This is a genomic window from Shewanella sp. YLB-07 (assembly GCF_009377275.1).
This window is the reverse complement of record NZ_VOQB01000013.1, coordinates 115,343-173,013: the sequence shown is the minus strand read 5'-3', so window position 1 is coordinate 173,013 and position 57,671 is coordinate 115,343. Positions and strand designations below refer to the sequence as shown.

At 45.9% G+C, this 57,671-nt stretch carries 51 protein-coding genes, 1 tRNA gene and 3 pseudogenes (2 of these 55 running past the window's edge); 32 read left to right on the top strand and 23 right to left on the bottom strand.

The features are described from left to right. Together FS373_RS24155 and FS373_RS24150 are read left to right on the top strand one after the other, a co-directional pair. On the top strand, positions 1-184 hold the final stretch of the coding sequence (locus FS373_RS24155) for an esterase/lipase family protein (RefSeq protein ID WP_144048371.1). Its footprint begins 1,175 nt before the window's first position; 184 of the gene's 1,359 nt are visible here — the last part of the coding sequence; its start codon lies beyond the left edge, outside the window; it ends in the stop codon at positions 182-184. Positions 185-289: 105 nt separating this feature from the next. Then, on the top strand, positions 290-1,378 hold the full coding sequence (locus FS373_RS24150; protein WP_144048370.1) for a branched-chain amino acid aminotransferase: 1,089 nt from the start codon (positions 290-292) through the stop codon (positions 1,376-1,378). Between the two features lie 111 nt (positions 1,379-1,489). Here the strand turns inward: FS373_RS24150 and FS373_RS24145 are convergent, their stop codons facing one another. The 7 genes from FS373_RS24145 to FS373_RS24115 form a co-directional block, all read right to left on the bottom strand. Then, positions 1,490-1,900 carry a hypothetical protein gene (locus FS373_RS24145; protein WP_144048369.1) on the bottom strand — a complete coding sequence of 137 codons (411 nt, stop codon included), beginning with the start codon at positions 1,898-1,900 and terminating at the stop codon, positions 1,490-1,492. A 683-nt stretch (positions 1,901-2,583) separates the two neighbouring features. After that, the gene (locus tag FS373_RS24140; RefSeq protein WP_144048368.1) at positions 2,584-3,528 is read right to left on the bottom strand and encodes an acyltransferase; all 945 of its coding nucleotides are present in this window, start codon (positions 3,526-3,528) and stop codon (positions 2,584-2,586) included. Between the two features lie 7 nt (positions 3,529-3,535). Further along, positions 3,536-4,441: an acyltransferase gene (locus FS373_RS24135; RefSeq protein WP_144048367.1), complete on the bottom strand. Its 906-nt coding sequence runs from the start codon at positions 4,439-4,441 to the stop codon at positions 3,536-3,538. Between the two features lie 92 nt (positions 4,442-4,533). Then, positions 4,534-6,057 (bottom strand): YifB family Mg chelatase-like AAA ATPase, encoded by a 1,524-nt coding sequence (locus FS373_RS24130; RefSeq protein WP_152830794.1) that lies wholly within the window; start codon positions 6,055-6,057, stop codon positions 4,534-4,536. A gap of 243 nt (positions 6,058-6,300) precedes the next feature. Continuing rightward, on the bottom strand, positions 6,301-6,705 hold the full coding sequence (locus FS373_RS24125) for a MaoC family dehydratase (RefSeq protein ID WP_144048366.1): 405 nt from the start codon (positions 6,703-6,705) through the stop codon (positions 6,301-6,303). Continuing rightward, positions 6,695-8,473: a class I poly(R)-hydroxyalkanoic acid synthase gene (gene phaC / locus FS373_RS24120; RefSeq protein ID WP_152830793.1), complete on the bottom strand. Its 1,779-nt coding sequence runs from the start codon at positions 8,471-8,473 to the stop codon at positions 6,695-6,697. Before phaC ends, FS373_RS24125 begins: the two co-directional genes overlap by 11 nt. A gap of 54 nt (positions 8,474-8,527) precedes the next feature. Continuing rightward, complete coding sequence (locus tag FS373_RS24115) at positions 8,528-8,878, bottom strand: phasin family protein (RefSeq protein ID WP_144048364.1); 351 nt, start codon at positions 8,876-8,878, stop codon at positions 8,528-8,530. A 698-nt stretch (positions 8,879-9,576) separates the two neighbouring features. On the opposite strand from FS373_RS24115, the gene FS373_RS24110 reads away from it, so the two are divergent. The 12 genes and pseudogenes from FS373_RS24110 to FS373_RS24055 form a co-directional block, all read left to right on the top strand. Further along, positions 9,577-10,167 carry a TetR/AcrR family transcriptional regulator gene (locus FS373_RS24110; protein ID WP_144048363.1) on the top strand — a complete coding sequence of 197 codons (591 nt, stop codon included), beginning with the start codon at positions 9,577-9,579 and terminating at the stop codon, positions 10,165-10,167. 147 nt (positions 10,168-10,314) lie between these two features. After that, positions 10,315-11,472: an iron-containing alcohol dehydrogenase gene (locus FS373_RS24105; RefSeq protein WP_152830792.1), complete on the top strand. Its 1,158-nt coding sequence runs from the start codon at positions 10,315-10,317 to the stop codon at positions 11,470-11,472. A 106-nt stretch (positions 11,473-11,578) separates the two neighbouring features. Further along, on the top strand, positions 11,579-12,259 hold the full coding sequence (locus FS373_RS24100; protein ID WP_144048361.1) for a type 1 glutamine amidotransferase domain-containing protein: 681 nt from the start codon (positions 11,579-11,581) through the stop codon (positions 12,257-12,259). A gap of 11 nt (positions 12,260-12,270) precedes the next feature. Next, on the top strand, positions 12,271-12,897 hold the full coding sequence (locus FS373_RS24095) for a glutathione S-transferase family protein (protein ID WP_152830791.1): 627 nt from the start codon (positions 12,271-12,273) through the stop codon (positions 12,895-12,897). Between the two features lie 336 nt (positions 12,898-13,233). After that, positions 13,234-13,782: a class IV adenylate cyclase gene (gene cyaB, locus FS373_RS24090; RefSeq protein WP_144048359.1), complete on the top strand. Its 549-nt coding sequence runs from the start codon at positions 13,234-13,236 to the stop codon at positions 13,780-13,782. Positions 13,783-13,818: 36 nt separating this feature from the next. Beyond that, positions 13,819-14,874 carry an NAD(P)H-dependent flavin oxidoreductase gene (locus FS373_RS24085; RefSeq protein ID WP_227993209.1) on the top strand — a complete coding sequence of 352 codons (1,056 nt, stop codon included), beginning with the start codon at positions 13,819-13,821 and terminating at the stop codon, positions 14,872-14,874. A gap of 460 nt (positions 14,875-15,334) precedes the next feature. Then, a complete protein-coding gene (locus FS373_RS24080) occupies positions 15,335-16,606 on the top strand; it encodes a YeeE/YedE family protein (protein ID WP_322619558.1) in 1,272 nt (423 codons plus the stop codon). 233 nt (positions 16,607-16,839) lie between these two features. Continuing rightward, entirely contained in the window at positions 16,840-17,817 is a 978-nt protein-coding gene (locus FS373_RS24075; protein WP_152830790.1) for a transposase, read from the top strand. A gap of 608 nt (positions 17,818-18,425) precedes the next feature. Next, a complete protein-coding gene (locus FS373_RS24070; RefSeq protein ID WP_152830789.1) occupies positions 18,426-18,935 on the top strand; it encodes an HD domain-containing protein in 510 nt (169 codons plus the stop codon). A 46-nt stretch (positions 18,936-18,981) separates the two neighbouring features. Continuing rightward, a complete protein-coding gene (locus tag FS373_RS24065; RefSeq protein WP_152830788.1) occupies positions 18,982-19,698 on the top strand; it encodes a hypothetical protein in 717 nt (238 codons plus the stop codon). A 103-nt stretch (positions 19,699-19,801) separates the two neighbouring features. Then, a pseudogene (locus FS373_RS24060) lies at positions 19,802-20,103 on the top strand (IS110 family transposase); the annotation flags it as partial. 283 nt (positions 20,104-20,386) lie between these two features. Then, positions 20,387-21,014, top strand: a pseudogene (locus tag FS373_RS24055) (transposase); the annotation flags it as partial. Positions 21,015-21,874: 860 nt separating this feature from the next. On the opposite strand, the gene FS373_RS24050 reads toward FS373_RS24055, so the two are convergent. The 3 genes from FS373_RS24050 to FS373_RS24040 form a co-directional block, all read right to left on the bottom strand. Beyond that, entirely contained in the window at positions 21,875-22,453 is a 579-nt protein-coding gene (locus FS373_RS24050) for a nucleoside triphosphate pyrophosphohydrolase family protein (protein WP_144048352.1), read from the bottom strand. A 574-nt stretch (positions 22,454-23,027) separates the two neighbouring features. After that, a complete protein-coding gene (locus FS373_RS24045) occupies positions 23,028-24,188 on the bottom strand; it encodes a saccharopine dehydrogenase family protein (RefSeq protein ID WP_152830786.1) in 1,161 nt (386 codons plus the stop codon). Positions 24,189-24,212: 24 nt separating this feature from the next. After that, positions 24,213-25,310, bottom strand: a complete 1,098-nt coding sequence (locus FS373_RS24040; RefSeq protein WP_152830785.1) for a saccharopine dehydrogenase — start codon at positions 25,308-25,310, stop codon at positions 24,213-24,215. A gap of 138 nt (positions 25,311-25,448) precedes the next feature. On the opposite strand from FS373_RS24040, the gene FS373_RS24035 reads away from it, so the two are divergent. Beyond that, the gene (locus tag FS373_RS24035; RefSeq protein ID WP_227993203.1) at positions 25,449-27,836 is read left to right on the top strand and encodes an aminotransferase class III-fold pyridoxal phosphate-dependent enzyme; all 2,388 of its coding nucleotides are present in this window, start codon (positions 25,449-25,451) and stop codon (positions 27,834-27,836) included. Positions 27,837-28,055: 219 nt separating this feature from the next. Continuing rightward, positions 28,056-29,549 (top strand): Na+/H+ antiporter NhaC, encoded by a 1,494-nt coding sequence (nhaC, locus tag FS373_RS24030; RefSeq protein ID WP_185976913.1) that lies wholly within the window; start codon positions 28,056-28,058, stop codon positions 29,547-29,549. Between the two features lie 48 nt (positions 29,550-29,597). Here the strand turns inward: nhaC and FS373_RS24025 are convergent, their stop codons facing one another. Next, on the bottom strand, positions 29,598-31,664 hold the full coding sequence (locus tag FS373_RS24025; RefSeq protein WP_144048349.1) for an alpha/beta hydrolase family protein: 2,067 nt from the start codon (positions 31,662-31,664) through the stop codon (positions 29,598-29,600). Between the two features lie 187 nt (positions 31,665-31,851). Here FS373_RS24025 and FS373_RS24020 point away from each other — a divergent pair, with 187 nt between their 5' ends. From FS373_RS24020 to FS373_RS24010, 3 genes are all read left to right on the top strand, one after another. Next, the gene (locus FS373_RS24020) at positions 31,852-32,367 is read left to right on the top strand and encodes a DUF2975 domain-containing protein (RefSeq protein ID WP_144049142.1); all 516 of its coding nucleotides are present in this window, start codon (positions 31,852-31,854) and stop codon (positions 32,365-32,367) included. 32 nt (positions 32,368-32,399) lie between these two features. Beyond that, positions 32,400-32,612, top strand: a complete 213-nt coding sequence (locus FS373_RS24015) for a helix-turn-helix domain-containing protein (protein WP_144048348.1) — start codon at positions 32,400-32,402, stop codon at positions 32,610-32,612. 218 nt (positions 32,613-32,830) lie between these two features. Then, positions 32,831-34,144, top strand: coding sequence for a winged helix-turn-helix domain-containing protein (locus FS373_RS24010; protein ID WP_152830784.1), 1,314 nt, complete (start codon positions 32,831-32,833; stop codon positions 34,142-34,144). A gap of 44 nt (positions 34,145-34,188) precedes the next feature. Here the strand turns inward: FS373_RS24010 and fre are convergent, their stop codons facing one another. Both fre and ubiD read right to left on the bottom strand, forming a co-directional pair. Continuing rightward, on the bottom strand, positions 34,189-34,899 hold the full coding sequence (gene fre, locus FS373_RS24005; RefSeq protein WP_144048346.1) for an NAD(P)H-flavin reductase: 711 nt from the start codon (positions 34,897-34,899) through the stop codon (positions 34,189-34,191). Positions 34,900-35,104: 205 nt separating this feature from the next. Continuing rightward, positions 35,105-36,574 carry a 4-hydroxy-3-polyprenylbenzoate decarboxylase gene (gene ubiD, locus FS373_RS24000; protein ID WP_152830810.1) on the bottom strand — a complete coding sequence of 490 codons (1,470 nt, stop codon included), beginning with the start codon at positions 36,572-36,574 and terminating at the stop codon, positions 35,105-35,107. 209 nt (positions 36,575-36,783) lie between these two features. Between ubiD and FS373_RS23995 the strand changes: the two genes are divergently transcribed. Together FS373_RS23995 and FS373_RS23990 are read left to right on the top strand one after the other, a co-directional pair. After that, on the top strand, positions 36,784-37,287 hold the full coding sequence (locus tag FS373_RS23995) for a hypothetical protein (RefSeq protein WP_152830783.1): 504 nt from the start codon (positions 36,784-36,786) through the stop codon (positions 37,285-37,287). A gap of 158 nt (positions 37,288-37,445) precedes the next feature. Continuing rightward, positions 37,446-38,429, top strand: a complete 984-nt coding sequence (locus tag FS373_RS23990; protein ID WP_144048344.1) for a chemotaxis protein — start codon at positions 37,446-37,448, stop codon at positions 38,427-38,429. Positions 38,430-38,583: 154 nt separating this feature from the next. Here the strand turns inward: FS373_RS23990 and FS373_RS23985 are convergent, their stop codons facing one another. Next, a complete protein-coding gene (locus FS373_RS23985) occupies positions 38,584-39,102 on the bottom strand; it encodes a GNAT family N-acetyltransferase (protein ID WP_144048343.1) in 519 nt (172 codons plus the stop codon). A 161-nt stretch (positions 39,103-39,263) separates the two neighbouring features. Between FS373_RS23985 and FS373_RS23980 the strand changes: the two genes are divergently transcribed. Then, complete coding sequence (locus FS373_RS23980) at positions 39,264-40,694, top strand: PLP-dependent aminotransferase family protein (protein ID WP_152830782.1); 1,431 nt, start codon at positions 39,264-39,266, stop codon at positions 40,692-40,694. Positions 40,695-40,724: 30 nt separating this feature from the next. After that, positions 40,725-40,886: a hypothetical protein gene (locus FS373_RS31650; protein WP_185976912.1), complete on the top strand. Its 162-nt coding sequence runs from the start codon at positions 40,725-40,727 to the stop codon at positions 40,884-40,886. An 18-nt stretch (positions 40,887-40,904) separates the two neighbouring features. Here FS373_RS31650 and FS373_RS23975 read toward each other — a convergent pair whose 3' ends face one another. The 3 genes from FS373_RS23975 to lepB all read right to left on the bottom strand — a co-directional run bounded on the left by FS373_RS23975 (position 40,905) and on the right by lepB (position 42,673). Then, a complete protein-coding gene (locus FS373_RS23975; protein WP_144048341.1) occupies positions 40,905-41,330 on the bottom strand; it encodes a hypothetical protein in 426 nt (141 codons plus the stop codon). A 72-nt stretch (positions 41,331-41,402) separates the two neighbouring features. Next, positions 41,403-41,900 (bottom strand): TlpA family protein disulfide reductase, encoded by a 498-nt coding sequence (locus FS373_RS23970; RefSeq protein ID WP_144048340.1) that lies wholly within the window; start codon positions 41,898-41,900, stop codon positions 41,403-41,405. Between the two features lie 122 nt (positions 41,901-42,022). After that, a complete protein-coding gene (gene lepB / locus FS373_RS23965; RefSeq protein WP_152830781.1) occupies positions 42,023-42,673 on the bottom strand; it encodes a signal peptidase I in 651 nt (216 codons plus the stop codon). 197 nt (positions 42,674-42,870) lie between these two features. On the opposite strand from lepB, the gene FS373_RS23960 reads away from it, so the two are divergent. From FS373_RS23960 to FS373_RS23950, 3 genes are all read left to right on the top strand, one after another. After that, positions 42,871-43,809, top strand: a complete 939-nt coding sequence (locus tag FS373_RS23960; protein WP_152830780.1) for an ABC transporter substrate-binding protein — start codon at positions 42,871-42,873, stop codon at positions 43,807-43,809. 184 nt (positions 43,810-43,993) lie between these two features. Then, a complete protein-coding gene (gene yjjG, locus FS373_RS23955; RefSeq protein ID WP_152830779.1) occupies positions 43,994-44,680 on the top strand; it encodes a pyrimidine 5'-nucleotidase in 687 nt (228 codons plus the stop codon). A gap of 137 nt (positions 44,681-44,817) precedes the next feature. Next, a tRNA-Ser gene (locus tag FS373_RS23950) sits at positions 44,818-44,908 on the top strand. A gap of 136 nt (positions 44,909-45,044) precedes the next feature. On the opposite strand, the pseudogene FS373_RS23945 reads toward FS373_RS23950, so the two are convergent. Continuing rightward, a pseudogene (locus FS373_RS23945) lies at positions 45,045-45,520 on the bottom strand (DUF3859 domain-containing protein). 499 nt (positions 45,521-46,019) lie between these two features. On the opposite strand from FS373_RS23945, the gene FS373_RS31640 reads away from it, so the two are divergent. From FS373_RS31640 to FS373_RS23935, 3 genes are all read left to right on the top strand, one after another. Beyond that, positions 46,020-46,190: a hypothetical protein gene (locus tag FS373_RS31640; RefSeq protein WP_005496049.1), complete on the top strand. Its 171-nt coding sequence runs from the start codon at positions 46,020-46,022 to the stop codon at positions 46,188-46,190. A 105-nt stretch (positions 46,191-46,295) separates the two neighbouring features. Then, a complete protein-coding gene (locus FS373_RS23940) occupies positions 46,296-47,231 on the top strand; it encodes a carbon-nitrogen hydrolase family protein (protein ID WP_152830778.1) in 936 nt (311 codons plus the stop codon). Continuing rightward, positions 47,232-48,554, top strand: coding sequence for a lactonase family protein (locus tag FS373_RS23935; protein WP_144048337.1), 1,323 nt, complete (start codon positions 47,232-47,234; stop codon positions 48,552-48,554). It begins immediately after the preceding gene. Positions 48,555-48,640: 86 nt separating this feature from the next. On the opposite strand, the gene rsd is transcribed toward FS373_RS23935, so the two are convergent. Continuing rightward, the gene (rsd, locus tag FS373_RS23930) at positions 48,641-49,108 is read right to left on the bottom strand and encodes a sigma D regulator (protein WP_144048336.1); all 468 of its coding nucleotides are present in this window, start codon (positions 49,106-49,108) and stop codon (positions 48,641-48,643) included. 503 nt (positions 49,109-49,611) lie between these two features. Here rsd and hemE point away from each other — a divergent pair. Further along, on the top strand, positions 49,612-50,676 hold the full coding sequence (hemE, locus tag FS373_RS23920; RefSeq protein WP_144048335.1) for a uroporphyrinogen decarboxylase: 1,065 nt from the start codon (positions 49,612-49,614) through the stop codon (positions 50,674-50,676). 97 nt (positions 50,677-50,773) lie between these two features. Here hemE and FS373_RS23915 read toward each other — a convergent pair whose 3' ends face one another. The 4 genes from FS373_RS23915 to FS373_RS23900 form a co-directional block, all read right to left on the bottom strand. Continuing rightward, positions 50,774-52,249, bottom strand: coding sequence for a sensor histidine kinase (locus FS373_RS23915; RefSeq protein WP_144048334.1), 1,476 nt, complete (start codon positions 52,247-52,249; stop codon positions 50,774-50,776). Between the two features lie 53 nt (positions 52,250-52,302). Next, positions 52,303-53,043, bottom strand: a complete 741-nt coding sequence (locus tag FS373_RS23910; protein WP_144048333.1) for a response regulator transcription factor — start codon at positions 53,041-53,043, stop codon at positions 52,303-52,305. An 80-nt stretch (positions 53,044-53,123) separates the two neighbouring features. Then, positions 53,124-53,852: a spondin domain-containing protein gene (locus FS373_RS23905; protein ID WP_144048332.1), complete on the bottom strand. Its 729-nt coding sequence runs from the start codon at positions 53,850-53,852 to the stop codon at positions 53,124-53,126. Between the two features lie 12 nt (positions 53,853-53,864). After that, positions 53,865-54,566 (bottom strand): spondin domain-containing protein, encoded by a 702-nt coding sequence (locus FS373_RS23900; RefSeq protein ID WP_152830777.1) that lies wholly within the window; start codon positions 54,564-54,566, stop codon positions 53,865-53,867. Between the two features lie 352 nt (positions 54,567-54,918). On the opposite strand from FS373_RS23900, the gene FS373_RS23895 reads away from it, so the two are divergent. Then, positions 54,919-57,498: an EAL domain-containing protein gene (locus tag FS373_RS23895; RefSeq protein WP_144049141.1), complete on the top strand. Its 2,580-nt coding sequence runs from the start codon at positions 54,919-54,921 to the stop codon at positions 57,496-57,498. 85 nt (positions 57,499-57,583) lie between these two features. After that, positions 57,584-57,671, top strand: partial view of an SDR family oxidoreductase gene (locus FS373_RS23890; protein ID WP_144048330.1) — the 5' end (the start) only. Its footprint extends 716 nt past the window's final position; only the first 88 of its 804 coding nucleotides appear in the window; the start codon lies at positions 57,584-57,586; the stop codon falls past the right edge of the window.

The window sequence follows — 57,671 nt, the reverse complement described above, 5'->3', positions numbered from 1 at the left end:
CAGCTATTATCGAACCGCCGAATATCATTGCGAGCCCAAGCAGGTGAGTCAGTTAATTAAGCCTGATCAGACGACACTCGTTGATATCGTGTTGAAACGCCATATTCATTCTGAGACCTTCACCTTAGTTAGCACTGATGAGGCTGGCAGTTTTGCATCTCTTGCTGGGATGCAGAAAGAGTAAACTTGCAAGCTTGCCAAGGTATGATTTTAATCGCAGTCCCCATTCTGCTTGACTTTACCGCCGTCCATCCATAGTCTGCTTATTCAGTAATCAAGGTGGTATGCAATGCAAATAAACTATAATTTAAAACCTGCGTCTGAGCGCCGTACTGAACAGTTCGAGCCTAAAGAAAATGTGGGCTTCGGTAACCTCAGAACCGATCATATGTTTTTAATGGATTATCGCGACGGAGAGTGGCGTGATCCTAGAGTTGTACCTTATGGGCCTTTTCAAATTGCACCTGGTGCCATCGCCCTGCACTACGGTCAATCAGTGTTCGAAGGTGCTAAGGCATTCAAGCACGATGACGATGAGATCTATACCTTTCGTTTGAATAAGAATGCCGAACGTCTCAATCGTTCTGCCGATATTCTCTGTATTCCAGCCTTGGATGAATCGATGCAACTCAAGGCGATTAATGCCCTCATAGATGTCGACAGACTCTGGTTCCCGATGCAGGAAGATGCCTGCCTCTATATCAGGCCGTTTATCTTCGCTACCGAAGACAGATTGTCGGTGAGCCCGAGTGAAGAGTACACCTTCTGTGTGATCTTGAGCCCGAGTGGCCCTTATTATTCAGATGGTTTCGATAAGGCGATTCGTTTACTGATCAGCGAGCGTTTCCATCGCGCCGTGTCCGGTGGAACCGGTGCGTCGAAGGCTGCGGGTAACTATGCTGCCTCATTGAAAGCGGGTAAGGCTGCTGCCGAATACGGTGCGGCTCAGGTCTTGTATCTTGATGCTAACAACAAACAGATCGAAGAAGTCGGCGCAATGAATCACTTTCACGTGCTGAAAGATGGCACTGTGATCATCCCTACGTTTACCGATACGATTCTTAAATCGATCACCTCAGAGTCGATTTTGGAACTCGGTGACTTGCTAGGTTGCGTCGTTCGTCAAGAGACTGTGATGCTGGATAAGTTTATCGCAGATATCGAGTCAGGTGAGATTATCGAGGCTGGAGGTTTTGGTACTGCGGCTGTGGTATCGCCTGTCGGTTCTTACATCTTCGAAGATAACCGTGTCGTGACTGTGGGTGATGGTCACGTGGGTAAGAATACTCGCCGTATCTACCAGGTATTGACGGATATCCAGAAGGGCAAGATCGAAGGCCCTCAAGGTTGGATGCAGCTGGTAAATCGAATTACTTAGTCATTTGTTCACTGACAAATCGACAAAATTAATAAAGGCGCTGTAAAGCGCCTTTATTGTGCCTGGATTTACCGTTCGATATTATACCGATTGGTATTCATCGCTAACCAGCTAGTTCAGTATGACTCTTGCGGTCACAGATACTGGTTGATTTGAATAGTTTCCCTTGGTTGCGATAAAGCTCTGACGAGAAAAGCTTTCGAGTTTAAGCTCATCGGTTTTCAAGCTGCCTGAGATCTGGGTGAGCTCCATGAGCTGTATCTCTCCCTGAGAGTTAATGGCAAAGTTAGCGGTAAAGTCGCCTGTAATTACTTGATCCTGAAATAATACTGACCAGTCCATCACGCCATCTTTCACAATCCAATATTGGCCGAGCTCGGATACACTAACATGCAGTACTTGCTGGGAGTGAGTGGTTGGTGCCAATATGCTGGTGCAACCCGTTATCGTTAACGAAATCATTATAATGATGCCGTTGAGCCAAGGTGATAACTTTTTCCCTGAAAACATTAAATTTCTCATTATTTTTACATCTTTAAGATTTATTTGTCTGGTTGAAGGATTTCAGTAGACATAAGCATCAAATAATAACTTTTCATCAACATAACCAGTCAAGAAATGACCTTGGGTGGTTTGTCGGCATGTTATAGAGGATTAGCTTAGTCACTAAATGTATCAATTTTACCGCGCGTAGCTGTTACGTCTGTTAATTGATCGCTTCTTAATTATAACGTTTAGAAACTTCCTTAAACAGAAGATTTTTATACTAAATTTGAATTTATGGGATCACAGTACATAAATTATTGGGTTTGATGGCAAAAGTATTTGGTCAATTGTGCCGGCTGCTGTGATTTGGATGTCTTTCGGATGGATGAAATTGGTGGATAGGAGATGTTATACCATTCCATATAAGTATCTGGTCAGTTCAGAGACTCTCAGATTTTTCAATTCAAGGCACATTGATGAGGAAATGGTTATTCCCTTTTAAGTCAATGTAACACAGAAGTGGAAACGCTGAGAGCCTCACGCAGTGCGGGTTTCAAAGCCCTTTATGCTGCGTTGAATGTTCTCGATATAGAATAACTATTAGCTTCAAACATTCGTCTTGCCTACAGTGCCTTGAACTCCCGCTGAATGATCAGATACTTACTCGGAATGGTATTAAGCCGAACAATCTAGGTCATGTTCGGCTAAACCGGATTAATCTATTGGTTAAGGCTTTGCTTTGCGTTTGTTGAATCAGCCTCTACTGCACCATGTTTTATCATCAACTGATGGATCTGCTCATCTTTCTCTTCCCAGACTTGATTTAACCAACGCTGGAAATCGACTCGGCACTGAGGCTCAGAAAAGTAGCGTTTGTTATCGACTTCAGGAACCGGAAGTATCTGAACTCTGATGACTACCTTCTTAATTTTACCGTGCATGACTTCCGATAGAGGATCGTCTTTCGCCTCAGGATAGACCACAGTGACATTAAGCAAATTGGTAAATTGTTCGCCCATGGCCGATAGCGTGAAGGCTATGCCGCCCGCCTTGGGGCGTAATAGATATCGGTAGGGAGAGTCTTGACGTCTATGCTTCTCTTTGGTGAAGCGACTGCCCTCGACATAGTTGATGATAGAGGTGGGCATGGTTTTAAACTTCTCACAGGCGCGTCTGGTAGAGATAAGGTCTTTACCTTTAAGCTTGGGATTCTTCTTTAGTTTTGCCGGGCTGGTTCGGCTCATGAATGGCATGTCTAAGGCCCAGCAGCCCAGTCCGATAAATGGAATGTACATCAATTCACGCTTGAGGAAAAACTTAAGCATAGGGATATTATTTCGCAGTACATAAGTTTGTACTGCGATATCCAAACCACTGAGGTGGTTACTGATGAGTAGATACCAGGATTTTTTATCCAAGTTCTCCAGCCCTTCGATGTCCCACTCTATGTCGGCAAGCAGGTGGAGAATGCCTCCATTACCGGTAGCCCAAGCCCACATAAAGCGATTCATAAGCTTAGTGAGCAAGTCGCGTCCCGCAGTAAAAGGAACAAACAACTTAATTATTCCACCAAGACTAATCAACCCAGCCCAAATGGTGGTATTGATGATTAATAGGAGTGAGCTCATAAAAAAGAGCACTGAACCAGGTAAAAAATTTAGCATCTTGAGGTCACACCTTCTGGTTTACGGCTTTTTCTTGGGCCAACAAATCAAGGGTCTTATCTTTCTCTAGCCAAAGTTGATTTAGTTGCTCCTGGAAAGCAATTTTAAACTCACGGTCTTTCATATAATCACCACGCATCGCCGTTGGGATCTCTGACACGCTGATATGCACATGCACTTCTTTTACCTGGCCACTGATGTATTCCCAGTAAGTTGGCACTTTCTCAGGATAGTAGATGGAGACATCGACCAACTTGTGAATATGCTCACCCATAGCCGAGAGGGCGAATGCCAGGCCGCCGGCCTTAGGCTTTAGCAGGTGTTTAAACTGTGAGTTTTGTTTTCTATGTTTGTCGGCTTTAAAGCGTGTGCCTTCGACAAAATTCATCACGCTGACAGGCTTAGACTTAAACTTAGCGCAGGCCTTGCGGGTGATCTCAATGTCTTTGCCCCTTAGCTTAGGGTTCTTTCTCAGTTGGGCCGTGCTGTAGCGACGCATGAAAGGAAAATCTAATGCCCACCAGGCTAATCCCAAGAATGGCACAAAGATCAGCTCCTTCTTGAGGAAGAACTTCAGGAAAGGAATCTTACGGTTCAGCACTCGTTGCAAAATTAAAATATCGACCCAAGATTGGTGATTGGCTATGACCATGTACCACTCTTTTGTCGAGAGTTCTGCATCGCTATGGATGTGCACATTTACCGGGTGAAAGATACGTTCTATTACACCGTTAATGGTGATCCAGCTGGTGGCACAACTGTCTAATAAGCTAGAGCAGGTGGTTCTGACCGCTGGGATAGGTATGAGTTTAATTGGGCTAAATATGATGATAGGAAGTACCCATAAAATAGTATTCACTAGCCAACACACGAACGCCAGACTGCCTCTGATTAATGACAAAACTCTACCCACCTAGTATCCCCCGACAAAATTGGAGACTTATAATATACCAATTGCATTAGATATGTAATTAATCCTGAGGGATTCACGCCGTGTGGCTAAGGTTAATATTGCGCCTTTAAGTTATTTAACAGTCGATCCATGGCTCTGTAGCCCAAGGCTTGAGCTATGTGTCTGCGTTCGACGGCTACACTCTGCTGTAAGTCGGCGATGGTGCGTGCGACTCTTTGTAAGCGATGATAGCTTCTTACCGATAAGCCTAACTTGTTGACGCTCATCTCCAGAAAAAGCAGGTCGGCCTGTTTGAATTGTCCTAATTGTTTAAGCTGCTTCCCGGTTAAGTCACTGTTGAGCACTCCTGCCCGCGCCAGTTGTGATTCTCTGGCCATTTTTACTCGCAGTGCTATTGATGCACTGGTTTCAGTCGAGGGCTCGATTTTGGTCAAGGCTCCGGGCGGGAGACGAGGGACCTCAATGGTGAGATCGAACCTGTCTAAGAAGGGGCCAGATAAGCGAGATAGGTATCTTTGTATCTGATCTGGCGTAGCTCTGGCATTATCGATATCGCCACATGGACTCGGGTTCATTGCCGCTATCAGTTGAAAGCGGCTGGAAAATTTAAGCTTAGCCGCAGCGCGGGAGATGACCACCTCGCCACTTTCCATGGGCTCACGCAGACAGTCCAGAACTTTGCGAGGAAATTCGACCACCTCGTCGAGGAAGAGTACGCCTCTGTGAGCCAAAGATATTTCGCCAGGTTTGGGATGAGTGCCGCCGCCAACCAAAGAGACCGCAGAACTTGTGTGGTGGGGGTTGCGAAAGGGGCGTTTGTAAAAGGATTTGGGCTCGATAGCCTGACCCGCCACCGAATGTAAGGTGGCGACCTCCAGAGCCTCATCGTAGTTCAGTGGCGGTAATAGCTGCATTAAGCGACTGGCAAGCATACTCTTGCCGGTTCCTGGAGGTCCTAGAAGCATTACGTTATGATTGCCAGCCGCGGCAATTTCCAACCCCAGCTTGGCCTGATATTGACCGATGACATCGCTGAAGCAGAGATGAGTGTCGATATCTTCCGCTTCTATCCACTCCAGCCCTGGCTCTATGCCAGGCAACCTCGTCTGTCCGTGCAGGTATTCGCTTAAACCTTGCAGGTGAGTGGCAAAAAAAACCTTATTGAAACCGACTAATTCGGCATCGGCTCGATTATCCAGGGGGATCACCAGGCGGGTACCTAGTTTTCGCGCCTCAACAATGACAGGTAGCAGACCCTGGCAATGCTTTATATGGCCAGACAGGGCTAACTCGCCAACAAACTCATGATCTTTTAGTGCGTTTTTGGGGATTTGTTTCGATGCCGCCAGAATGCCGATGGCAATGGGTAGATCGTAACGACCACCTTGCTTGGGAAGATCGGCAGGTGCTAGGTTTACTGTGATGCGGCGCATGGGGAATTCGAATCCGGCATTAATAATCGCGCTGCGAACACGCTCTTTGGCTTCCTTGACTGAAGTCTCCGGTAAACCGACCAGATTGAATGCGGGTAAACCATTGCTGAGATGAACTTCGACGGTAACCGGAGGGGCATCGACTCCCTTATTAGCTCTGGTAGCGACACAGGCGATGGCCATAAACAAATCCTTTTGTCTAGCTAAACTGCTTATTTTAAGTCACTGCTTCAGTGATCTAATCTGAGTGATTTATGTTAAGTGACTTATTCTAAGTGATTTGGGTTTAAGTGTTTAATCAGTATTTTAGCTGCTGTAATGAGTGTAGCAGGTAAAATAGGGCAAGTGATATGGAGAGGGTAACTTGGTCGCTTGATAAAATAGCAATGCCTGAGCATTGCTATCTAGCTGACATATTCTTAAGTTTTAAACGGCTTGAGCCAGCTTAACGGTTGCTTCACCAGATATGGTCAACTCCATTTGCTGGTTAAACACTTCAGTGAGCAAGGTCACTATGGGCTTGTCTTCTCGAATCTGGGTCACGGTCACTTTGGCTGTGACTGATTCACCGACATAAATAGGCTTAGTAAACTTGATTGTCTGACCCAAATAGATACACCCTTTTCCCGGAAGCTTACTGGCTAACAGACCCGAGATCAGGCTGGATGCTAGCATGCCATGAACGATAGGCTTGCCAAATTGCGTGGTTGCCGCATATTCCTCATCGAGATGCACCGGATTAAAGTCTTCGGCAATCTTGGCGAAAGCCGCCACGGTTTCGGCATCGATGGTTTTTTCAATCGTCTCGGTATCGCCAATTTTAATCTTCATGTGATACTTCCTCTTTAGTTGCCTGGATGACGTCTGCAATACGTTGTTTTACATAAGTGCCCGGGGCGTCCAATTCACCTTGAAGAGTACGTGGTTCAATGCGCTCGCCGAAGTTGCGTTCATCGGCCCAGGTTTGCCAGTGCTGCCACCAGGAGCCGTCATGTTTATCGGCGGTACTCAGCCAATCTCTGGCATCCAGCTTGGTATCGGCATTTGTCCAGAAACCGTATTTCTGAGCATCCGGGTGATTCATAGGTCCGGCGATATGGCCACTCTCGCCCAGGACGAAGGTGCTATCGCCACCGAGCAGATGATTACCTTGGTATGTGCCTTGCCATAATGCGATGTGATCTTCGATAGCCGACATGAAATACACAGGAGCATTGACCTTTTGCAGATCTATAGCGACATTGCCTACCTTGAATTTTCCCTTCTCACAGAGCTCATTATTGAGATAGAACTGCCTCAACATCTGGTTATGACAGGCCGCTGTGATATTGGTGTTATCGCTATTCCAGAAGAGTAAGTCGAAAGCCATCGGGCTTTCACCCTTAAGATAATTGGTGATGTAGTAGTTCCAATACAGGGCATTTTCTCGTAGCAGGCTAAAAGATACCGCCATCTGTCGGCCGTCCATATAGCCTTTAATATTATTTTGAGCCTCGATGGCACTGATCATCTGGTCACTGATAAACACGCCTAACTCACCGGGATGAGAGAAGTCGAGCATAGTCGTTAGCAAGGTTGCAGACTTAATCCTCTGTTTAGTGCGCTTAGCCGCCATATAAGCCATCGTCGTGGTCAGTAATGTGCCGCCAATGCAGTAGCCGATACCGTTGACCTCACGCTCGCCTGTCTGCTTTTCAATGGCATCCAGTGCTGGGATCACACCTTGTAGCACATAATTCTCAAAACCCGTTGCAGCCATCTCGGCATTAGGGTTAGTCCAGGACATACAAAATACGGTATGGCCCTGGGCAACGAGCCAACGGATATAGGAGCGTGACTCTCGTAGATCCATGATGTAGTACTTGTTGACGAATGGCGGGACTATGAGCAAGGGACGTTTATAAACCGTGTCTGTGGTCGGCTGATATTGGATCAGTTCGAATAACTCATTTTGAAATACGACCTTGCCTGGAGTGGCTGCGATATTCTCTCCTAATATGAAGGCCTTCTCATCTGTCATTCTAATGTTCAGGGTGTCGGCGCTTTGAGATAAGTCTTTGGCCAGTTGTTCAAAGCCACGAGCAAGATTTTCCCCATTCGTTTCCAGAGTCAGCTTGAGTATTTCTGGATTGGTCATGACGAAATTTGTTGGTGCCATGGCATTGAGAAACTGACGTGTAAAAAATTCGAGTCGATGTCGGGTTGGGTCATCGAGATCATCGGCAGAAGCGATTGAAGCTTCTATATTTTTACAGGTCAGCAGGTAACTTTGTTTAATGTAATTGTGAAAGGCATTCTCGCTCCAGGCTGGATCGCTGAAGCGTCGATCGGCTTTTTTATCTGTATCCGTTTGATCTGAGCAGGCACCTGTCACACAGGTATTAAACAGTTCCATCTGCTGCTGCCACCACTGCATCTGTTGCTCAAGGTGTGTCATCGGCTGATTACTGAAAGATTGCATCAGAGAGGCAAAATCTTGAGTCTGATTCTCCAGCAGGGCTTTTTGAGTCGGAGATTGGGATTGCAGCGGTTGTAGAAACTGCTGGTTCATTTTAAGGAGTTGATCGAATACATGGTGAAAGGGGGATTGATTAGTCATGAGTATTTTCCTCAATGGGATACCAGCAAAAGCGGCCCCTGAGGCCGCACGAAATTACTTTGCAGGTTTAGCCGCTTTAGTACTTTCATTCACATACTGATCGGCTGCCTGTTTGAAGGACTGGCCGATTTGAGTGAACTTCTGACTGTCTTCCATCAGTTGCTGGCTCACCTTAGTGATCAACTCGAGTTGTTTAGAACCGTGAGTCGCCAGGCTCTGTCCATCGCTAATCGATGTAGCACTCTTGACCTGCTCATTTCCTAGCGTGCTGTAGGCCTTCAGGCTTTCAAGCTGAATGCGTGAAAGCTGCTCGATATTCTCTGCGACTAGTTGGTTAAATTGGTTTAAAGGGGCAAACACTTGTTGTAGCTGGTCATTAAAAGATTTAAACATTTCCTGATTCATCGCTTTTATCTCCACTGTTAATCTACTTTGTCTTTGGCCCATTAGCCGACATCCCGTGTAATAAGCGATATCCAAACAAGTTGTAAAAACAAAAACGTTAAACAATTGTTTGAATTGCTTACGTTGCCGATACTGACAAGCAAAAATGACAATGTCATTACTTAATTTAACTCGTTGAATATATTTGTTAACATGATATTGATGATTTGATTTAAAACATTGGCAGTACTTGTTAAGGAACTCGCAATGTATCTAGCGTTGAAGCGTTTTGTTATTTGATCGTCTTGTTTGAAATTCTAATTCAAAAAACAATGTAAATATTTTTATATGTAATAAATAGTTGTGTTTATTTATTATCTCTTATCTGTTTTTATATCTTTAATCTGTATTTTTAATCTATTAATTACAAAAGTAACACTTGTGGTGATTAATATTCTTAGCGTGATTTATTTGGCTGATGTCAATTAATTAAAAGATATTTAGTGCAAACAGACATATATAATATGAGTCATATACGTGAATAAGTCCGGACTAAATTTAATAGCTTACCTCCTTATTCGTCGATAATATTGTGGCTCTAATATCCGAGTTCAAATCAAGCAAGCGAATGACTTGCGGTACATGCTCGACTCACAGGTCTGATAGGATAAAAAAGAACCACTAGACGACTGGTCTAATTTGTCGTAGAATCGCTTCCTATGAAAACAGAATCACCGACACAATCCACTCGTCAGCATATCCTCGACGTAGGCTACAAGCTTATTGTCGCCAAGGGATTTTCCTGTATGGGACTATCGCAACTACTGCAAGCGGCAGAAGTGCCAAAGGGCTCCTTTTACCATTATTTCAAATCGAAAGAGCAATTTGGTGAAGCGCTTATCCAAGGTTACTTCGAAGGTTATAAAGCTGAGCTCGATAGCCTGTTTGGCAATACTAGCTTGAGCGGTTATGAACGTCTGATGACGTATTGGCTGAGATGGCTGACTGCACAGACCCAAGGTTGTATCGATCAGAAGTGTTTGGTGGTTAAGCTCAGCGCTGAGGTGGCCGACTTGTCTGAGGCTATGCGTTTAGCGCTACTCAAAGGCTCCGCCGGCGTGATTCAGCGCCTGACCGATTGCATTACCGCAGGTATCGAAGATGGGTCCATCGCGGAGCAAGATCCACAATCTACAGCCGAAATGCTGTATCACATGTGGTTAGGTGCCAGTTTGATGAACAAATTGGGCCATAGCCCGGATGCACTCGATAGGGCCATACAAACGACTCAATCAGTCCTGCAACCTTAAGTTCGTACACTAATAAATTATTAGACTCCCGCGTGCCTGGTTAAGGTGCGCGGGGATTTTTTTCAATAAATACTAGACGACTGGTCTATTTTGTCTAATTAGACAATAGATTGGTTTCAAATAAGATCATTTATGTGAGGCAATGCCATGTTAAATTTCGATTACTACAACCCTACCCGCATCAGCTTTGGTGAGGGGAAAATTAGTGAACTAGATAAGTTAGTCCCACAGGGTGCCAAAGTCTTAGTGTTATTTGGCGGTAACAGTGCCCGAAAAACCGGTACTTTAGACGAAGTTAAACAGGCCCTGGGTCAACGTGAACTCATTGAGTTCGGTGGGATAGAGCCTAACCCAACCTATGAGACCTTGATGCAGGCGGTCGAGGTCGTCAAAGCAGAGAAGATCGACTTCTTATTGGCTGTGGGCGGCGGGTCTGTGATTGATGGCACTAAGTTTGTCGCTGCGGCGGCTGTTTTTGAGGGTGAACCTTGGGATATCTTGCTTAATTGGGGCGCGAATGTCACTCAGGCCATGCCTTTTGGCACAGTGTTAACGTTGCCGGCTACTGGCAGCGAGATGAATAATGCCAGCGTGGTGACCCGTAAATCCATCAAGGCCAAACTGCCATTCCGTAACGATCTTGTGTATCCGCAGTTTTCGGTATTGGATCCGACTAAGACCTATACCTTACCTGAGCGTCAGGTAGCTAACGGCGTCGTCGATGCTTTCGTGCATATCACCGAGCAATATCTGACATACCCGGTGAATGCTGCGGTTCAAGACAGAATAGCCGAAGGCCTACTCCAGACGCTTATAGAGTTAGGTCCTCAGGTACTCGTTAATCCTGATGACTATGACATACGTGCCAACTTGATGTGGGTCGCTACGACGGCGCTCAATGGCACCATAGGTAGCGGTGTTCCCCATGATTGGGCGACACATATGATCGGTCACGAGCTCACGGCTCTGTATAACATGGACCATGCCCGTACCTTGGCGGTCATTCTGCCATCCTTACTGACGCTGACTAAAGACGCTAAGCGTGAAAAGTTACTGCAATTTGCTCATCGTGTGTGGCATCTGCAGCAAGGTAGCGATGATGAAAAAATTGAACTCGCGATCACTAAGACCCGCGACTTCTTCGAGGCCATGGGGATCCCGACTCGACTCTCGGATTATGACTTAGGTAAAAAAGATGTCGATGCCGTCGTCGCGCAATTAGAAGTGCACGGCATGGTGGCACTCGGTGAACATGAAAATATTGACCTAGCCATGAGTCGCGATATTTTAACCTTAGCGCTATAACTTGTTTGAATCGGTTTCAACACAAGCCGTCGAGTACGGCTTGTTAGTTCGGCTAACGACTAATACCTTTCGGTATGAAATTACTTTTGAATATTAAGGATCGAAAATGAACATTCTTATGGTACTGACCTCTCACGATAAACTCGGCGATACTGGCCTTAAGACAGGCTTTTGGTTAGAAGAGTTTGCCGCGCCTTTCTATGCATTTAAAGATAAAGGCCACAGCATTACATTGGCATCCCCCTTAGGTGGCCAGCCACCACTGGACCCTAAGAGTGATGAAGTCGATTTTCAAACGGCGGCGACACATAGATTCGCCAAAGACTCAGCATCTCAGGCGCTACTGGCTAACACCCAGATATTAAATACTATCAATGCCGAGGATTATGACGCGGTATTTTATCCCGGTGGTCATGGCCCATTATGGGATCTGGCCGAAGATAAAGATTCTATCGCACTGATTGAAGCGGTCCATCAGGCAGGCAAGACGCTTGGGCTAGTATGTCATGCACCAGCGGCGCTACTGCATCCCAAAGGGACCGATGGCAAGCCGTTAGTCGATGGCAAGCAAGTCACAGGGTTTAGCAACTCAGAAGAAGATGCAGTGCAGCTGACCGATATAGTGCCTTTCTTAGTGGAAGATATGCTGCAACAGCAGGGTGGCACATATGTGAAAGGCGATGATTGGGCAAGCTTTATTGTCACCGACGGCAACTTGATCACGGGTCAAAACCCGGCATCATCGGATGCGGTAGCCCATGCCATGATGGCGCAACTTAACCGCTAAGGAAGACAGTTATGATCACCTTGCACCATCTGAATAAGTCGCGTTCTAAACGTATCATCTGGTTACTCGAAGAGCTGGGTCAGGCTTATGAGATCAAGAGCTATCAACGTGATAGCCAGACATTTTTGGCGCCACCAGAGCTTAAGCAGATCCATGCTCTGGGTAAGTCTCCTGTTATCGAGTTCGACGGTCAGGTTATCGCCGAGTCAGGTGCGATAACCGAGTATCTGATCGAGCGATTCGCGGCCGATAGCTTAGCGCCCGCTCGTGACAGCCAAGATTATATCGATTATCTACAATGGCTCCACTTCGCCGAAAGCTCGGCAATATTGCCGTTGTTATTGCGTATGTTCGTCGAAAAAGATGGCTGCACCACTAACTTCCTCGAAGGCTATGCTAAGGTGGAAGTCGAGAAGGTGCTGAATTATTTCAACGCTATGCTCGAAGATAAAACCTATTTAGTCGGTGGTAAACTCAGCGGTGCGGATATCATGATGTCCTTTATCGTTGAGATAGTGCAAAACAATGGTGAGTTAGGCCAGTACCCTCATATCGAACGCTATGGGGCGTTATTAAGTCAGCATCCTCATTGGTTAAAGTCGGTTGAGATCGAAGCCAGGCTTGATGCGTCGGCTTAATAACCTGGTGTCTTAAAGCAGAGTAAACAAGCTCATTAGGTTGAGCTTGTTTAATTTTAGAATTAGCCTTTCATCAAAACCTCTAAATTCACTTATATAAAACTAGATAACCCAAGCTATTAGTAAAAGCTGATAGCAAAATATATAGCTGAAATCTATTTTGTTTTAATTATAAATTAACCAAGTAAATGACGTGGAGGCACAAGTCTGACGAGCCAGTTATTAACGCCAGAAATGTACCATATGGTCGTTTTTCTATCTCTGATTTGACTGATGCTTTTTGTTATCTAAGGGAGTAATATTTCAGCCTCTCAGGAATATAAGAAGTAGCATTCTATGAACAAGCATTTCGAAGGTAGATTTGAAGTTGAACTCAAGTATCGATTGAGTAACAGAGAGGGGTTTATTAAGGCATTAGCCGCTATGGCGCCTGAAGTGATGCACGAAGATAATCTGGAGCAGGATACTTACTTCGATCTGCCGGATTTAAGTCTGGAGAGCCAAAACAAATCTGTTTGTATCCGTGATATTCAACCCTCCGGCATCATGCTTTGGATAGTAAAGGGACCGGAAGCTGATCGCTGTGAAGCGGTAAATATCAATAATGCTACCAAAGCCAGAAGCATGCTCAGTACCATGGGCTATCGCCAGGTTCTGGAAGTGAAGAAGCTGCGCAGCATCTATTTTCTCGGAAAGTTTCACGTCACTGTAGACAGGCTCGAAGGCCTTGGGAATTTTGCCGAGCTTGCCATCATGACCGAAGATGAATCCAAGTTGGAGAGCTATCGATTGCAGCTCCTATCTCTGGCCGGGGAGCTGGGCTTGTCTTCTGAGCAGCTGGAAGTGCGTTCATACCGAGAGCTTCAAACGGAACTTGTGACTTAAGTTAATTCATATATATGATTGAAATGGAGTAGCAACATGATGCGTATACAAGAGCTCTTAGGTGTAGATTTACCTATTATTCAGGCCCCGATGGCCGGGGTTCAGAACAGTAAACTGGCATTGGCGGTCTCTTCCGTCGGCGCTCTGGGCTCTATTCCCTGCGCCATGCTCAGTCACGATGCCTTGAGGGCAGAGTTGAGCCATATTCAGTCGCAAACCCAAGCTCCCATCAATGTGAATTTTTTCAGTCATCATCAAGCCGAATTAAACGTCGAACGTGATGCTATATGGCGCAGGACCTTAGCCCCCTATTTTAGAGAATATTCCATCGACAGCGACGCATTACCCGAGGGGCCTAGCCGCCAACCGTTCAGCAATACCGTCGCAGATATCCTGGAGGAGTTTCGACCTCGAGTGGTGAGTTTCCACTTTGGTCTGCCTGAAAAAGCCCTGCTTGCACGGGTAAAAGCCTGGGGCGCGACAGTATTGAGTACGGCGACGACGCTGGAGGAGGCCCTCTGGCTCGAAGCCAATGGCGCCGACGCCATCATAGCTCAAGGTTTAGAGGCTGGTGGTCACAGGGGCATGTTCCTGTCAGAGGAGCTTGGTCTGCAGGTGAGTACCTACTCACTGCTACAACAAATTCTGGCACGGGTCAGCTTGCCCGTAATAGCGACAGGCGGCATTGTTGACGCCAAAGGCGTAAGCGCAGCTCTCTCACTCGGCGCGGCGGCGGTACAAGTCGGCACCGCTTATCTGTTGTGTGATGAAACCAACACCAGCACGCTACACAGGCAAGCCATCAAGAGTAATCGCTCACATAAAACGGTTATCACCAACCTGTTCTCCGGCAAACCGGCCCGTGGCATCGTCAACCGGGTCATACATGAGCTTGGTCCCATAAGCGAGCTCGCCCCAGAATTTCCCCATGCCGCCACTGCGATAACAGCTATCAGACAGCAAGCCGAAGCCCAAGGCTGCAGTGACTTCTCTCCACTCTGGTGCGGCCAAAACACCACAGGCTGCAAAGAGATCTCGGCAGCTGAGCTAACTTTGGAGTTAGCCAGAGGTGTTCTTTGTCTTGCCAGCTAGCAAGTTTCAAATAGCTTTGTAGATTGGGCTCATTTAGCTCTCTTGGTACTTGGTGGTTTGCTAAGTACCATAGCTGAGTTGTAATCAAACGCCTGCCCGGCGAGGGATGTGCACTCTTTACTTCGAGAAAGTTCTGTGACTCGCCGCAAGCACAATCCCTGTGGGCTCTGCCGTGACATCCTTGTCACGGAAGGTCACAGCCGCGTTCACACCTGAGTGTTTATCTCTTCGATTTTAGTGATAGCTAATTAGCAACTACCCCTTTGTTTGGTGCTCTTAATACAAGCGCATGAGTTATTACAAAGGGGTCTATCTAAAACACGCTATAGCGATAGACAGAAACAGCTAGATTCACCACAATCTGCAACCTAAATGACAGGAACGGCAAAGCGTTTGAAAAGCATAACGTTTTGTTTGTTTTTTGTTTGGCATTTGTTATTGAGTGTGGTTGGTTAGTCTTGTGGTTATAAATAAGAATCAAGCGGTGATGGCCGTAACAATTTTACTGTTGACGTTAGTGGTTGGCGCAACTCAGTTAGCCAATGACGGGCTCTTTTTACGTTTGTTATTAGGGCTCAGCTTAGGCTTTGCTTTAGCCAAAGGAGCCGTTGGTTTTGCCGGTAGTATTAACCGAGCTTACCGCCGAGGTTCAACGCAGTTATTGCAAACCCTGATGTTTATGTTTGTGATCACTGCAATCATCAATGCCGGTTTACTGCTTAATGCTGACAGCCAGCACTATAATTTATGGATTAATCCTATCAATGCAGGGCTGCTCATTGGCGGCATCATGTTTGGCGCAGGCATGAGCTTATCAAGCTGCTGCGCAACCGGCGTGATGGTGGAGCTTGTCAGTGATGTCCCAAGAGCTGCAACGACATTGGTATTTTTTGGCGCTGGCGTCTTCTTTGGCTTTCCATTACAAAGCAGCCAAAGCTGGATAACAGATTCGTGGTTTTCATCAGCAAGCTATCAAGGTAAAGGCGTCTTTTTACCTGACTTATTTGCTGGTACACCGCTGAATGGTTATTTTATGTCTATATTAGTGACCCTATTTTTAGCGTTAAGCGTAGTGGTTATTGCCAAAAAGTATGAAAACTATCGCCGCCGCAATGGCTCATATTTAGGTGTGTCGGGTGAAATTGAGCGGCAAAATATTCAACATCAAAGCAATCAAAACGGCGAAGATAAATCGTTTAGATTATTCAGCCGTGAAACATATCAAAACTGGTTCGCTAATCTCTGGCAAATGCGCACCACCGCGTTAGTCATAGCGGTTATTTTTGGCATCATGATGGCAAGTACCGGCTCAGGCTGGGGAGCGTCGATACCCTTTGGTATCTGGTTCGCAAAGGGATTGATGTTCTTTGGGGTCGAATTAAGCACCATTACCGAGATAAGCCAGCGACCTGAAGCTATGTTTACCACGCCGTTTTTTGAACATGGCGTGTCAGTGCAAAACTTGGCTATTTTATTAGGCACCTTAATAGCGGTGTTGTTTATGGGTAAGTTTAAGTTTTCATTTACCCTAAACCACTCAGCTAAACAGCTGGCGCTTTTTGCTTTAGGTGGATTATTAATGGGATTTGGTACTCGTTTTGCCAATGGCTGTAATGTGGGAGCATTGTTCACCCCTATCGCTAACTTCTCATTATCTGGATGGGTGTATTTACTGGTAATGATTGGTGGTGCTATCGCAGGCAACCGTTTCCAGCAAGCGGTGATGAAGTAACTCACTGTTAGATCGCTACGCTGCGAGGTCGTTCGCAAGCTCACTGCTAGAACGCTACGCTGCGAGTTAACGGTTCACCGAATACGGAACGCTGCGCTCACAGATAAAGCGATAAGGGACAGAGCGGAACAAAGTTTACACTGACCCTGATATAAACAGTGCCACCCAGACTTAATGGCGTATTTTCACCCCTCTTACTAAGCTTTAATGAAGAGCTTAAGTGGGAGATTGTTATGCCGCGTCCAAGAAGAACTCAAGTCAGTATTGAAGACACGCCAATGTACCATTGCTGTAGTAGGGTAACCAGAAGAGCCTTCCTTTTTGGATATGATGAGCTTACTGGTAAGAACTATGACCATAGGCGTGGCTGGGTTGAATCTCAGTTACTGAAATTATCGGATGTGTTTGCTATAGATATTGCAGCCTATGCAGTGATGTCTAATCATCTACATGTTGTTCTTAGTGTTGATATTTATGAGTCAAATCGTTGGACTGACAAAGAAGTGGTTAAGCACTGGCATCAAATATTTTTGGGAACTGAAGTTACTCAAAAATTTGCTAAAGGTGAAGTGATAGAAAGCTTCGAAGTTAACAGTTTAAAGCATTCGATTGCTCTATATCGAAGTCGATTAAGTGATATCAGCTGGTTTATGCGGTCGCTCAATGAACCCATTGCCCGCATGGCAAACAAAGAAGATAAGTGTACAGGTCGTTTTTGGGAAGGACGCTTTAAAAGCCAAGCATTATTAGATGAAGCAGCTGTACTTGCCTGCATGACTTACGTAGACCTCAATCCTATCAGAGCAAAAATGGCCGATACGCCAGAGCAATCAGACTACACGAGTATTCAGCTTAGAATCCAATCCGCCCTCAATGGCAAACAACCAGCCAAACTCCTCTCTTTTATTGGTAATGAGCGCTTAAATCAACCTAAAGGGATAAACTTCACACTGAAAGACTACCTTGAATTGGTTGATGAAACAGGCCGAATGATTCGAGATGATAAGCGAGGAGCCATATCAGCCAATGCTGAAAAAATTCTGGCAAGGTTAAATATTCCTTGTGAGAATTGGTTAAAAATCACCGCTGATTTTGGCAAGTTATTTCATGGTCCAGTGGGGACATTACAAGAGCTGACGAGTTACTGTGAACATTTGGGTAAACGACGACGGCACTTTTCTCAAAACTGCCAGTATTTTCAAGCTGGCTAAGCGTTTCAATCACTCCTCCTGTTAAAGTAGGCTCATTATGAATTGAGTCAAAACCTGCTATCTGAATTTCATCATTATCGCCTCTAAATACCCACTCCCAGTACTTTTTAAGCTTCGAATAATGTATAGACCCATTCGATTGGTTTTATCGCCAAGTAGAGCATTGATAACCAGCTATACTCACTATGTTATTGATTAGCCATGGGTGGCACGATTTATTCGATTTATTGTTATTTTTGGATCACGAGGGTCGTGGAATTGATTTAGGTGGCTTATGACTGATTACAATGTAAAGAACTCAAAAATTTAAACCTAATGATATATTAAGTGGTTATAAAAGGTTCATGAAAACCCCGTGCCTTGTAACCTATCTCGACGATTTGTTTCGCTACCATCGTTTCACTTTGCTTGACTGTATAGAAATACACCCCTTGATGTGCGGTAACTGTTATCAGGGAGTAACAGCGTGTAGAGCACTAATAAAACGGTGAAGGCAGGAAAGCTATTTAATATGAGAAGTGTGAACGAAAGCTGGTTTTTTAATCTTTTTGTACATAGTAAAACTGATAATATCAAATAAAGCTTTGTTATTTTTAGGCGATAGGTAAATGGGTACATCAAATAAGCCATTACCAAGATATTTTAAATATTGGGGGAAGGCAGTAAAAAACGAAGGTGGTAGTGATGATGCGTATCATTTATTACCTTATCATTGTTTAGATGTGGCAGCCGTCGGCCAACAATTGCTCTGTTCTAATAAACCCCTTACCAAAGCTCTCGCCGATTTTCTCGAATTATCACCACAGCAGCTCAATGCATTATTTGTGTTTAGCTTAGCATTACATGATTTAGGTAAGTTCGCTTCCGCATTTCATGTGGCGGACCGGGATAACCCTCTTATCAGTGCAAGTAGTCGGTTTGACTATGATGGTTCGCAGTACAGGCACGACCGTATGGGGTTGTACTTTTGGCAAAATATAGAGTTGAGCTTTTTTGAGGCTGCCCATTCATTTATCAATAATGCCTACGCATTGATTCAACCTGATTTCCCTCTGGACATCCTTCATACACCAGAAATTACTATAGGTCAGAGTTGCTTATGTTTAAGAAACGAATGACGGCTCGATCTCAGTTTATGACAGAACCGATTAATAGAGGTGTGAAATGGCTTACGAAGCTCTAGCAGATAATTTTCAAGACGGAGATGTAATTTACGGTTTAGATGTTCCTCGAGCCGTAGCATTACAAATGCTTAAAAGCCGATATGTAAATCGAACTCAGCCAATCATAAACGTCTATTGCTGTGGATTGTTTAGCTCAACTACCACTAAAAGGTACATCATAATTCAAAATGATCTTACTAATGCAGTCTGGAATCCGAGCTTGCCCGGGAGGTATTCTAGTAATAAAAGCATTAATAGTGAGTTAGTTGACGGTCAGCGAGGAATTGCTTTTAAAAACTTCTTGGGAAATCACCCCAATTATAATGTTGCTTCTCGGCTTGATCTAGAAATTGACTTAGTAAAAAGATCTAAAAATGCATGGCAACGTACAAGTAAATCTGGGCTGGAATTCCATGTGAAATCTAAGGGTACCGTGCATTTTATCATAACAAATTTACAGATCGATGCAGTCGTATCAAAGGTAGGGTATGGTGAAAGTATAACCAGTGCAGAATTGCGTTGGTTATATAGGCATAAGAACGTGCAAGATGTTATTGGTCATGTAAAATTTTATGTGGCAGATAAAGAAGTTCTTTATCGCGATGTGTTTAATAATCCAGCTTGGGAGACTTATACATCGAGTAAGACATACGGTAGTGACTGGAAAGTTACGACAATTTCAAAAATGATTGATCTGGTGAAAAATCGACGTTGTTGAATAAATAAGAAAACAAGACTGAATGTGAGATAATTGGACTCCCCACACTAATAAAGTAAGTTAATATGATTATCAAAATGAAAATATAATCAGGGGTATTATCATGCGCAATACTATCGTTGGCGTTGATTTAGCTAAAAATGTTATCCAAGTTTGTGTTTATAGAAACAAAAAGCAATAGAGTCAGGGCATGATGGTCGCCTAATTTCAGCGAAATTAGTATCGGCAGTCAGGAAAAATCAAAAAACAGATAAAAATGACGCGTTAGCAGTCATTCAAGCCACAATGCTGCCAGATGTGAACTTTATAACGGGTAAAAGTGTTGAACAACAATTACAATCAATTAAGCGATTGAGAGAGTTGACTATAAAACAAAGGGATGCCTCTCACAAGCAAGTCGCATCCAGGGTGAGAGCGTGAACGTTTTTGAGCTATAGAAGAATGGTAAGTACTGTTTATTTATATCCAATAGGCTGTAACAGATGGCAATTTAGAATGTTTATTAAACAATCCGAGAGTGTGGATATACATTTTCAACAAAAGATTATCCAACTTATTAATCTGTACAAAACTTGTACAGCAGGCTGCAGAGAAACTATAACAATGCTCAGTTTTCACTCTCGTAACTAATCAATGTTTAGGCGCGTCAGTTTATTTTTAACATAAAATCAACTCACGCTCTTGCCCTGAAGTCGCATCCCTATTGCTTGAATTAAACTTTAGAGTGCCAAATAGCATTTCTGGTATGGAAAATTCAATTGAAGATATATTAGAGGACGCTACTAATAAGTTGTCATTTCAATAGAGAGGCCCTTAATGAGGCCATGAATCAATTAACCTCATTAGCCGAAACAGTCTCAACCTATGACCGTTGTTTAGAGATGTCAATTCAGGATCATCCTGAGTGTCAGAAGTTATTAAAACTTGAAGGTGTAGGGCCAATAAACGCGATTAATCTCTATATTGCTCTTGGTTGTGCTGATATAGGCACATTTAGCCGAGGTCGAGATGCATCAGCTTGCATAGGTGTTACCCCCATTCAGCATTCTTCAGGTGGAAAAACAAAATTAGGCACAATAGGCAAAGGGTCTAAAAATAATATACTTCGAAGCCAATTAATTACAGGGGCTATGGCGGAAGTGCGGCATATTAAAAACAAAGAAGCAAAAACAAAGAAAGAGCAGTGGCTAAAATCACTGATTGATCGGCGCGGGAATAAGTGCGCAGCCGTCGCATTGGCGAATAAAACGGTAAGAACGGCTTTTGCCATGTTAACGAAAGGGACAGAGTATAAAGCCGAATTACTGACAGTGTAAAAGGTCCATACGACAGATAAAAGAGTTCACACAATAAAAATGCATAAACGAAGATAAAAATCAGTAAGTTAAGTCAGTCGTAAGCATAGAGCCACCAACATACTTGGCAAGCTCGCTTGTGAGATTTGACAGCTTGTCCGTGTAAATATCATAGAGCCAGAGTTAGCTACTCAAAGTAGAGCTCGTACATAAGCACGCATTTATTTCTTTTGTTTATTTAGGTTTATTGTTGACAACGGGGAATCCACATAAGCTTACGCAGCAAAGGCTATAGCTTAATTGAGCAGGATTTTATTGCTGCTTAGCATGAAGGAGCACCGCGTTAGTATCTGGTATAGCTAAATTGATGAGGCCAACTTTCAGACGAGCAGTCAGCTGACAATTGATTGATAAAAAGGAGTGTATTGTCCCTGACTCGTCATTTTCGAGGGTTCTTCCACTGGACCCGATATTGAATAGAAAGGTATCACATGTCGATAATTCAAAGAAGTGAATAATCTGGTGTGAACGCGGCTGTGACCTTCGACAGCAGGGATGCTGTCGCAGAGCCCACAGGGAGCGTGCTTGAATGATATCCTATCTAAAGTGCCAGCTCGGCATCCTTGCCTCTCGCTCATAAGCACATGGCTACGCCAAATTCACCGTGTCGCAGAAGTGTTTGCACATTAGCCTGCGGCAGGCAATAGATCACAATGAAGCTATGGTTTTCAATTCAATAACCCAATATGAAAATTTAAACCGTAAGAAAGCAAAAAAGCACTCCAAATGAAGTGCTTTAAAGTCTAGGGCTGACGATGTGCAATGACCTATCTACGAAGAGATAATCCACCAGACATCAAGGAACCAAAAAAAATTAACGATTAAGCTTTAACGAGCTTTGCTAGATCTGCCGGACGATAGTAAACCGACTTTAGCACCTTGCCCTGGCGTACGATTTTACCTGCCATATCTACATCATTAGCGCACTTAGCGATAATGAAGTCGCCCTTGGTGCTGCCGACGATCTCGACGCCTTGCTTGGCGTAAAACTCGATAGTCTCTTCAAGTTCTTTCTCGTTGCGACACACCTTGCTCATGTTGCTCGAATGAACTTCGTCCCAACAGGTGATGAAGTCGATCTCGCGGTTCTTGGCCACATGTAACAGTAGGTCGATGACGTAGCTGATTTCCATGCGGTCACTGACTTGAGTTGCACCTAAGTGAACCAGGCGGCCCATCAAGACATAGACAGAATCGACGATAGCATCGGCCTGCTCCATGCGGCTGTCGGCTTCGGCAAGCTCGGTCAGCTCTTCGATGGCCAATGAAGTGTGCAGTGTATCGGCTTTATCATCCAATGTGCTCTCATCTTCGCTTGGTAAATCGAAAGTAGAGCGAAACTGGAGGATGTCACGATAAAGGTGATCGTAGAGAGGCTGAGTGAGTGCGGTAAGTTTCATTGATTCTGCCTTGAAGCCTGAGCTTTCTGTCATTAGGGTTGAGTTGAGATAACTCGAATGGCGGTGATTCTAAGTTAATGGCAGAGCAAAATAAAGCGAACTGAAGAGGGCTCGCTTGCATAACAAATGAAAATTGATACTCGACGAGTAGTTAGCCATATATTTTTTTGGCAAACTTAATTGATTATGCTGCTGAGCACTCCGCTAGCGACATCCTGATGGGTGACTTTACCATCCCGCAATGGAGGTGGGGTACTGGACTCTCTTCGTTGTTGAGCCTTGAAAATCTCTGTGCTTAAATCCATAGAGGTTGACTGGGCATGATGACTCGAACAGCCAGTGATGAAGAAAGAGAACACAATTGAAATTAATGTGAGACTCGTTGATTTGATTTGATTTGTAAGTGATGGAGATTTCTAGTCGATACCATTGCGTCAATTCCCTTTAAACGATTCAATACAATTCAACATTAGATTATTTAGTTGAGTTGTTCAAGGAAGCATAAATATGCTTCCTTTTGTCGTGGATATATTTCGACAATGAACTCTAGTTGGCTAATTTCTGTGGCAGTTAGCTAGACCAGCTGATGACGGAACACCTTCTCATTCATCTTATCCAGCTCATTAAGCCACTTGGTCACTGTCTTCTCATCGTGTGGAGCCGGAGAGACACCGATAGCCAGCTCACCGGCGACTAAAGATTCGATGGCGATAGCCACTGTGAGAGAAACCAGACGGGCCATGGCTGAGCCGCGCTCGTCACCGGCTTCATCTACGCCGTAACTTGAATGCCAGACTGTCTGCTTACCTTGAGGATCTTTGACTTCCAGCTCAACCGATAGCACCACGCGATCGGCTTCACCCTTGTCGTATTGGTGCTTGTCCCAGAGTCCGTCACTGAGCTCGGCTAAACGGGCCATACCAGCATCACCTACGGCGTTGTCCACTTCGGTAAACAGCTCACTCCAGGCATCTGACCAGCCGTTGAGGCGCAGCGTGCCGCGAACAAATTCCTGAATGTTCCAGTCGTTTGCAAAACCATATTGCTGCTGAAAAGGAATAGAGTCTCGGTTTGGATAGGCCTGGAACGTCTCCAGACTGGCATCACTCATGCGCATATCGAAATCTGATAGGGCCAACCAAGGTTTCTCGGTACGCTGTATTTCGCCGTCTTGGGTCCATTGCGCCGGAGACTTGAGGGCTTTTAGTACCCCCAGTGGTGACCAGGAGAACTTATATCTGAAATCGTTGGCGACTTTAGGGAAGCCGCCGCAGTATGAGCGGAAGCTATGCTGGTTTTGCTTGTCGAATTTATCCGATGCCTGATATTCGGCGATCAAGGCGTGGGCCAGCAGGTGATCTAGCCCGGGATCTAGCCCCACTTCATTGACGAAGCAGAGGTTTAGGCTCTTGGCCTTATCATGCAAGGCCTGCATTTCCGGTGACACATAGCTGCTGGAGATGAAATGGGCTTTGAGCCCAAGACATAACTCGGCAACCTGCAGATGCAAGGTGGCTGGCAACATGGAGATCACCTGATCGCCTGGGTTAACTTCGGCTTCCAGAGCAAGCCAATTTAACTGCTTGGTCGGAACCTTAATGCCTAAGCTGGCAACCGCTTGCTCGGCCTTAGCTAAGGTGCGGTTCCAGAGGATCAGCTGTTGACCCGATTGTGCGACCTTGCGTATTCCCGGCAGTGACGAGAGTCCTGCACCTAACCAATGAACTGTTTGCATGTTGATTATCTCTTAATTTAGTTGTTATACCTGACTGAGCTTATCGGTAAAAATTTTATTCGCTTTTTGCCACACGCCTAGATTGAGATTGTCCAGTTGCAGTAGATGTGGCAAGAGTTGCTGGCAGAAATCTTCACTGCTCTCGACCGGCAGCAGCGAGGGTAAGTGGTCTATGGCGATCAAGTCGACGGGATTGCCCCCCTCTATGATACGCAGGCACGGCTTATCAAATGTGGTACAGCTTGCGTAGATAGGCAAGGGGTTGTAAGTACCATATGGGTCGCAACTGACGTCACAGATAATGGCCAGGCGTCGTGGCTCTATGCCATTGGTCTCGAGCATGGGCAAGGTAATAAACGGCGGCAGAGCTTCTTGTACGAACACGCAGTTGACCAGTACATCAAAGTCTAAAATATCTTCGAAGGGGCCGCCTACTTGAGTCTCTGCCATGTCCCACTGCGTAACCTCAGCGCCTACGCTCTTAGCCATCTCCACGGCGCCGCGTCCGCTTCGGCCCTTAGCGCCAATCACTAATACCTTGGGTGGTCGTGCTAGCGGACTCAGTGACTCGGCCACATCATCGACCAGCGCCTGCTTGCTTGGCATCGAAGCTAACTTATCCAATACTGGCTGGTCTGTTTGTGCTGTGGAATCTAGCTGCTGACGTTTGCCGAACGCCTTAAGCGCCACGGCAGCGCCGGCAAATCCGGCCCAGTAGCCGAAGGCGGCCACACGGCGATTATTATTATCCACCAGATATTCTAGATCGTATAGCTCGCCTTTGCCGGTCTTGAAGCGGCGCAGCACATCTTGCCAGCCTTGCTGCTCTTTATACACATGAGCGAAATGAATATGACGATGAACCAGAGGCCAATTATCTTCACTGAGTTCTTTGAGGCCCAAGATGATGGTGTCTTGTGGGGCTTGCTGCCAGCTGTGGGCTGGCACAATGTCGCAACCTATCCCTTGGTATTCTTGGGCTGGGATGGCACTCAAGGGGGACTCTTCGACAGTGATCTTGAACCCCGCCTCCAAGAGTTTCCGGGCGACATCGGGTGTAAGGGCAATGCGTTCTTCTAAGGGTTTAGATTCCGCGCGTAACCAAATATGGGCTTTTGTCATACCGCAAGCTCTCCTACAAGTCTCTCGTTAGAGACTACTCGATAAATTGCTATTGAAAAACAGTTAGTGTATACAATATCCCTATTTACACAAGATTAACATCACAGCTTAAGTGAAGAAACCAGAGGCAGAATGGCAATGCAAGAGTTGAAAACTAAGGTCGTTGAATATTCACCATCCACAGTGAAGGCGTTGGTGCAGGAGCATTTCCGGATGGCTGTAGAGGTGAAATCATTGCCCGGTTATGTGGATCTAAATTTTCTGCTTACAGATACACAGGGGAAACGTTTTATCCTCAAGATTGCTAATGCGGATGAGCCACTGGCCGAGTTGGATATGCAAAATGCTGTGATGAATTATCTTAACGGGCAAGACTTGCAGCCCTATCTGTTACCTGAGGTGATCAAAAACCTGGCAGGTCATGAGATCACGTCTCTAAAGGACGGACATGGCAGGCCGAGACCCATGCGCCTGCTTAGCTATGTGCCCGGCGTGTTCTACTGTGACCATAAGGCGCTGGCTGGTCATCATCACAGCCAACTTGGCACCTTGTTGGGCAGGCTGGATCTTAGTCTGCAAGGCTTCTCCCACAGGGCTGCTTCACGGCATTTCGACTGGGATCTCAAGCATGCGAACGCTGTCATCGAATCAAAGGTAGGTTTAATCAGCGACCAGAGCCTGCGTCAGCAGGTACTAAAGATTCTATCCGGCTTCGAACAGCAGGTGATCCCCTTTATGGCTGAGCTGCCACAAGGGGTGATCCACAACGATGTGAATGACTATAACCTGTTACTCAGCAGCGCTAGCTTGGACGCCGAGGTGATAGGCTTGATAGATTTTGGTGACATGGTATATAGCCATCAGATCAATGAGCTGGCTATCGCTTGTGCCTACGCCATCTTAGGAGCTGACTCGCCACTGGCGATCATAGAGGCCATCACCTTGGCCTATCACCAGGAGCGTCCGCTCAATGGCGCCGAGCTGTGGGCCTTGCTGCCTCTTATTGCCGCACGTTTAGCGGTTAGCGTGTGCAACTCCTGTGAAGCGATTTTATCCGAGCCAGATAATGAATACCTGTTGGTGACCGCTAAACCTGCCTGGGCAGCCATCACTACCTTGCTAAAACTAGATGCTAAGAGTGTTGGCTTTGGGTTGCAGCGCCTGTGCCTGACAGCAAACGAAGGGGAAAAACAGAGCGGGCCATTAGACCAAGGCACCGATAACATCTCATCTGAGCGACGCAGAGACATTATCAGCCAGAGAGGTGAACGCTTATTCAAGACCTTGAGTGTCTCCTATGAGCAGCCGTTAATTATCGAGCGCGGCCAGGGACAGTTTCTGCTAGATGAAAACAATATCGCTTACTTAGACATGGTCAATAATGTCTGTCATGTGGGGCACTGTCATCCATCTGTGGTCGCTGCGGGTCAGGCGCAGATGGCTAAACTCAACACAAATACCCGTTATCTCAATGACAATATTCTCGATTATAGCCGGGCTTTGCTGGACACCTTCCCCGAGTCACTTTCTGTGGTGATGTTCGTCAACTCAGGTAGTGAGGCTAACGAACTCGCCATGCGCTTGATGCGCTGCAAGACACAATCCGATGAGTTGCTGGTGGTCGATGGTGCCTATCACGGCAATACCAACAAGGCGATTGAGATCAGTCCCTATAAGTTTAATGGCCCTGGGGGCGAAGGGGCGGCGGAGCATATCCATATCGTGCCTGTGCCCGATCCCTACCGCGGACCGTATAAAGGCATGTCTGTTGAGACGGGCCTTGCCTATGCCGAGCCGGTGCAGCAGGCGATTCGTCAGTTACAACAAGAGGGTAAGCAGTTAGGCGGTTACATCTGTGAGTCTCTGCAGGGGGTTGGCGGCAACCTAGTCATGCCAAACGGCTATCTCGACGCCGTTTATCAAGCGGTGCGCGCCGCGGGTGGTGTCTGTATTGCCGATGAAGTGCAGGTGGGCTTCGGTCGTGTCGGCACTCATTGGTGGGGGTTTGAGACCCAAGGTGTGGTGCCGGATATTGTCACCTTAGGTAAGCCCATCGGTAACGGTCATCCCATGGCGGCTGTCGTCACCACTAAGGAGATCGCCGCTGCCTTCGTGACTGGCATGGAGTACTTCAATACCTTCGGCGGTAATCCGGTCTCATGTGCTATCGGCAAGGCGGTACTCGACACCATAGATACTGAAAACCTGATGCACAATGCCCGCGATAGCGGCGATTATATGCGGATGCGTCTGGTCAAATTACAAGAGACATTCGACATCATAGGCGACGTCAGGGGCCTAGGTTTATTTATCGGCGTGGAGCTGGTGAAGGATGCAAGTTTGACCCCGGCGACCCAAGAGGCGCAAGCCTTAATCGAGTGGTTTAAGTCGCGCAACATCTTGCTCAGTCTCGATGGTCCCTTCAATAATGTGCTGAAGATTAAGCCGCCAATGGTTTTTAACAAAGATAATGTCGATTATTTTATCGAGCAGTTACTCCAGGGATTATCCCGAATAAATGCATAACTAGTGGAGATATCACCTCAGAGTTGAATTTATAGTCTGTTACCTAGGGAGTTCGGTCTGGGCAGACAGGCTTAGATTCACACTCGCTCTAATGTGACCTAGATCTCATTGTTAATTTTATGTAAGGATGTTCGGCCCTAGCTAAGAATAAGCCATCGGATGAATGGTATTCGTTTATCGAATTGGCTGGGCCTGAGAACACATAACCACAAGGAATAAATGATGACCTCGACATCAGATCCCCAGTTAAACAAACACAAGCTGCCTAGCCTGCTCGACGCCCTCATTCCCATCTTTGCCCTGGTGCTTATGCTGGCGGCGGCCGTCTATCTGTATTCGTCTGATAGCTCTTACGGTGCAAACCAGATCGCTCTCATCATGGCCGCTTGTATCGCCCTGGTGATAGGGGTGAAGAATGGTTATAGCTGGAAGGAGATGGAAGCGGGTATCGTCAAGAGTGTTGGCGTGGCTACCGGCGCCTTGTTGATCTTATTTGCCGTGGGCTCACTGATCGGCACCTGGATACTCGCAGGCACAGTGCCGACCATGATCTATTACGGCATGTTGGTGCTCAACCCTGAATATTTCTATGCCGCATCCTGTCTCTTGTGTGCCGTAGTTGCCTTAAGTATCGGTAGTTCTTGGACTGTGGCGGGTACTCTGGGTATTGCTTTGGTTGGTGTTGCAGCAGCTATGGGACTGAGTGTGGAGATCACCGCCGGTGCCATTATCAGTGGTGCCTATTTTGGCGATAAAATGTCGCCCATGTCCGATACCACTAACCTGGCACCTGCGGTAGCGGGAACCGATATATTTAGCCATATTCGCCACATGGTATGGACCACGGTACCGAGCATCATCATCGCCATGATAGGTTTCCTGATCTTAGGTTTCACCAGTGAGGCCAGCGGACAGGCAGGTGATCTGCAATTGACCATGGATTTATTGCAAGCTCAATTTAATCCCGGCGTGCACCTCTTGTTACCCCTGTTGGTGGTATTAATCTTGGCCTATAAGAAGATGCCGGCATTTCCCACTGTCATTCTCGGCACCATCGCAGGCGCAATCTGCGCGGCCCTATTCCAGTTCGATAGCATCATAGCGTTTGCCAATGATGATAGCTTGCCTCCGATTGTGGCCATGGTTAAGGGAATTTGGACAGCCATGTTCGATGGCTATGTGGCTAACACGGGTGATGAAGTGCTCGATAGCCTGCTTAGCCGAGGTGGCATGAGCCAGATGACTAATACCGTGTGGTTGATCCTCTGTGCCATGGCATTTGGCGGGATCATGGAGGTCACGGGCCTGCTTAAGCGTATCTTGCAGAGTATCCTTGGCTTAGTAACATCCAGCGGAAGTTTGATTATCACCACCCTGGCGACTTGTATCGGCGCTAACCTGATCACCGCAGATCAGTTTATCGCCATCATCTTGCCGGGGCGTATGTTGAAGGTGGAGTACACTAAGCGCGGTCTGGCTGCGGTAAATCTGAGCCGTGCCTTGGAAGATTCGGCTACCATCACCAGCCCACTGGTGCCATGGAATACCTGTGGTGCATACATGGCCAGTACATTAGGTGTCGCCACCATAGCTTACCTACCTTACGCCTTCTTTAATTTAGTCTGCCCCTTAGTGAGTGGCACTTATGCCTACTTCAACTTTAAGATAGAGAAACTTGAAGATATGCCTGATCTCGAAGAGGTGAGTGCGTAAACAAGGTGTTTAGGTCCTAGAACCTAGGGATCTAGGACCTAACGAGTATTATAACCGGCTCACATCGACTTTTAGCGTGTTCAGGTGAGTGGCGAGTGAGGGGGTGACCTTGTTATCCACTCGTCCGCCCAAGTGCTCAGCGAAGAACTGCTCCATGGCGACGATATAGGCCAGCTTATTTTCACGCTTCCTAAATCCATGGCCTTCATCTTTTGCCAGAATATATTCAACGGGTAGATTTTGCTTATACATCACTCGAGCAATATTATCGGATTCAAGCTGGGTGACTCTGGGGTCATTAGCACCTTGCACTAGCATTAGCGGTGCCTTGATGCGATCGACGAACTTGATGGGTGACCGTGCCAGCATATCTTCTCTATCGGCTGCTATTTCTGGGTCGCCTACCGCGCTGTAAAACTGTCCAAGGTATGGACGAAAGCGTGGCGGGAATGATTCGAGTAGGGTGATAAGACTCGAAGGCCCAACATAGGAGATCACTGCCTGATAAAGATCAGGGGTAAAGGTCGCGCCAGCAAGGGCCGCATAGCCACCGTAAGATGCCCCCATGATGCCTAACCTTTGTTTATCGGCAATGCCTTGGTCGATAAGGTAGTGTGCACCATCGGTTAAATCGTCCTGCATGCTACCTGTGCCCCAGTTCTTATTGCCTAAGTTGAGGAAACGTTTACCAAAGCCCGTCGATGCGCGGAAATTTGGCTGCAATACGGCATAACCTCGGTTCGCTAATAATTGAGCGATAGGATTGAAATAGCCTGAACTTAAGGTCCAGTAATCACGGGCCCAGGGGCCGCCATGGGGAAGAATAATCGTTGGCAGGTTTTTACTCTGACCCTTTGGCAGGGTCAGGTAGGCTTGTACGTTGACGCCGTCTCGCGCCTGGTAAGTGATGGATTGACGTTTTGAGAGCAGCTCAGGTTTAATCGATACCTCTTGTTCGAGTAACAGGCTCACCAGTCCAGTTTTGGCATTAAAGCGATAGTCGCTACCCATATCGACATCACTGGCGACATGTATCTGCCACAGGCCGGTTTTCTCGTTTCTGTCGGTGATGGTTATCTCGATATCTTGAGTGAAGTGGTCGTTAATTTTTTTCCAGTTGCTGGCAAAGGTCTTATCCAGCGGATAAGTGCGCAGGCGACCGCCATAATAGGAGACGGCAAGTGGTGTGCCTTCATCGTTAAAGAGCACATCATAGACATCAGATTCATTCATGGGGTCTTGATGTAGGGTGAGCAGTTTTCCTGTGGTTATATTGAGGCGTAATAGCTGCTGCTTGTCACGACCTTGGATATTGGCTCTGAGGTAGGCTAAGTTGTTATCTTCATCAAAGCTAAGAATATCGATGTCTTCACCAAATTGGGTCTTAATCAAACTGGTCCATTTGCCATCAATTTTGGCGTAAAGATCGGAAGTATTGTCCGGGTTACTGCTGGTGCCAAGTACTGGCTCTCCCTGTTGGTTTGTCTCTATAGAAGAGAAGCCGTAGGTGTTAGAGAAAATATTGGTTATTTCGGCGGAATTAATATCTATACGGTACAGATCCATCTGCTGAGGGTTATCTTGATTAGACATGACCACTAAGGTGTTGGGCTTGTCTTTTGGCTGCTTGAGCAGGTCGTATCTTATATCGCTATTATTTGTTAGTGCTATGGCGCTGGCAGTTGGCTTGGCTTGGGTAACATCCAGAGTCAGCTTATAAATTTGCGTGTTCTCATTACCGCCACTGTCTTTGAGGTAGAAGAGTTCATTGTTTTGGCTTGACCATCGAAAACTCTGAATCGGTTCTTTTGAAGTAGTTATAGGGAAAGCTGCATCTAAGTCTGCACCTGCCGCCATCAGATAGAGGTTTTTCGCACCTTGATACTCTTTGAAAAAGGCTAACCATTTTCCGTCACTAGAGCTCTTGAGCCCGCTGATCCCTTGCTCGTTGAAGAAGGCTTCGACAGGTAGCAGTTGAACTTGCTGACTTTGCTCTTGGTCGGCGACCTGAGCTGGCAAGCTAGTTGGTGATGGAGTCTGGGAACAGCCAGTTATAAATAAGCTAGCGGCGAGCGCTGTCGAGAGTACGCTAGGTAAAATCTTATGTGTCTTCATCGTTCATTCCTTTAAATAACAGCTCAGATGCCTATCTGCTTTATCAACAAATCAGTTATCCATGAATTCCCAATTAAAGTAATACATAAAATAATTATTGTAAAACGATAATTAAATGTTTTTTTATGATAAAATGTTTCTGTCTGGTATAATCTGTGGAAATCGAGATAAGGGAATGATTGTGGCAATGAACGCGAGCATGCAGAAGTTGATGAAGATCAGCGGTTTTTTCAGGGTATTGGTATTAGTGGCTACGGCAGCTGTGGTGGTTTATCTGGGCTATAGCTACTTGGTGCTGGATGAAATACGTTTCGAGACCAATATGTTGTTTCTCGATCTTTGGCATCATGATGGTGCAAGCCGTGCTGTACTGATGGCTATTCAGGCGCCGCTACTAATCACCTTATTTGTGGGAATTTATTGGTTGCAACGTCTGTTGAGTCACTTTCAGCAGGGACAGTTTTTTGGTAATGAGGCGATGCGTTGTTACCTCTGGTTAATATGGCTGAAAGTGTTGGATATCGTGCTAGAGATCGTTCAACATCTGGCGACTGGCTACTATCATAAGCAATTTTTTGAACATACCAGCATAGAGCTTGGGCTTGAATTCGGTAACATGACCACCCTTTTGCTGATGCTGTTGATTGTTTACTTATTGAAGGCGGCGAAAGAGATCGAAGCCGAAAACAAAGAGTTTATCTAAATGTTACTTCTAGCGTGTTGGGCCCCAAAATTATGGAAATAGTCGTTAATTTAGATGTCATGATGGCGGTGCGTAAGGTGAGTTCTAAGGAACTGGCAAAGGCTATCGGCATCACTGAGGCCAACCTTTCCCTGCTTAAAAGAGGCAAGGTGAAAGGGGTACGTTTCGAGACCTTAGCCAATATCTGCGCATACCTCAATTGTCAGCCCGGGGATATTCTTGAGTTCCGAGGAGCCGAAGTATAAACGCTGAAGGCTCAGAGGCTGGAGGGTATTGTTTTCCTCTTGCAAGCAGGGATTAGCTCCATCGAGTTGGGCTGGATATAGTGTTTGATCTGAACTGGTAATCCCAGTATCTTTCAAAGCCTGAACCTAGAATAATAATAGATAGATCACCTAGGTGACCTCAGAGACATGTATTCGCATGTTTTTCGAGGAAGGCTTGGGATTTAAAGAGGTGTGAGTTGTTAAAAGTTACTCCATATTTGGAGTTAGATAGTGAAGCAAAACATCTAATCGATCACACCAGTGGCAAAACCATAGGCCTGACTTTTTCTGAGTCGGCTATATTAACCTATCTTCTTTCTACTCCGGATGTTATCTGCGGTAAAGAGGTCCTGCTAGAGCAGGGCTGGCCCGATCGCGTGGTGGCAGCAACATCGCTGACCCAGTGTATCAGCACATTGAGGAAGAAGCTGGAGCCCTATCCCGAAGTTCAACTGAAAACCATAGCAAGGCGGGGTTATCAGGTACACGTATCAGCAAGACCCGATACCAAGGTGTCTCAGGTCAAGGATAGCGATTCGATAGAAACGGCGCGCTGGCATGTGTCTCTGGTGGTGAAAGTCGCCGGGGTCCTGATACTGTTACTGGTCATAGGCATAGGTTGGTTTAACAGCGATCATTACAGTGTGATTGAGGAGACGAGTCAATGGCATGCGGACAAACACATCCCCCTCAACATTGGTGGCACCTTAGCGAGTGCAAGGCTCATCTATCCTGACGGGGTTAATGAGCTGCAGTCAGACATGTGGCAAAAGCATATCGCCCCGGAAACCAATTTGGTCGATGGAGTGGACAAGTTTAACGCCTTCGCGCTGACCGATGGGAGCCACTACTCTTTTGCCGCTTGTCCCTATGGTGAGCAAGGCACTTGTCCCGGTGAGCATTTAATCAATATTACTGCCATAGATCTTAAACCTGCGAGTTTAAATATGAGTCAATTTATACCCTTGACCGATAAGATGGAGAGTCGTATTCGCTATAACCGTATCTTGATCCCTAATAATCAGGTGTATGAGCCGGATCCCTTGGCCGATGATGATGTCACTCCGCAGTTGATAGAACATAATTATCATGGAGATGTCTATTTCCCGGTGGCAAACGAGTTGTTGGTGCGTGCCGATCTGAGTATCTCTCTGGTTTTTGAAGGAGATAGCACGGGTAAGTTCTACTCATCGACCTGTATTACCGATGAAGACTGTTTGACTACGCCGATTAAGTACAAGGTTCGCGGTCAATTTAAACTCTACCAGCAGACAATCAACGATATGAGTGTCGATGTGTTTAAGGTGATTGTGAGTCAGAAAGATCTGATTAAACCCGATACAGTGAGTTCATCGGCGATGCATTTCTATCGTGAGATCAGGAAACACAACATCCGTGACGAGGAGCTTTATTATTATCGAATCTATAAGGATGATAAGACTGCGGTGTGGATCGTGCCCTTGATGGGAAGTATTGTGGCCTGGACCAAATACGAAAGAGTTGAGTTATAAAGGAGTTCCTAGGTTCTAGAACTTAGAACCTAGGAACTGATGACTTATTTTATAAACGCAAACGCATCGCCGTAGAGATGCTCTTCCTCTACACCTATGGCGCGGAAGACTTCTCTGGCTGCACCTACCATGTCGAAACGGCCAGCAATATAGATATCATAACCATGTAAGCTAACGAAGTCGGCTTTGATCTGGGCTAACAGGTTAGCCTTCTTGCCTTTCCAATCTCCGCCAGCTTCTTCGAGTACAGGAACAAAATGCAACCAAGGATGAGCATCGTGCCATTCACGGGCAATCGTCTCGTAATACATGGCATCGGCGTTACGACAACCCCAATAAAGGGTGGTTTCGATCTTTTGTTCGAGTGCTATCTGTTGCTCGACGATACTCTTGATGTAAGAGAATCCAGTACCGCCAGCTATCAGTAATCTTGGACGCTGGCTCTCGTGGCGCAGGTGAGCCTCGCCGCCTGGTACTTCAATTTCAATCTGACCATCGTTAGCCAGGCACTCTTTCATGCGCTCGACGACTTGCATAGGGTAGCTTTCGCTGACAGCGGCGCCGATATGCAGTTCGATAAGTTCTGAATTGGGTGCTGAAGCGATTGAGAATGGGCGTTTATCTTTCTCACCCATGACCACACAGAGGTACTGACCGGCGTTGAAATCGAACGCTGTTTCAGGTTTTAGAATGATTTGATAAACCGCATCATTGAATGGGGTAACAGTTTCGATTTTACAGCTTATGGTGTTCATCTAACGTCCTTTTCGAACCCCTCTGTGGGAGCTTTACCATTTAAAAGTTAATAGTATAAAATGATTCAGAGCACTTGCTTTAGAACCAAGTTAAAACAGATACATTAATCATAGTCATTCCCGGCAGGTTAAGCGGGAAATTACTAGCGTGCTAAGAGCTTGGTTCTAAGTCTTTAAAACCAAGCCTATACTTAAGTCTCTACACCTAAGTATCTAAACCTAACTCTGCCCACATATCGTCGACTTTCTGTTTTACAGCTTCATCCATCACGATTGGAGTACCCCATTCACGATCGGTTTCGCCTGGCCACTTGTTCGTTGCATCCATGCCCATCTTAGAGCCTAGGCCTGTAACGGGAGAGGCAAAATCCAGATAGTCGATAGGAGTATTTTCTATCATCACGGTATCGCGTTTTGGATCCATACGAGTCGTTATCGCCCAGATCACATCGTTCCAATCACGGCAGTTAACATCTTCGTCCACGACTATGATGAACTTGGTATACATAAACTGACGCAGGAAGGACCAGGCGCCCATCATCACGCGTTTAGCATGACCCGGGTACTCTTTACGAATAGAGATCACTGCCATTCGATAGGAGCAACCTTCGGGTGGCAGATAGAAATCGATGATCTCCGGGTACTGTTTACGCAGGATCGGCACAAATATTTCGTTGAGTGCCACACCTAACATAGCTGGCTCATCCGGTGGACGGCCTGTGTAGGTGCTATGGTAGATGGCATCTTTTCTGTGGGTGATATGGGTCACGGTGAAGACAGGGAACTTGTCTGTCTCGTTGTAATATCCCGTATGATCACCATAGGGGCCTTCTTCGGCCATCTCTTCTGGGTCGATATAGCCTTCTAAGATGATTTCGCTGGTGGCGGGCACTTCTAAGTCACAGCTTAAGGCTTTACAGACTTGGGTGCGTTCACCACGAAGCAGGCCTGCGAAGGCATACTCACTCATTGAGTCGGGGACTGGTGTGACTGCGCCTAAGATAGTGACAGGATCGGCACCTAGCGCCACTACAACCGGGTAGCGTTCACCCGGATGTTTCTCTTTAAAATCTTTAAAGTCTAACGCGCCGCCGCGATGATCCAGCCAGCGCATGATCAGCTTATCTTTACCTAGCAGTTGCTGGCGGTAGATACCCAGATTCTGACGTTTCTGGCGAGGTCCTTTAGTGATGGTCAATCCCCAGGTCACTAGGGGGGCAGCATCTCCTGGCCAACAGTGTTGAATTGGCAGTTTAGTCAGGTCAACGTCATCACCTGTTTTGACCACTTGCTGACAAGGAGGGTTACGCACTGTCTTAGGTGGCATATTCAAGGCTTGCTTAAATTTCGGTATCTTAGATATCGCATCCTTGAAGCCGCGAGGTGGCTCAGGCTCTTTAAGGAAAGCCAGCAGTTCACCGACTTCACGCAGTGCCAGAGGATCGTCTTTACCCAGTGCCATGGCGACACGCTTAGGTGTGCCGAAAAGGTTAGCCAGCACAGGCATCTCGTTGTCGACAGGGTTCTCGAACAGCAGAGCAGGACCTTTAGCTCGAAGCACTCGGTCGCAAATCTCCGTCATCTCAAGGTGAGGGTCGACGGGATGGCTGATACGCTTTAGTTCACCCTGGCTTTCCAGGTGTGCGATAAAACTGCGCAGATCCTTAAAACTCATTGATACTTGCTGCCATAAAAAATGTGATATGGCGCGCACTATAGCATTTTTAGTACGCATGTTTAACTGCTTAACTTTATATACAGGAAGATAATAATTAGTTAAGCAAGGGGCAAATTATGCTGACGTTTAATTAGCGGTTCAATAAGCGTAATATAGGGAGATAACTAAGTTTTCACTCTATCAAAGGGTGAGTTTTGGAGGCAGTAATGGGGATAATCACTCGTGTTGGACAGACTATTATGCTGTCTGGTTTGCTGTCTCTGTCGAGCTTAAGCGTGCAAGCCAGTGATCGCTTCGATTGGAGCAGTAATGTCTGGGTTCAGCCTACATGGAGCAGTAGTTGGGGCTCGGGAATAGGTGTCGGCATAGGAACAGGCTCACCTTACTGGAGCAATCACTCTTGGAATCATGGTTGGAATAACACCTGGTACCGTCCTTATTGGCGTAACAGTTGGCGTTACCCCTATCGTTATAATCGTTATGACAATTACTATTATAATGAGCGCAGAGCTGTAAAAAGAGAGCCCACTCCACCAAAAGCTATCTCTGCACCTGTGCGAGTCACTACCAGTGTGCAATACGCATCCGGTTTGAAAAGCCTACCTGAAAATGCCCGAGTCATGCAAAGAGATGGCCGCACCATCTATGAATGGCAAGGTGTCGAATATGTGTTCGATTGGAGCACTGAGACCTATAGAGAGTTGAAATAGCTGTAGTGCAACACGATTGATGCTTCTTTTCCCTCCTCTTTTGCTGATTTATACACTTAGAGCAAATCCCTTCCTATACTCATAGCTAGCGTTACTTTTATTGAGAGCGATTTCTCTTTAACGCTAATTTTACGAGATGGCACCTTCGAGTATTGAGTATGAATGACATTAAAAAAATAGATATCCTCACGGAAAGTGGCACAAATGAACTTGAGATTATCGAGTTTCATCTGCATAAAACCTTGTCTGATGGTGGCTACAAAATTTGTCATTACGGTATCAATGTAGCCAAAGTCAGGGAAGTGATCCGGGTGCCGGATACCGAAGATTATCCTAATGCCAAAGCTCATATGATTGGGGTATTCTCATTACGTGATAACTTAATTCCACTTGTCGACCTTGCTAGCTGGCTGGGGATACCTACATGTGAAGACATGGAAAAAAAAATTGTGATAGTCACCGATTTTAACAAGATGATTAATGGCTTCTTAGTCGATAGTGTCCTGAGTATTCATCGGGTCTCCTGGGAGCATGTAGAGTCTCCGAGCCAGTTTTTAGAATCGGGTGAGCAGGACTGTGTGGTTGCTGTGGTTAGGCGCGATGGTTATCTGATTATGATCTTAGATTTTGAGAAAATAATTTCCGATATTAATCCAGAACTGAGCATGGATAAGTATGACGTGACTCAAGACAAGAATGTCGTTATCAACGACAGCATGCTAGCTAAGCGTCAGGCTAAAACGATAATGGTTGTCGATGATTCTGCCTTTATCCGCAAGATGATCGAGAAGACATTGCAGTCATCTGGCTATAATATTTTGGATGCAAAAGATGGTCAGGATGCACTGGATATTTTAGAAGATTTTGTTCGCCTCGCGGAAGAGGAGGGAGGCTCAGTCACTAACTTTGTCGATGCGATAGTGTCTGATGTTGAGATGCCCCGCATGGATGGCCTGCATTTACTGAAACGATTACGGGATAGCTCACATTATGCCAAGACCCCGATCGTGATGTTCTCATCTTTGATGAGTGAAGGTAATCGTTTGAAGGCACTGGAGCTAGGTGCCGATGACACTATCACTAAGCCTGAGATTGGCCGCATGGTTGCTATGGTTGATGGTCTGGTTCTGGGTGAGAGCTAGTTGGCACTTGAGCGTGAGCAGCCCGTTAGTTTGCCGACAATGTATCAATAAAAAATGGCCGTTTGGAATTAACGGCCTTTTTAAATTCTGGTTAATATCTGAATTCAATTCTTAGCAAAGTATGCATAAATACCTCCTGACTTTATTGATAAGCTTAAGTTTTTAAAAAAGTCTCATAGCGGTTTATGGTGAATCCATCTTCTTGATACTGACTGATATAGCTCATGCCCAGCTTGAGCAGTACATTGATGGATCCTAGGTTTTCGGCTACGGCGTCTCCGAGCACTCGGTTGAGGTCCAAGTGCTGTTTTGCATATTCGATACAGGTAAGGTTTGATTCGGTGGCATAGCCTTTTCCCCAATGGGTCGGGTGGAAACGGTAGCCGATATCGATAGCTTCGATACGGCTGTCATTCTTGAAGCCGCAAAAGCCAATCACTTCATCGGTCTCTTTAAGCACCACGGCCCAGCGGCCATAGCCGAACAGCCTGTATTCTTTTAACCAGATATCACGAATGATTTTCTCTGCATCTTCAATGCTGCTACACATGCCGGCATCTCCGGTAAAGCGGTTGACCTCTTCAGGGGCATTAAAGTGGTAAACCGCTTTGGCATCATCGTGATTAAATTCTCGGATAATAAGACGCTGCGTCTCGGTAATTATCTTGCTCATCTTGGCCACCTTTGTTTCTGTTTGCTTCTTTAGCTATCTCAGTAGCAATCTCAATCGCTATAAGTATAACTGTGTTGTTTTTTACTTTAACTGGAGTCGTAAAACCAAAACAGATACAGTTAAACTCAATAAAACCCAATACAGTTGTCTAGGGCCTAATTATGAGCGAGTTTAAGTATCAGAAAATTGTCGATGAGATCGTTCGTGCTATAGAGTCAGGTATATTTTCAGATAAATTAGGGAGTAATAAACTCGAGTCGGTACGTCGTTATGCTAAAGATAGAGGCGTTGGAGTATCGACTGTGACTCAGGCTTACTATGAGCTTGAAAGGCTAGGTTGGATCTATTCAGAGCCTAAACGGGGCTATTTTATCGCTTCAAGGAGAGCGCTTAAGCAACCTGATTATGGTTCTAGTATCAAGCGAGTTATTGCGGAATTAGATCTAGCTAATGCGGTGCAGTATTCGTTTAACGACCCGGATATCTTACCTCTCTCTTGCACGGCTCCCTGTACGGTTATCGATCAAGAACTCCTGCTTAACCGTTTGCATAAGCAGGTATTGAAGCACCGCCCTTACAAACTTATGATGCAAGATCCTATCGAGGGTATTCCTGAGCTAAGATACGAGATATGTCGTCACTTATTACGCTCAGGGCAAGTATTTTTCAAGGAGCAGGTGCTGGTGACCAATGGCAGGCAAGAGGGCTTGTTACTGGCATTAACTGCCGCCAAAGCCATAGGGAAAGCGGTGGCAGTGGAGTCTCCGGTATCATTCTATTTTCAGGCGATGTTGAAGCAGTTTAATACCGATGTGATTGAGGTGCCTATGCAGGCAAGTTATGCCGATGAACTAGCGCTGCTCTCCAAGGCGCATAAAGAACAGAAGTTCGATACTTTTCTGGTCAATCCTAATTTTGCCGATCCTACCGGGCGAGTCTTATCTGTAGAGGATAAGCAAGCCTTGATTGAGTGGGCAAGCGAGCATGGTGTCACCTTGATTGAATATGACCGTGGTGAACTATATTTTGGCGCAACTCGCCCTGTGACGATTGCAAGTCTAGTGACTCAAACTCGCACCTGTAGGGTGATTAGTATAGGTGATTTTTATGACACCATCTCACCCGCTATCAGCTTAGGTTATCTGATATGTATCGATACGTTCACCAGCTGTCAGTATGCAAAACAAATTATTGCCGAGGAGCCAAGCATTGCCTTGCAACATATGGTGGCGAACCTGATGTCTTCTGGTGAGTATCATACACTGACGGGGAAGCTCAGAAATCAGATGAACACCAATTACCTTAAAATGGAAAGCTCGATGAGCCCAGTGCTGGGAGGTTCGGTTTACATGAGTCAGCCAACGGGCGGCCCCTGTATCTGGTTTAAGTTACCTGAGGGGTATTCCAGTGAGGCTCTGTGGTCACGGGTCATATCGGAAAAACTATCGATTGCGCCAGGAGCCATGTTCTCTTTTACCTCTAATTATACCTGCTATTTTCGGATAACCTTTGCCCTGCCTTGGAATGACAAAATGGCTTCTGGGGTTATCCGGCTTGCTGAGGTCATTAGAGATTATATCGAGGAGAAATAAAGCTAACTGTTTGTTAAGTCGTGGTTCAGCTTGGAATTTGCTTCGACTCAAACCGCGGTTACCGCACTACTCGTTAAATCAGAAGCCGATGGCACAGTGCTTATCTGCCAATATCGCACCATGAAACAGGTACACTTTCAGGTGCTTTTCACTAATCAAGTATGCCCATTATCGATGCAGGTTGGGCACTAAGCCACCTCCTATTTTGTACTATTTGGCTTTATCTGGATATCTTTGCTCAATTGCTCGAAATGAGCGTAGGAAAAGCCCAAGTCCACCTACGCTAAGCACCAAAATCACGATAAGATCGAAGGCACTCATATGGGTAAAGCGGAATTGAATCGAACTGATAACGCCAAAGACAAGAGCGACTAGTGAACCAAAAGTGAGCACCCAGCCGAGGATATTTTTGTAATTGTAAAACATGATGCCGACACCAAAAATAAACGGGATCATTATCATGCCACTGGTAACATTAAGGCCACCAAAGTTTGAAACGTGATAAAGGCTGTTACCCATGCCAAAAGAGCTGGTTATCTTGATGGCATTGAGCAACATATAGAAGCCGCCACACATCATTATTAAACCAATGAAGAATTGGCCTATACCGCCGGATGTTCCGCCTGCACCGTTCATTTTGATTCCCTTAAAATTTAGTTTTCAATATATCGCTTGCATCAGATATCGCCAGATTTTACCGATTGGGAGTTACCACTGCACTTCGGCCAATGGGTTTTCACCTTCGGCTATTATGGTCTTAACTACGATGTTATGAGCATCGAGTAGAATCAGCCTAGGGACCCCAGCATTGGCAAACTTGGCATAAATAGCTCTGTCTGTATCGGCAATAAGAGGAAAGTTTATCTCATACTCGCTGGCAAATTTGTCTAATGCAGCGATGTTTTCTTCGCGGCCTATGGCTATTATGTCGACATTTGGGTCTAGGTTGAGATCTGATGCTTCCAGCGCCTTCATGGCTCGCTGAGAATCTGGACACCAGGTGGCAAATAGCACCAGCAATTTGGCATTGGCTGACTCTTCTAAATTAATCTTATTACCTTGGATATCGGTAAATTGAGTCACAGGAACCACTTGTCCCACTTTGACATAGGTTAGGTATTCAATCTGTTCATTATCAGTTGTTGTCGCACAACCAGAGACAAAGAGGGCCAATGAAAGCAAAGAAGCCGAAATGAGCTGTTTCATCACAAATCCATTTAATAGAAAGTGTGCTTAAAATAGCAAATATCGACTTTTTTGTGTAGATAATTACTCAAATTGAGGCTACTAAAAATCTGTTCTCCTAGAGCCTGGAAATTAGCAGCTTATTATAACGTATGCATGAATCGCTCAGGCCGAAATAGATAGTAGTTATCGTAGTCGTTAGAGAAGGCCACGGTTTTTGCTCTGCCGGTGATCTCGTCTCGCGCTATAAAGCCTATTACGCGTGAGTCGGCACTGGAATCTCGATTATCTCCCAAGGCCAGGTAGTAATTATCGGGCACTGTGACCGGACCGAAATTGGCAAGTCGAGAGGGAGTATCATGGACTCGAATCATGTGATCTACGCCTAAGAGCTTTTCGATGCTATCTGTGTTTGAGGCAAGTTTGTTTTGAATTTCATAGTCCAGCTTTTGCCCATTTATGATTAGTTTGTTTTGTTTCATTTCGATGATATCACCGGGTATACCTATCACACGTTTAACGAGTTTCTTATCTGCTTTGACTGAGTCGAAGATGATTATCTCCCCCCGAGCAGGATCGGCCATTTTTACCAGAGAAAGATGAGTGAAAGGTACACGTATATCATAGGCCATCTTATTGACTAATAGCCTATCTCCTTCGAGTATGGTGGGTTTCATCGAGCCAGTAGGTACCGAATTCCAGTCGGCAACAGCGCTTCTAAATACCAGCATCAATACCATAAACAGTAAGAAAGAGCGGTTTTGTTTGAGTAGTTTAACGAGTCCCTTCAGCATCAAGAGATCCCTGATCGATTATGAGTGTATTAGCTCTGACAGATGTTTGTCTGGAACAGTTCCGGAAGGTGAGGAAACTGAGGGAAGTTAAAAGTAAGCAGATGTGTATTATCCATTCTGGCTAGCCCTGTGGAGGCATTGCGCTTTGTAAATATAGATTCTATGCTCAAAGCTGCGACAGTGAATTAGGCTTAATAATGGATAAATTTAGCAGGCCCTTGTGTTTGTTTGTGGCCGTATTGGCTTCAGTGAGTATGAGTGTTTGCGCTAAAATTGGTTTGTTGGAATTAGACTGGTCCAGTCAGAAAGTGTTGACTCATGTGGTTGGTGAACTCCTTCAAGCTAAAGGCATTGAGGTGGACTATGTCTCTTCTGCTGCTGATGGTCAATGGTATCAATTGGTTTATGGCCATGCGGATGTGCAGATTGAAGTTTGGCAGGGAAGTATGGCGACTCAATTCGATAAGCTGGTCAAGGTTGGCAAGATTATCGATGCTGGAACCCACATGGCGGTAACCAGAGAGGATTGGTGGTATCCGGACTATATTGAACCATTATGCCCAGGTTTGCCCGATTGGAAGGCATTGAAAGCCTGCTCGGCTCTTTTCTCCGATGGTGAAGATCCGCAAGGAGTCTATATCTCTGGCCCTTGGGTTAAGCCAGACAGAGCCAGAATTAGAGCCTTGGATTTAGATTTTAGAGTGAGGGAGATGCCGACCGGAGATGCACTTTGGGAGGTTTTTGATCGCTTGATCGAAACAAAACAGATATTTGTCATCTTTAATTGGACGCCTAACTGGGTCGAAGCCGTTTATAAAGGTAAATTTATTGAGTTTCCCCCATATAGCAAGGCATGTGAATTTGAGCCTGCATGGGGAGTTAATGAAAAATATCTCTGGGATTGTGGTAACCCTAAAAATAGTTGGCTGAAAAAGGCCGTCTCTCGATATTTGGCTGATAAGTCTGCATGTGCCTTAGATATTGTGCGGAGCTTTTCACTGTCTAACCAAGATATCGCCTTGGCTGCAGCTTTAGTGGATATAGATAACTTGAGTGTTGAGCAGGCTGCAAAACAATGGCTGTATGTTAATCAGGCAAGGGTAGAACAATGGCATGATCATGCCTCCTGTATCTGAGTCGAATTCTGTCTGTTTCATCCAATAATAAAATATGCGCATTGTATATCCTTATGCCATGGTTTCCCTTTACAAGGGGCCGATAGGTGATTATTGTCGGCCGATAATGAATGCACCCGATCTTAGGGTTTAGCCAACTCAGGCGCATTAACGGAATTTAGGTTTATTCGGAGAGTTTATAACGATGAAGTACCAATGGATCTTATTTGATGCCGATGAAACCTTGTTTCATTTCGATGCTTTCAAAGGCTTACAGCTGATGTTCTCGAAATTTGGTGTCGACTTTACCTTCAATGATTTTCAAATATATCAAGAGGTGAATAAGCCGCTGTGGGTAGAGTATCAAGATGGTAATATCTCAGCCCTCGAGTTACAAAATACCCGCTTTGAACCTTGGGCGGCGAAATTAGCGGTCACTGCTCAAGAGCTCAATAGTGGCTTCCTGGCTGCCATGGCGGATATCTGTAGCCTGTTACCCGGTGCGAGAGAGCTGATCGATGCATTAACGGGCAGAGTCGAGATGGGGATCATCACTAATGGTTTCACCGAACTGCAGACCATACGTTTACAGCGTACAGGCTTATTAGAGAGTTTTTCTCCTGTGGTGATTTCTGAGCAAGTGGGCGTCGCAAAACCCGACGTGGCGATTTTTGAGCATGCCCTCACTCATATGCAACACCCACCGATAGATAAGGTGTTAATGGTGGGCGATAACCCACATTCAGATATACAAGGTGGTTTGAATGCCGGTTTTGATACCTGCTGGCTAAACAGTGAAGGTCGAGATGTGCCAGACGGGATCACTCCTCACTATCAGGTGGGCTCGTTAACCGAGTTACAAAGCCTGTTGCTAGATAATGTTAGCGATTAAAATTGATGCATAAACGACAAAAAAGCATCAGTTAACGACTTTTTTTAAAATAATTGCAATTTATGATGTTTTCTTGCCCAGTTGTGCGTTTTCCCCCTTTACATCAAGGTCAACAATCCCTATTATCAGCGGCGTTCGGAGAGATGGCAGAGTGGTCGAATGCACCGGTCTTGAAAACCGGCACGGGTTTATAGCCCGTCTAGGGTTCAAATCCCTATCTCTCCGCCACATTCAGATGAAGCCCCTAGCAGAAATGCTAGGGGCTTTTTCGTGCATAAAGACGAAAGGCTCATCACTTCTTATTAGAGACAGTGATGAGCCTTTTTTCGTTTAGGAAAGAAATAGCTTGATAGGGGGGAAAGCCCTAAAGTCCACGCTTCTTCCAGAATGAAGCCACTTTTTCTATATCAGAGTTAGCTTTGGTTTGAGTGCCATCTTGTGGAGGGTTATCAAGCATATGTACCTTGAAGGTCTTCTCGGCTATAACCTTGCCTTTGAGCTCTAAGGTCATGCTTATACCAATCGGTATAAAGGTGTGGTCACTTTCTTATACCGATTGGTATTACCTAGCTTGTTTTGCTCCGGTGCCCAGATGGTATCGCCAAGATAGAACTTCCAATCATTTTCTTACACGTAGACCTCGCCATCGAAAGGGGGCCTGATATTGCCGTCAGCATCGGGGATATCGGGATGGTAGATGCAATACCTGAGTGTCTGGTTCTTTGCTTTTTTTATCCGGGTAATGAAACCAAATTCGATATCGATCTTTGCGGGTACATGCACGGTAGATTTGGTTAATCTGGGCAGGGCACCATCATGCTCATCCCATTGGGTGAAGATCCCGCTATGAATAATAGTGACGTCGGGTCTATACCAATTCCATTAAATTTATGATCAATTCAGAGCTCTCTCAGGGCTTTTAATTCAAGGCGCATTGTTGAGGAAATGGTTATTCCCTTTTGAGACTGTGCAACACAGAAGTAAAAGTCCTGAGAAGCTCACGTAGTGCGGCTGATGTTTAAGGCAAAGGGAAAAACACTTTATACTGCGCAAGTGGCTTTCGATATACGACTGAACGGATTCAGGAGGTACGAGCCCACGGACGGGTGAAGGTAGAATAATGCAGGAGCAATTATCGAGAGCAACGCAGGAGCTTGTTGCCGAGAATAACTATTAGCTTCAATCCCCTTACTTGCCTACAGTATTTTTAACTCCCGCTGAATGATCATTTACTTAATGGAACTGGTATTAGTTTAGACATGGTGAGCTGCTTTTGAATTCCTGTCATGTTAGTTTATCAAAATCTTTAGCTAAGTATGTACGGGCAATCAGAAAAAATATGACTAAGAAAACCCTTAAGTTTGAATATGAGAAAGAGACTAAAAATAGCGTGCGCTACCAGGAGATGCCGGAGCCGGGTCAGGCCCCCGTGCTTGGAACCCTCTATGTGCAGAAATGGTTTGCCACAGACAGTAAGATATTAGAGATCACCATAGAGAAGAAAGACTAGCGTTATAGCCCTGTTCGGCTAGCTTTAATAAGGTGTACCAGTTACCAGTTACCAGTTACCAGTTACCAGTTGCCTGTTACTGCTTTGCTGATGGATGGGATCTATATGTCTAGAGTGGCCATAGTTCAAGAGTCTTCGATCGTATTAAATCGTGATAAAACCATAGACAAAGCCGTGCTGCTTATTCAAGAGGCGGCCTTGTCAGGTGCCGACCTGGTGGTATTTCCTGAAGCCTTTATTTCCGGGTATCCTGCATGGATCTGGCGGCTGAGGCCTGGTATGGATTGGGGGACGAGTGAGGCATTGCATGGGCTATTGCTTGAAAGCTCAGTTAATATTGAGGGCGGTGATCTGGCTCCCTTGTGCGTTGCGGCCAAAGCTAATCGGGTGACTGTGGTTTGCGGTCTCAATGAGCGAGATAATGAGCGCAGCAGGGCGACCCTGTATAACACAGTAGTCGTCATTTCTGAGGAGGGCAAACTAGTCAACCGACACAGAAAACTGATGCCTACCAACCCCGAACGTATGGTGTGGGGGTTTGGCGACGGCTCGAGTCTTAAGGTGGTCGAATCACCCGCAGGCAGGCTGAGCACTTTACTCTGTTGGGAGAACTATATGCCTCTGGCAAGGTACACTCTCTATGCGCAGGGGGTTGAGATCTATATCGCTCCTACTTATGACAGCGGAGATGCCTGGTTAGGCACCATGCAACATATAGCGCGGGAGGGACGCTGTTGGGTGATCTCTTGTGGAGTGGTACTGGAACATAGGGATCTCCCCGATGATTTTCCCGATAAAGATAACTTGTATCCAGACAGTGATGAATGGATTAACCCAGGTGATTCTGTTGTTGTCGCCCCTGGCGGTGAGATTATTGCAGGCCCCCTCAGAAAAGAGAAAGGCATACTCTACGCCGAGGTAGATATCAAGTTGGCTGCAATCTCTAAACGGGCATTAGATGTGGTGGGACATTACTCGAGACCAGATATATTTACCTTAAGTGTTAATACCCAAGTACAAAGCTCGATTAAGATTAAATAGATGTTCAATCAAAAACTGATACTCGCCGTACTATGCCTCTTGCTATTGGCATGCAGTTCCGTCACTCGTGATGCTTACTATAAAGATCTGAGCCTCTTCGACATTCGTTTGGATCCCGTGCATGTACTCAGACAGGGTGAAGCTGGGGTCGAAGGTCTAGACAATGCGCGCGCCGCCGTCATTACGCCGGATAAGACTCAGCTGTTAATCGTGAGCGCCGATGATGATTCCGTGACTATCTTCGACCTGGATAAATTGCTCAAGCCGACCCTAAGGCAAGTGATTCGAAGTGGTGATTTGAGTCTTGCACATCTAAATAGTGAAATGGATGTACTGGCCGGAGCCTCTAATTTGGTGCTTTCAGGCGATGGGCAATATGCCTATATCGTTAGCTTCTATGGCAGCTCTTTGCTTGTGCTAAAAAGAGGGCAAGATAATACTTGGTCATTTCATCAACTGCTCAGCGATGGCCTTAGACCGGAGCGAATATTTAAAGATGAGCGCTCCATTGGAGAGTTGGATACCCTTGGGTTACTTGGCGCTTGGGATGTGGCAATAACATCCGATCCCAGGCAAGTATTCGTGACTAGCTATAAGAGCAGTAGCTTGAGCGTGTTCGATCTTACCGATGATGGTAAGGCCAAGCTCAGACAGGTGTTCAGTAGTCACAACAAGTCACTCGATGGAGATGAATACGGGCTAAGTGGAGCCGTGGGAGTAACGGTATCTCCGGACGGTTCTCAGGTATTTACCTCGGCATTTGAAGATAACTCAATAAGCATTTTCACTAGAGACTCCAGCGGCAACTTGGTATGGCTACAAACCATAAATCAAGGAGAACATGGCTTAGATGCATTAGTAAACCCACAGAGTTTGCTCGTCTCTAAAGATAATAATTGGCTGTATGTAGCTTGTTCAGGCACAGGTTCGCTTATGGTTTTTAAGCGTGAGGATAGCGGGCAATATCTGCATATGCAGACGTTAACGGACACTGATGACTCTAGTTCTGAGCTTGGTTCAGGCTTAGCCTTGGTTGGAGCCGGAAGCCTGGCACTGACCTCTGACGGTCACCATCTGTTTGTTACCGCGGAGGCGGACGGTGCATTGAATTATTTCAGCAGAGAACCGAATGGTCATTTGGTTTTCAAACACAGTTTACAGGCGGGTGATTCGAGTGAGGGTCAGGATAAATACAGCGAACTAACCGGGGCTTCTTCGGTAATGCTTACCCCAAATGATGATTTCGTGATCTTGACCTCGGGTGAGGGCAACGCATTAATCATTTACCGTATGGTGAAAGTTGCGATTCTTGAAGAGCGGTAAAAGAAAGCCAAGAAAGACGGGGAGCTTGGCTGGTGCTTACTTTACTCTTATTAGTTATGGGCTATAACTGATATCTATTTCGAGAATTATGAGTGCTTAGTGTGCAGCACTTCCAGTAGCTCATCTTCTAATTCGAAACGGGTTTCCATTGCATGGCCCAGTGATGACAGATCTTTATCAAGTTGATATAGGATTTGGTCATCGACTGATTCGGTATACTTTTCATTGAAATCTAGAGCCGAATCTGTGGTTTCACTTATTCGTGGGACTAGGTTCTGCGCAAGAGATTTACTCGATGTGCCATTTCTCTCACATGCGGTGACAACTCGATCATAAACTTCGAAATGCCCTTCGGAGACATAGTCCACTAACAGGTCACAAAATTCTTTAACTGTCTTAACGGTAGGAAGTGACTTTTCAGTCGATTCATAGGGCGGGATACCGGCAATTTGGCAATAGTTGATCAGTAATTGGCGACGGTTATTAAGCCAATGATCGATAAGAGTGTTAGAGCCGCCCCATTTTCTTTCAGCTTTTTCGAGTTGTTTTAACATGATAGTTCCCGTTTTAAAGTGCTTCCCTGACTTCTAATGTAGGTGACAAACAGGGTATTGATCAACCATTTTCGCTGATATAAGTGAGATATTCGTAAATAGTTAAGATGGCTGTTTTGTATACAGAAAACGAAGTGGGATAGAGAGTTGAATCCCCTAGAAAATAAAATGCCCAGCGATAGAAATCTATCGCTGGGCGAGTAAAGGTTTTGCGGGCTCGATGCGACGAGCTTCTTGATTGTTCTTGCTAGCGCAGACTTTTTATACCAAAGGCTGGAGATGTGTGCAACTTTTTTCTGTCAAATTGAGAACATTAACACTATTTTTTGTCAGGATATTTTACTTTATGATGCTGGAGAGTGCACTGAGGCGGCTCATAGGGGGGAAATTTCGTATCTGGGGGGCTTTGTCACATAAATACTCAGATTAAGGTTACTTTATTAACGTAAATGCTAAACTAGCGACCCAAGCGGATATCACTATAAGTTTAGGAATCAAGCCAAATGGCAGAACTAAAGAATGATCGTTATTTACGTGCGTTATTGCAACAACCTGTCGACAGGACTCCTGTTTGGATGATGCGTCAAGCTGGCCGTTATCTGCCAGAGTATAAAGCCATCCGCGCTCAGGCCGGTGACTTCATGTCTCTTTGTCGGGATCAGGATCTAGCTTGTGAAGTGACGCTACAGCCACTACGTCGTTATGATTTAGATGCCGCTATCTTATTCTCTGATATTCTGACGATTCCAGATGCCATGGGTTTAGGTCTATATTTCGAAACTGGCGAAGGCCCACGTTTCCAGCGTCCGACCGACACTATCGATGCCATCAAGAAGCTATCCATTCCGGATCCGGAAGATGAGTTAGGTTATGTGATGCGTGCCGTAAGCACTATTCGTCGTGAGCTTAAGGGTGAAGTCCCGCTGATTGGTTTTTCTGGCTCTCCCTGGACACTTGCCACTTACATGGTTGAGGGTGGTTCAAGCAAGACGTTCGAAAAGATCAAGAAAATGGCCTACGAAGAACCAGCCACGCTGCACATGTTGTTAGATAAGCTTGCCGATTCTGTGATTCTGTATCTGAATGCACAAGTCGCTAACGGTGCTCAATCTTTGATGATTTTCGATTCTTGGGGCGGCGCACTGTCTCACCATGCCTACCGTGAATTTTCACTGCGTTATATGCAGAAGATCGTCGACGGCCTGACTCGTCATGCCGACGGTCGTCAGGTTCCTGTTACCCTGTTCACTAAAGGTGGCGGTCTATGGTTAGAGTCTATGGCTGAGACAGGTTGTGATGCACTGGGTCTGGATTGGACAGTAGATATTGGCGACGCACGCCGCCGTGTCGGTCATAAAGTCGCGCTTCAGGGCAACATGGATCCTTCGGTACTCTATGCTTCACCTGAGCGTATTCATCAGGAGGTGGATCAAATCCTTGCTAGCTACGGTGAAGGAGCCGGCCATGTATTTAACTTAGGCCATGGTATCCATCAACATGTCGATCCTGAGCATGCTGGCGCATTCATCAAGTCTGTGCATGAGCTGTCGGCTCAATACCATAAGTAACTTATAGCTAAAGCAGTAGCGATACGTTATTCGAGAAGACCCGCCTACAAGGCGGGTCTTTTTTTGCTCTCATTTATATGCATAACTCAAATTCAAACTAAATTTTCTGTAACTCAATCTGGAAGCAGCTGCCCTCTCCCGGGGTGCTATCAATATCGATATTGCACTCGAGCAGGCCTAGCAATTGTCTCACTATCGCTAGCCCGACTCCGAGTTGAGGCAAGATATCATCACGTTTAAAGCTAGGTTTATTACGCATCTGTTGCAGTGCCTGCAGCTCATGTTTATGCATGCCAGAGCCGTTATCGGATACGCTGAGCCAGATACGCTGGTGGCTTTGAACTTCCGGACTGGAGTTGGCGACGATCAACTTGATACTTATGATGCCACCCGATGGCGTATAACGAATCGCATTATCGACCAGGTTAGACAGGACTCGCATCAATATCTGAGGATCGGTGAAAATTGATAGGTTCGTGTCTACTTCGAAGTCGAGCTGCACCTTCTGTGTCATGGCACGAGGGGCAAAGTATTGCTTTAATTCTTCCAGTAATAAGCTCAGCTTGGTCTCTTTAAAATCAGGCGTTATCTGGCCGTTCTCCAGTGCAGCTAGCTCCAACATCTGACTCAGAAGTTGCTGTATATATTTGCCTGAGTTGGCGGCGACTTCGATGAGGTCACTGCTGCGTTCATTGGCAGGCAGTAATAGCCAGGTATCGATATAGCCCTGCAGTGAAGTCAGCGGGGTCTTAAGATCATGTGATAGATGCAGCATGAAATCATGCCTCGCTTGCTGCTGGCGATTGATGGCGAGGTGCTGCTCACTTATCTCCTTGAGTAAGCGTTTTATATGCAAGCTTAATTGACGGATCTCTATGCTACCCCGGTAATCGTGAGATAGGCTTAAGCCATCGGCGAGTCTTTGGGTTTCTACCAGACGCAGGTCTTGTTCAAGCCTGGATAGAGGGGCGGTTAAGTATCTGGCCAGTAGGGCGAATAACAGTAAGGCGAAGATACTCGAACCTATGAGCATGCCTCCCCAGATCCGCGGCGCCTGGTGTTCACTGACCAAGGATTGCCACATATCAAAATCTTCGCCGCCTATGATGACGTAGAGGTAACCAGTGATCTTGCCTGCGGCATCTTGCAGATGGGCGGCGGAGAATATCTTATTGCTATCGAGTGAACGAGGGTCCATGCCTTTAATTGGTAGCTCACCACCTCCGATAAAGGCTTCTATGGGTTGAGTCGATACCTGTGGGCGTTTAATTTTCTCTTTGTTTGCATCATAGGCGATGACGTTGCCTTGAATGTCTAAGGTGTAAATCTCGAAACTTGGTCCCAGAAGCATGAAGTCATGAAAGGCTTCTTTTAATGCAGCATCTGAGGTGATCCCTTGAGACAGTAAGGGATTGATGTGCGCCATATGCAGGGCTAACTCTTGGTGCAGAGATTGCTGTACTTGATTACGGCTAAAGTCTTGGCTGAATTGAAACCATTGCCAAACCGCTACTATTAAGATGAAAACAATCATACTCGCCGACAAGAGCAGTCGACTAAATAAACTCTTCATGGTTTAGCCCTTAGATCTATTCACCAGTTTATCGAGCTCATCATCCAGATTCATTAATGGTTCATGGCTTGGGTTGGTGGTGAGAATTTATATCCAACTCCCCAAACGGTTTTCACCAGATCGGCAGTCGATGCACAATGGGATAATTTGGCTCTTAGGCGGTTAATATGGCTATTGACCGTATGTTCATATCCGCTATATGAGTAACCCCACACGGCTTCAAGCAGCTGCATGCGGCTGAAAACTTGTTTGGGATGCTTAGCCATAAACAGCAAGAGATCAAATTCTCTGGCCGTGAGCTCCAAAGTGGTATCGAAGGCAATCACTTCTCGTGTGGTACAGTTAATCGTAATACCATAAAAATCCAGCTGTGATTCCTGCTGATCTTCTATCTGGTGGCTCCTGCGCAGCAAGGCTTTGACCCTAGCCCTCAATTCTAAGACGCTGAATGGTTTAACTAAGTAGTCATCTGCTCCCGCTTCTAATCCGAGTACGATATCGGCCTCAGAATCTTTAGCCGTCAACATCATGCATGGCACTGTTTGGCCCGACTCTCTGAGCTGCTGGCACAACATGATGCCATCTCCGTCGGGAAGCATGCGATCGATGAGAATGAGATCAAATTGCTTTACCTCTAATGTTTCTCTGGCATGTTTCAATGTGGTGCTATGGGACACGCCATAGCTTAAGGTATTGAGATTGAGCTTGATCAAGTTAGCCAGATCAGGCTCATCTTCCACGATTAATATGTGGTGGCTGTAGTGTTCACCAAATACCTTCTGTGTTCCATTCATCTTGAGTCACCCAAAGCAGATCCGTAAATCAATAGACCTGACTCGGGCGATATTTATTTCGAATAATTATCTCGTCGTGTTTATCTCAATCGTTCGATTGAGATAGTCAGAACAGGATTATCGAACCTATGGGAGGCAGATAATACCGAGTCGGTTAATCCATCATCGGCGCTGATGACACCTGGATGAGCATGGACCCTGTCGACATCGTCTCGCATGGCATTAAATCCTTCTCCACTGTCCGCAGGTCCGGGAATGGTTCCCTTGGCTTCGGAGTTGGCTTCGGTGCCTGCATCGTAGGCGATGGAGCTGAATTTCACTGTGGCGTTAACCGCTAGATCCACCAGAGACACGCTATTTAGTCCAGCGAAGGCGTCATTGGTATTAACTAACATGGTTAGCACCGAGATTGAGGCGACCTCATCCGGGCTAAGCTTGAGCTCGATACTCTCCTTCATTCCTGGGAGTAAAATTCCCTGACCCTTGACGAGCGCATCGATACCTTCCATATCGGCAAAGCCAGTGCTATCACCAGACTCGGCTAAGGTTTCCAGAGGAAGACTCGCTGCCCCGCCTGTTTGCCATGCTGTCATGTCTGCCTGGTGTCGTATTAAGGCAATGGGAGACATGGGTTGATTGGCAGTCAAGTTGGTCACTGTGACTCGGTAATCTTGTGTAGGAACTGGTGGCGGTTCGGGTGTCTCCATGGAGTCATTGTCATTATCTGAACATGCACTCAGAGTAAACAGGGTGGCGAACACCAGAGATGCTGTGAGTCGCTTATGGGTCATTTGTTTGATTATGCTCATGATTTAGCCCCTTTATTTAACGACCACGACGACTCTTGCGACCGGGTTCAGCCATCTGTGGATGCGACTATCGACGTCACTCATGCCACCTGCTGTATCGGTATCACCTAATACTCCCGGATGGATATGGACGTTTGTATTACTGCTGCTGTCCATTACGCCGGTGCCATTAGTGCCGCCATCGCCTCCTGGTGCTGCCGGGATCCCCGGTGTACCTGGCATGCCGCCGCCATTGATAATTTCATCATTCGCTTCGGTGCCGGCATCATAAGCATTGAGGTTAAGTGTATAGGTGCCTGCTGCTGTTGGTATCTCCCATGCGTCCAGGCCGATGAATGCATCGTTTGTCGGCAACACCATGGCGACTATCGACAGATGGGTCATCGTCTGGGTATCTAGCATTATGCCGCTGGTTTTAGCACCCGCTGCCAAGAGTCCCATGGCCGGATTCTCCACCGTTATCTCATTGTTGCCCATCGCTGCTGCGGCTAAGTCGGCAATGTCTCCTCCCTCTGCCATCTTCTGCAGTGCGGGACTGGCCATCTCACCGGATTGGAAAAGATGACTGGCATCACCGTGGGCTGTGATGAGGATAGGGGTAAAGTGGTTGCCATGGGTCAAGTTGGTGATGCTTATCTCTAAATCGGCGGCAGAGACTGGAATGCTCATCATACTGCCGAGTATTAACAGGCGAGTGGCGTGGTTTAGATTCATGGTGGATCTCCTTGTAGACGAATCGATTAGGTATCATTTGATTGTTACAAAGTGATGTCACCGGGTTGTCGCGACTTAATCACAAGTTAGATAAGAAAGTATCACGAAAGTGTCACATCTCATTTTTGGATTAATTATGATTGTTTCTTTCTTTATTGGTCGTCTTACTGAGCTATATCAAGAGAGGTTGCTAGGAAAAAATGCACTCTATTGCCTACTTTAGCAACGGGCAAAGCGAAACGGGTTTTATCCGTGATGTAAATGGGGTATTTTGCATGTCGAAGTTATGGAAGCGCTATTCAATTTAGTGGCTTCCGCCGTTAATTTTCAACGTTTATCGCTGCGAGATAAGATGCATATAGGAAAAAAACTGATCGTCTTTGTTGTAGGCTTCTGCATGCCTGCAATGATTTCTGTTTCCTACTGCTTAAGCATGTGGTTCGATCATAGGGTCGAGTCTTTAAAGCTAAGCACTTATAACACTGAGTTAGTCACCATACAATCTCAGCTGGATAAAGATATCAAGCAGCTGGAGTTACTCGCCAATATCTATGCTGTGCCCCTGTCGGAGCTAAGCCCAATTAAGAGAGTTACCTTAGATGAAGCCTGGCGAGCGAGCAGGATATCTGAGCATCTCAGCCTCTTCTACCTCAATGAGGGGCAGCTAAAGCCATTTTCTCCACTCTATGACGACGTGATGTCATTTGAGCTCAAGCCTATTCCCGGTTATCTGTCACACGGGACTTCTTCCCATTCGGGTGTGTATATGGATAAAGGCATCGGCTATATAGTGAGTGTTGTGCCGATCGAGCCAGATAGGTCGGTCATTATGGTGAGGAAGCTGACCGCTGAATATCTATCGAGCTATGGCTTACAAGGCATAGTGAGCCGGATAATTATCCTAGATGGTGCCGCGCCAGATTTACGGGCTAACCCGATTAGGGACACCTCAGTCCTCGAGTTACCAAGCCTGATCTATGATAAGCCTGTGCACCTGGAAGTCAGCTTCTCTGATAAGGCTTTCAACCAAGTACAATTAAAATATGATCTGGTATCGATAGGCATCGTTTGTGTGGGGATATTGATACTCATTGCAGGTTATATCTGGTTGAACTTAGGGTTTATACGTCCTTTTCATCGCTTGATGACACAGCTGGAGGAGATCGATCCCACGGCTAAGACTTATACGCCTCTGATAGGGGGTGGTTGCTCCGAACTCGTGGTGATGGCTGACAGGATTAATACCTTGTTGGCAAAGATTTTTCAACTGAAAGAACGTTCAAAAACCACCTTAGAGTCGATTGCCGAAGCTGTGATATTGACCGACATAAAGGCCAAGGTGGTGTACTTAAATCCTCAGGCGGAGCGGTTACTCGGGGTAAAGAGTCCCTATGCTATAGGGGTAACAGTCGATGTATTGCTTAAAACAGATAAGAGTATCAATGAAGATTTGTTCAAGTTTATGGCGAGTCGAGCACAGGCCCCGGTACTGAGTAAACTCAAGCTGCAAGGCGAATCGACACGGATAATGGAACGCAGCATAAGTAACCTGCTTAATCATAAGCAGTTAGTGATGGGAAGCGTTATTTTGCTCAGAGACATCACTCAGGAGGAGCTGCTCAAGCGTAAATTACGTCAGCGAGCCAACTTTGACCCGATCACGTTCCTGCTTAACCGCCGGGCTTTCGAAGAGAGGTTGGAGGAATTTAGCCTTGGCGCTCAATCGATCGCTATTTGCTATTTTGACTTAGAGCAGTTCAAGTTAATTAATGATTCTTGTGGCCATAGCGCGGGAGACAGGATGCTGGCCATGGTGGCCAGAGCGATGCAATCTTGCCTGACTCAAGATGAGATGCTAGCCAGACTAGGTGGTGACGAGTTTGGCTTAGCCATCCGGGATCATAGCGCCTTGGAGGTGGCTCAGTTAGCCAAACGTATAGTTGCCAGTGTGTCGATGCAAGTGTTGCGGGATAATGCCTGCCATTATAAGGTCGGTGTCAGTGCCGGGATCGCCATAGCCAGGGCGCCTTACATTTCGGCGAAAGAGCTATTGAAAGATGCCGATATTGCCTGTCTTGCCGCAAAAAGTAAGGGAAGTAATCAGGTTCACTTCTATGATGATAAAGATAAAGAACTGATCTGTCAGCGTAATGCGCCTATGTGGGCGGTAAGAATTGGTCAGGCGATAGAGCACAATGAACTCTTGCTTTACTATCAACCTATTAAAGGTATGGGCTCGGGCAAGCATAGACAGCGGATGGAGATCTTGCTGCGTATTCAAGAGCCCAGTGGACGAATATTAGCTCCGGCGCAATTTATTGCCGCCGCTGAGCGCTTTAAATTGATGACTGATGTTGATAAAGAAGTGATTAGAAAGGCTTTTCTCTGGCTATCTCTGCATGAAGATATCTGGGAAGACCACTGTATCTCTATTAATCTATCGGGCAATAGCCTAGGCGCTGAGGGCATGGTGGATTACATTATCGAGCAGTTCGAGCGTTTCGCCATACCCAGTGAGTGTATCTGTTTCGAGATCACCGAAACCAGTGCGATCCAGAACCGAAATCGGGCCATGGATATGCTTGAATACCTGAGGAAGTTGGGTTTCTCTTTCGCGTTAGATGATTTTGGTAGTGGCTTCGCCTCCTATGGTTACCTCAAGGAGCTGCCTGTTGACTATGTGAAGATAGATGGTTGCTTCGTGAAAAACTTAGCCACTAATGCGAAAGACTACGCCATCGTTAAGTCTATCCATGATGTCTGTGGTGTTATGGGCATAGAGACCGTTGCTGAATTTGTGGAAAATCAAGATATTATCGATAAATTGCAAGAGATAGGAATTAACTACGCCCAGGGTTATGCCATAGGACGCCCCCAACCTCTGTCCAGTTATCGGCCCAGCAGATCGGTATCTCAGCGTCTGACAGCATGAGTTAGCAAATATTCAATCTTTGAACTCGGTGTGTGATTTTATCTATGCTATATACTTAGATAAAATCATTATTCAAGGAATGAATATGGAAGGCCTGACAGATAAAGTCATCATAATCACAGGAGCCTCTGAAGGGATAGGACGAGCGCTGGCACTCGCCTTGGCACCCTTGG

What these genes read in the sequence shown, in the direction of transcription:
- ubiD (WP_152830810.1), bottom strand. Translation starts at nt 36,574, where the DNA reads ATGAGTTTTAAGGATCTGCGCAGTTTTATCGCACACCTGGAAAGCCAG.
- FS373_RS23910 (WP_144048333.1), bottom strand. Translation starts at nt 53,043, where the DNA reads ATGAATGGAACACAGAAGGTATTTGGTGAACACTACAGCCACCACATA.
- FS373_RS24110 (WP_144048363.1), top strand. Translation starts at nt 9,577, where the DNA reads ATGAAAACAGAATCACCGACACAATCCACTCGTCAGCATATCCTCGAC.
- rsd (WP_144048336.1), bottom strand. Translation starts at nt 49,108, where the DNA reads ATGTTAAAACAACTCGAAAAAGCTGAAAGAAAATGGGGCGGCTCTAAC.
- fre (WP_144048346.1), bottom strand. Translation starts at nt 34,899, where the DNA reads ATGAACACCATAAGCTGTAAAATCGAAACTGTTACCCCATTCAATGAT.
- FS373_RS24095 (WP_152830791.1), top strand. Translation starts at nt 12,271, where the DNA reads ATGATCACCTTGCACCATCTGAATAAGTCGCGTTCTAAACGTATCATC.
- FS373_RS23900 (WP_152830777.1), bottom strand. Translation starts at nt 54,566, where the DNA reads ATGAATCTAAACCACGCCACTCGCCTGTTAATACTCGGCAGTATGATG.
- FS373_RS23895 (WP_144049141.1), top strand. Translation starts at nt 54,919, where the DNA reads ATGCATATAGGAAAAAAACTGATCGTCTTTGTTGTAGGCTTCTGCATG.
- cyaB (WP_144048359.1), top strand. Translation starts at nt 13,234, where the DNA reads ATGAACAAGCATTTCGAAGGTAGATTTGAAGTTGAACTCAAGTATCGA.
- FS373_RS24020 (WP_144049142.1), top strand. Translation starts at nt 31,852, where the DNA reads ATGAACGCGAGCATGCAGAAGTTGATGAAGATCAGCGGTTTTTTCAGG.
- FS373_RS24050 (WP_144048352.1), bottom strand. Translation starts at nt 22,453, where the DNA reads ATGAAACTTACCGCACTCACTCAGCCTCTCTACGATCACCTTTATCGT.
- FS373_RS31640 (WP_005496049.1), top strand. Translation starts at nt 46,020, where the DNA reads ATGACTAAGAAAACCCTTAAGTTTGAATATGAGAAAGAGACTAAAAAT.
- FS373_RS24025 (WP_144048349.1), bottom strand. Translation starts at nt 31,664, where the DNA reads ATGAAGACACATAAGATTTTACCTAGCGTACTCTCGACAGCGCTCGCC.
- FS373_RS24070 (WP_152830789.1), top strand. Translation starts at nt 18,426, where the DNA reads ATGGGTACATCAAATAAGCCATTACCAAGATATTTTAAATATTGGGGG.
- phaC (WP_152830793.1), bottom strand. Translation starts at nt 8,473, where the DNA reads ATGACTAATCAATCCCCCTTTCACCATGTATTCGATCAACTCCTTAAA.
- FS373_RS23985 (WP_144048343.1), bottom strand. Translation starts at nt 39,102, where the DNA reads ATGAGCAAGATAATTACCGAGACGCAGCGTCTTATTATCCGAGAATTT.
- FS373_RS24140 (WP_144048368.1), bottom strand. Translation starts at nt 3,528, where the DNA reads ATGCTAAATTTTTTACCTGGTTCAGTGCTCTTTTTTATGAGCTCACTC.
- FS373_RS23995 (WP_152830783.1), top strand. Translation starts at nt 36,784, where the DNA reads ATGGGGATAATCACTCGTGTTGGACAGACTATTATGCTGTCTGGTTTG.
- hemE (WP_144048335.1), top strand. Translation starts at nt 49,612, where the DNA reads ATGGCAGAACTAAAGAATGATCGTTATTTACGTGCGTTATTGCAACAA.
- FS373_RS23905 (WP_144048332.1), bottom strand. Translation starts at nt 53,852, where the DNA reads ATGAGCATAATCAAACAAATGACCCATAAGCGACTCACAGCATCTCTG.
- FS373_RS24085 (WP_227993209.1), top strand. Translation starts at nt 13,819, where the DNA reads ATGATGCGTATACAAGAGCTCTTAGGTGTAGATTTACCTATTATTCAG.
- FS373_RS24105 (WP_152830792.1), top strand. Translation starts at nt 10,315, where the DNA reads ATGTTAAATTTCGATTACTACAACCCTACCCGCATCAGCTTTGGTGAG.
- FS373_RS23940 (WP_152830778.1), top strand. Translation starts at nt 46,296, where the DNA reads ATGTCTAGAGTGGCCATAGTTCAAGAGTCTTCGATCGTATTAAATCGT.
- FS373_RS23970 (WP_144048340.1), bottom strand. Translation starts at nt 41,900, where the DNA reads ATGAAACAGCTCATTTCGGCTTCTTTGCTTTCATTGGCCCTCTTTGTC.
- FS373_RS24145 (WP_144048369.1), bottom strand. Translation starts at nt 1,900, where the DNA reads ATGAGAAATTTAATGTTTTCAGGGAAAAAGTTATCACCTTGGCTCAAC.
- FS373_RS24040 (WP_152830785.1), bottom strand. Translation starts at nt 25,310, where the DNA reads ATGACAAAAGCCCATATTTGGTTACGCGCGGAATCTAAACCCTTAGAA.
- FS373_RS23980 (WP_152830782.1), top strand. Translation starts at nt 39,264, where the DNA reads ATGAGCGAGTTTAAGTATCAGAAAATTGTCGATGAGATCGTTCGTGCT.
- FS373_RS24115 (WP_144048364.1), bottom strand. Translation starts at nt 8,878, where the DNA reads ATGAATCAGGAAATGTTTAAATCTTTTAATGACCAGCTACAACAAGTG.
- FS373_RS24015 (WP_144048348.1), top strand. Translation starts at nt 32,400, where the DNA reads ATGGAAATAGTCGTTAATTTAGATGTCATGATGGCGGTGCGTAAGGTG.
- FS373_RS24075 (WP_152830790.1), top strand. Translation starts at nt 16,840, where the DNA reads ATGCCGCGTCCAAGAAGAACTCAAGTCAGTATTGAAGACACGCCAATG.
- FS373_RS24045 (WP_152830786.1), bottom strand. Translation starts at nt 24,188, where the DNA reads ATGCAAACAGTTCATTGGTTAGGTGCAGGACTCTCGTCACTGCCGGGA.
- FS373_RS24150 (WP_144048370.1), top strand. Translation starts at nt 290, where the DNA reads ATGCAAATAAACTATAATTTAAAACCTGCGTCTGAGCGCCGTACTGAA.
- FS373_RS24125 (WP_144048366.1), bottom strand. Translation starts at nt 6,705, where the DNA reads ATGAAGATTAAAATTGGCGATACCGAGACGATTGAAAAAACCATCGAT.
- FS373_RS23975 (WP_144048341.1), bottom strand. Translation starts at nt 41,330, where the DNA reads ATGAACGGTGCAGGCGGAACATCCGGCGGTATAGGCCAATTCTTCATT.
- nhaC (WP_185976913.1), top strand. Translation starts at nt 28,056, where the DNA reads ATGATGACCTCGACATCAGATCCCCAGTTAAACAAACACAAGCTGCCT.
- FS373_RS23960 (WP_152830780.1), top strand. Translation starts at nt 42,871, where the DNA reads ATGGATAAATTTAGCAGGCCCTTGTGTTTGTTTGTGGCCGTATTGGCT.
- FS373_RS23990 (WP_144048344.1), top strand. Translation starts at nt 37,446, where the DNA reads ATGAATGACATTAAAAAAATAGATATCCTCACGGAAAGTGGCACAAAT.
- FS373_RS23915 (WP_144048334.1), bottom strand. Translation starts at nt 52,249, where the DNA reads ATGAAGAGTTTATTTAGTCGACTGCTCTTGTCGGCGAGTATGATTGTT.
- yjjG (WP_152830779.1), top strand. Translation starts at nt 43,994, where the DNA reads ATGAAGTACCAATGGATCTTATTTGATGCCGATGAAACCTTGTTTCAT.
- FS373_RS24130 (WP_152830794.1), bottom strand. Translation starts at nt 6,057, where the DNA reads ATGGCCATCGCCTGTGTCGCTACCAGAGCTAATAAGGGAGTCGATGCC.
- FS373_RS23935 (WP_144048337.1), top strand. Translation starts at nt 47,232, where the DNA reads ATGTTCAATCAAAAACTGATACTCGCCGTACTATGCCTCTTGCTATTG.
- FS373_RS24065 (WP_152830788.1), top strand. Translation starts at nt 18,982, where the DNA reads ATGGCTTACGAAGCTCTAGCAGATAATTTTCAAGACGGAGATGTAATT.
- FS373_RS24035 (WP_227993203.1), top strand. Translation starts at nt 25,449, where the DNA reads ATGCAAGAGTTGAAAACTAAGGTCGTTGAATATTCACCATCCACAGTG.
- FS373_RS24100 (WP_144048361.1), top strand. Translation starts at nt 11,579, where the DNA reads ATGAACATTCTTATGGTACTGACCTCTCACGATAAACTCGGCGATACT.
- lepB (WP_152830781.1), bottom strand. Translation starts at nt 42,673, where the DNA reads ATGCTGAAGGGACTCGTTAAACTACTCAAACAAAACCGCTCTTTCTTA.